The organism is Acidovorax sp. SUPP1855, from assembly GCF_030158955.1.
Classification (GTDB): domain Bacteria; phylum Pseudomonadota; class Gammaproteobacteria; order Burkholderiales; family Burkholderiaceae_C; genus Paracidovorax.
Genome location: NZ_BQXI01000011.1, coordinates 112012 through 166863 on the forward strand (window position 1 = coordinate 112012; position 54852 = coordinate 166863).

Annotated in this window: 50 protein-coding genes and 2 pseudogenes; 25 read left to right on the forward strand and 27 right to left on the reverse strand. The window is 69.2% G+C overall.

What is annotated here, in order from left to right; translation table 11 throughout:
- The first annotated feature begins 10 nt into the window (after window positions 1-10).
- The 5 genes from AVMA1855_RS12065 (at window position 11) to AVMA1855_RS12085 (ending at window position 3874) form a co-directional block, all read left to right on the forward strand.
- On the forward strand, window positions 11-382 hold the full coding sequence (locus AVMA1855_RS12065) for a dihydroneopterin aldolase (RefSeq protein WP_284392946.1): 372 nt from the start codon (window positions 11-13) through the stop codon (window positions 380-382).
- A 5-nt stretch (window positions 383-387) separates the two neighbouring features.
- On the forward strand, window positions 388-1374 hold the full coding sequence (gene ttcA, locus AVMA1855_RS12070; RefSeq protein ID WP_284425882.1) for a tRNA 2-thiocytidine(32) synthetase TtcA: 987 nt from the start codon (window positions 388-390) through the stop codon (window positions 1372-1374).
- Between the two features lie 61 nt (window positions 1375-1435).
- A complete protein-coding gene (locus AVMA1855_RS12075) occupies window positions 1436-2065 on the forward strand; it encodes a DUF4136 domain-containing protein (protein WP_284425883.1) in 630 nt (209 codons plus the stop codon).
- Window positions 2066-2082: 17 nt separating this feature from the next.
- Window positions 2083-2721: a histidine phosphatase family protein gene (locus AVMA1855_RS12080; RefSeq protein WP_284425884.1), complete on the forward strand. Its 639-nt coding sequence runs from the start codon at window positions 2083-2085 to the stop codon at window positions 2719-2721.
- Window positions 2705-3874 carry a DSD1 family PLP-dependent enzyme gene (locus AVMA1855_RS12085; RefSeq protein ID WP_284425885.1) on the forward strand — a complete coding sequence of 390 codons (1170 nt, stop codon included), beginning with the start codon at window positions 2705-2707 and terminating at the stop codon, window positions 3872-3874. Before AVMA1855_RS12080 ends, AVMA1855_RS12085 begins: the two co-directional genes overlap by 17 nt.
- Before the next feature lie 149 nt (window positions 3875-4023).
- On the opposite strand, the gene AVMA1855_RS12090 is transcribed toward AVMA1855_RS12085, so the two are convergent.
- The 5 genes from AVMA1855_RS12090 to ruvA all read right to left on the reverse strand — a co-directional run bounded on the left by AVMA1855_RS12090 (window position 4024) and on the right by ruvA (window position 10328).
- A complete protein-coding gene (locus tag AVMA1855_RS12090; protein ID WP_284425886.1) occupies window positions 4024-4656 on the reverse strand; it encodes a phage tail protein in 633 nt (210 codons plus the stop codon).
- A 234-nt stretch (window positions 4657-4890) separates the two neighbouring features.
- Entirely contained in the window at window positions 4891-5964 is a 1074-nt protein-coding gene (ruvB, locus tag AVMA1855_RS12095) for a Holliday junction branch migration DNA helicase RuvB (RefSeq protein ID WP_272567148.1), read from the reverse strand.
- Between the two features lie 10 nt (window positions 5965-5974).
- The gene (locus AVMA1855_RS12100; protein WP_284425887.1) at window positions 5975-7900 is read right to left on the reverse strand and encodes a trypsin-like peptidase domain-containing protein; all 1926 of its coding nucleotides are present in this window, start codon (window positions 7898-7900) and stop codon (window positions 5975-5977) included.
- A gap of 143 nt (window positions 7901-8043) precedes the next feature.
- The gene (locus tag AVMA1855_RS12105) at window positions 8044-9612 is read right to left on the reverse strand and encodes a trypsin-like serine peptidase (RefSeq protein ID WP_284392930.1); all 1569 of its coding nucleotides are present in this window, start codon (window positions 9610-9612) and stop codon (window positions 8044-8046) included.
- A gap of 143 nt (window positions 9613-9755) precedes the next feature.
- Window positions 9756-10328 carry a Holliday junction branch migration protein RuvA gene (gene ruvA / locus AVMA1855_RS12110; protein WP_272567143.1) on the reverse strand — a complete coding sequence of 191 codons (573 nt, stop codon included), beginning with the start codon at window positions 10326-10328 and terminating at the stop codon, window positions 9756-9758.
- Between the two features lie 48 nt (window positions 10329-10376).
- On the opposite strand from ruvA, the gene AVMA1855_RS12115 reads away from it, so the two are divergent.
- Together AVMA1855_RS12115 and ybeY are read left to right on the forward strand one after the other, a co-directional pair.
- Window positions 10377-11336, forward strand: coding sequence for a PhoH family protein (locus AVMA1855_RS12115; protein WP_284392929.1), 960 nt, complete (start codon window positions 10377-10379; stop codon window positions 11334-11336).
- 44 nt (window positions 11337-11380) lie between these two features.
- Window positions 11381-11839, forward strand: coding sequence for an rRNA maturation RNase YbeY (ybeY, locus tag AVMA1855_RS12120; RefSeq protein WP_284425888.1), 459 nt, complete (start codon window positions 11381-11383; stop codon window positions 11837-11839).
- 97 nt (window positions 11840-11936) lie between these two features.
- Here ybeY and dtd read toward each other — a convergent pair whose 3' ends face one another.
- From dtd to dbpA, 7 genes are all read right to left on the reverse strand, one after another.
- Window positions 11937-12401, reverse strand: coding sequence for a D-aminoacyl-tRNA deacylase (dtd, locus tag AVMA1855_RS12125; RefSeq protein WP_284425889.1), 465 nt, complete (start codon window positions 12399-12401; stop codon window positions 11937-11939).
- Window positions 12398-13357 carry a cation diffusion facilitator family transporter gene (locus AVMA1855_RS12130; RefSeq protein WP_284425890.1) on the reverse strand — a complete coding sequence of 320 codons (960 nt, stop codon included), beginning with the start codon at window positions 13355-13357 and terminating at the stop codon, window positions 12398-12400. Before AVMA1855_RS12130 ends, dtd begins: the two co-directional genes overlap by 4 nt.
- A 168-nt stretch (window positions 13358-13525) precedes the next feature.
- Window positions 13526-14341, reverse strand: coding sequence for an oxidoreductase (locus AVMA1855_RS12135; protein ID WP_284425891.1), 816 nt, complete (start codon window positions 14339-14341; stop codon window positions 13526-13528).
- A gap of 110 nt (window positions 14342-14451) precedes the next feature.
- Window positions 14452-15306: an amidohydrolase family protein gene (locus tag AVMA1855_RS12140; protein ID WP_284425892.1), complete on the reverse strand. Its 855-nt coding sequence runs from the start codon at window positions 15304-15306 to the stop codon at window positions 14452-14454.
- 4 nt (window positions 15307-15310) lie between these two features.
- Complete coding sequence (locus tag AVMA1855_RS12145; RefSeq protein ID WP_284425893.1) at window positions 15311-16315, reverse strand: tripartite tricarboxylate transporter substrate binding protein; 1005 nt, start codon at window positions 16313-16315, stop codon at window positions 15311-15313.
- A 19-nt stretch (window positions 16316-16334) separates the two neighbouring features.
- The gene (locus AVMA1855_RS12150; RefSeq protein ID WP_284425894.1) at window positions 16335-17081 is read right to left on the reverse strand and encodes a GntR family transcriptional regulator; all 747 of its coding nucleotides are present in this window, start codon (window positions 17079-17081) and stop codon (window positions 16335-16337) included.
- 119 nt (window positions 17082-17200) lie between these two features.
- Complete coding sequence (gene dbpA, locus AVMA1855_RS12155; protein WP_284425895.1) at window positions 17201-18607, reverse strand: ATP-dependent RNA helicase DbpA; 1407 nt, start codon at window positions 18605-18607, stop codon at window positions 17201-17203.
- A gap of 106 nt (window positions 18608-18713) precedes the next feature.
- Here dbpA and AVMA1855_RS12160 point away from each other — a divergent pair, with 106 nt between their 5' ends.
- Genes AVMA1855_RS12160 through AVMA1855_RS12170 form a run of 3 tightly spaced genes read left to right on the forward strand, consistent with a single transcriptional unit; the run spans window position 18714 to window position 23489 of the window.
- A complete protein-coding gene (locus AVMA1855_RS12160) occupies window positions 18714-20786 on the forward strand; it encodes a putative bifunctional diguanylate cyclase/phosphodiesterase (protein WP_284425896.1) in 2073 nt (690 codons plus the stop codon).
- Between the two features lie 47 nt (window positions 20787-20833).
- Window positions 20834-22315, forward strand: a complete 1482-nt coding sequence (locus AVMA1855_RS12165) for an AMP nucleosidase (RefSeq protein WP_284425897.1) — start codon at window positions 20834-20836, stop codon at window positions 22313-22315.
- Window positions 22316-22346: 31 nt separating this feature from the next.
- Entirely contained in the window at window positions 22347-23489 is a 1143-nt protein-coding gene (locus tag AVMA1855_RS12170) for a GGDEF domain-containing protein (protein ID WP_284425898.1), read from the forward strand.
- A 39-nt stretch (window positions 23490-23528) separates the two neighbouring features.
- Here AVMA1855_RS12170 and AVMA1855_RS12175 read toward each other — a convergent pair whose 3' ends face one another.
- From AVMA1855_RS12175 to ptsP, 3 genes are all read right to left on the reverse strand, one after another.
- Window positions 23529-25328, reverse strand: a complete 1800-nt coding sequence (locus AVMA1855_RS12175; RefSeq protein ID WP_284425899.1) for a fructose-specific PTS transporter subunit EIIC — start codon at window positions 25326-25328, stop codon at window positions 23529-23531.
- A gap of 43 nt (window positions 25329-25371) precedes the next feature.
- A complete protein-coding gene (locus AVMA1855_RS12180; protein ID WP_284425900.1) occupies window positions 25372-26385 on the reverse strand; it encodes a 1-phosphofructokinase family hexose kinase in 1014 nt (337 codons plus the stop codon).
- 94 nt (window positions 26386-26479) lie between these two features.
- Window positions 26480-29035 carry a phosphoenolpyruvate--protein phosphotransferase gene (ptsP, locus tag AVMA1855_RS12185; protein ID WP_284425901.1) on the reverse strand — a complete coding sequence of 852 codons (2556 nt, stop codon included), beginning with the start codon at window positions 29033-29035 and terminating at the stop codon, window positions 26480-26482.
- A 257-nt stretch (window positions 29036-29292) separates the two neighbouring features.
- Between ptsP and AVMA1855_RS12190 the strand changes: the two genes are divergently transcribed.
- On the forward strand, window positions 29293-30285 hold the full coding sequence (locus tag AVMA1855_RS12190) for a LacI family DNA-binding transcriptional regulator (RefSeq protein ID WP_284425902.1): 993 nt from the start codon (window positions 29293-29295) through the stop codon (window positions 30283-30285).
- 70 nt (window positions 30286-30355) lie between these two features.
- Here the strand turns inward: AVMA1855_RS12190 and AVMA1855_RS12195 are convergent, their stop codons facing one another.
- The 9 genes and pseudogenes from AVMA1855_RS12195 to AVMA1855_RS12235 form a co-directional block, all read right to left on the reverse strand.
- Window positions 30356-30820, reverse strand: a complete 465-nt coding sequence (locus AVMA1855_RS12195; RefSeq protein ID WP_284425903.1) for a hypothetical protein — start codon at window positions 30818-30820, stop codon at window positions 30356-30358.
- 121 nt (window positions 30821-30941) lie between these two features.
- Complete coding sequence (locus AVMA1855_RS12200; RefSeq protein WP_284425904.1) at window positions 30942-31889, reverse strand: hypothetical protein; 948 nt, start codon at window positions 31887-31889, stop codon at window positions 30942-30944.
- Window positions 31880-32647, reverse strand: a complete 768-nt coding sequence (locus AVMA1855_RS12205) for a hypothetical protein (RefSeq protein ID WP_284425905.1) — start codon at window positions 32645-32647, stop codon at window positions 31880-31882. The genes AVMA1855_RS12200 and AVMA1855_RS12205 overlap by 10 nt, the downstream gene beginning before the upstream one ends.
- A gap of 20 nt (window positions 32648-32667) precedes the next feature.
- A pseudogene (locus AVMA1855_RS12210) lies at window positions 32668-32826 on the reverse strand (formate-dependent phosphoribosylglycinamide formyltransferase); the annotation flags it as partial.
- A gap of 6 nt (window positions 32827-32832) precedes the next feature.
- The gene (locus AVMA1855_RS12215; RefSeq protein ID WP_502870322.1) at window positions 32833-35073 is read right to left on the reverse strand and encodes a putative bifunctional diguanylate cyclase/phosphodiesterase; all 2241 of its coding nucleotides are present in this window, start codon (window positions 35071-35073) and stop codon (window positions 32833-32835) included.
- The gene (locus AVMA1855_RS12220) at window positions 35070-35816 is read right to left on the reverse strand and encodes a GGDEF domain-containing protein (protein ID WP_284402849.1); all 747 of its coding nucleotides are present in this window, start codon (window positions 35814-35816) and stop codon (window positions 35070-35072) included. The genes AVMA1855_RS12215 and AVMA1855_RS12220 overlap by 4 nt, the downstream gene beginning before the upstream one ends.
- A gap of 5 nt (window positions 35817-35821) precedes the next feature.
- Window positions 35822-36211: a DUF1987 domain-containing protein gene (locus AVMA1855_RS12225; RefSeq protein ID WP_272567110.1), complete on the reverse strand. Its 390-nt coding sequence runs from the start codon at window positions 36209-36211 to the stop codon at window positions 35822-35824.
- Window positions 36212-36244: 33 nt separating this feature from the next.
- Entirely contained in the window at window positions 36245-36817 is a 573-nt protein-coding gene (locus AVMA1855_RS12230) for a SiaB family protein kinase (RefSeq protein WP_272549253.1), read from the reverse strand.
- Between the two features lie 14 nt (window positions 36818-36831).
- Window positions 36832-38070, reverse strand: a complete 1239-nt coding sequence (locus AVMA1855_RS12235; protein ID WP_284425906.1) for a SpoIIE family protein phosphatase — start codon at window positions 38068-38070, stop codon at window positions 36832-36834.
- A 448-nt stretch (window positions 38071-38518) separates the two neighbouring features.
- Here AVMA1855_RS12235 and AVMA1855_RS12240 point away from each other — a divergent pair, with 448 nt between their 5' ends.
- Window positions 38519-40180, forward strand: coding sequence for a leucine-rich repeat domain-containing protein (locus tag AVMA1855_RS12240; RefSeq protein ID WP_284425907.1), 1662 nt, complete (start codon window positions 38519-38521; stop codon window positions 40178-40180).
- A 76-nt stretch (window positions 40181-40256) separates the two neighbouring features.
- Here the strand turns inward: AVMA1855_RS12240 and purT are convergent, their stop codons facing one another.
- The gene (gene purT / locus AVMA1855_RS12245) at window positions 40257-41459 is read right to left on the reverse strand and encodes a formate-dependent phosphoribosylglycinamide formyltransferase (RefSeq protein WP_284425908.1); all 1203 of its coding nucleotides are present in this window, start codon (window positions 41457-41459) and stop codon (window positions 40257-40259) included.
- A 161-nt stretch (window positions 41460-41620) separates the two neighbouring features.
- Here purT and AVMA1855_RS26715 point away from each other — a divergent pair.
- The 6 genes and pseudogenes from AVMA1855_RS26715 to AVMA1855_RS12270 all read left to right on the forward strand — a co-directional run.
- Window positions 41621-42136 (forward strand): annotated as a pseudogene (locus AVMA1855_RS26715) (ATP-binding cassette domain-containing protein); the annotation flags it as partial.
- A gap of 15 nt (window positions 42137-42151) precedes the next feature.
- Window positions 42152-42493, forward strand: a complete 342-nt coding sequence (locus tag AVMA1855_RS26720) for an ATP-binding cassette domain-containing protein (protein ID WP_498739044.1) — start codon at window positions 42152-42154, stop codon at window positions 42491-42493.
- A 151-nt stretch (window positions 42494-42644) separates the two neighbouring features.
- Window positions 42645-43214, forward strand: a complete 570-nt coding sequence (locus AVMA1855_RS12255; protein ID WP_272567102.1) for a DUF3455 domain-containing protein — start codon at window positions 42645-42647, stop codon at window positions 43212-43214.
- A 46-nt stretch (window positions 43215-43260) separates the two neighbouring features.
- Window positions 43261-43917 (forward strand): sigma-70 family RNA polymerase sigma factor, encoded by a 657-nt coding sequence (locus AVMA1855_RS12260; protein WP_272567101.1) that lies wholly within the window; start codon window positions 43261-43263, stop codon window positions 43915-43917.
- Window positions 43914-44705: an anti-sigma factor gene (locus tag AVMA1855_RS12265; protein ID WP_284425909.1), complete on the forward strand. Its 792-nt coding sequence runs from the start codon at window positions 43914-43916 to the stop codon at window positions 44703-44705. The genes AVMA1855_RS12260 and AVMA1855_RS12265 overlap by 4 nt, the downstream gene beginning before the upstream one ends.
- A gap of 42 nt (window positions 44706-44747) precedes the next feature.
- Window positions 44748-45590: an ABC transporter permease gene (locus AVMA1855_RS12270; protein WP_284425910.1), complete on the forward strand. Its 843-nt coding sequence runs from the start codon at window positions 44748-44750 to the stop codon at window positions 45588-45590.
- Window positions 45591-45639: 49 nt separating this feature from the next.
- Here the strand turns inward: AVMA1855_RS12270 and AVMA1855_RS12275 are convergent, their stop codons facing one another.
- Window positions 45640-47229 carry a GMC family oxidoreductase gene (locus AVMA1855_RS12275; protein ID WP_284425911.1) on the reverse strand — a complete coding sequence of 530 codons (1590 nt, stop codon included), beginning with the start codon at window positions 47227-47229 and terminating at the stop codon, window positions 45640-45642.
- Between the two features lie 141 nt (window positions 47230-47370).
- Here AVMA1855_RS12275 and AVMA1855_RS12280 point away from each other — a divergent pair, with 141 nt between their 5' ends.
- From AVMA1855_RS12280 to AVMA1855_RS12305, 6 genes are all read left to right on the forward strand, one after another.
- Complete coding sequence (locus AVMA1855_RS12280; protein ID WP_284402859.1) at window positions 47371-48219, forward strand: 3-hydroxybutyryl-CoA dehydrogenase; 849 nt, start codon at window positions 47371-47373, stop codon at window positions 48217-48219.
- A gap of 274 nt (window positions 48220-48493) precedes the next feature.
- The gene (locus AVMA1855_RS12285; protein WP_284407935.1) at window positions 48494-48967 is read left to right on the forward strand and encodes a MarR family winged helix-turn-helix transcriptional regulator; all 474 of its coding nucleotides are present in this window, start codon (window positions 48494-48496) and stop codon (window positions 48965-48967) included.
- Window positions 48968-49062: 95 nt separating this feature from the next.
- Window positions 49063-49479 (forward strand): organic hydroperoxide resistance protein, encoded by a 417-nt coding sequence (locus AVMA1855_RS12290; protein ID WP_284402862.1) that lies wholly within the window; start codon window positions 49063-49065, stop codon window positions 49477-49479.
- A gap of 361 nt (window positions 49480-49840) precedes the next feature.
- Window positions 49841-50599, forward strand: coding sequence for a metallophosphoesterase family protein (locus AVMA1855_RS12295; RefSeq protein WP_284425912.1), 759 nt, complete (start codon window positions 49841-49843; stop codon window positions 50597-50599).
- Between the two features lie 34 nt (window positions 50600-50633).
- Window positions 50634-52079 (forward strand): bifunctional serine/threonine-protein kinase/universal stress protein, encoded by a 1446-nt coding sequence (locus AVMA1855_RS12300; protein WP_284425913.1) that lies wholly within the window; start codon window positions 50634-50636, stop codon window positions 52077-52079.
- Window positions 52072-53121, forward strand: coding sequence for a serine/threonine protein kinase (locus AVMA1855_RS12305; RefSeq protein WP_284407931.1), 1050 nt, complete (start codon window positions 52072-52074; stop codon window positions 53119-53121). The genes AVMA1855_RS12300 and AVMA1855_RS12305 overlap by 8 nt, the downstream gene beginning before the upstream one ends.
- Window positions 53122-53133: 12 nt before the next feature.
- Here AVMA1855_RS12305 and AVMA1855_RS12310 read toward each other — a convergent pair whose 3' ends face one another.
- Window positions 53134-53607 (reverse strand): hypothetical protein, encoded by a 474-nt coding sequence (locus AVMA1855_RS12310; RefSeq protein ID WP_284425914.1) that lies wholly within the window; start codon window positions 53605-53607, stop codon window positions 53134-53136.
- Window positions 53608-53916: 309 nt separating this feature from the next.
- Here AVMA1855_RS12310 and AVMA1855_RS12315 point away from each other — a divergent pair, with 309 nt between their 5' ends.
- On the forward strand, window positions 53917-54615 hold the full coding sequence (locus AVMA1855_RS12315) for a response regulator transcription factor (RefSeq protein WP_284425915.1): 699 nt from the start codon (window positions 53917-53919) through the stop codon (window positions 54613-54615).
- Window positions 54616-54852 lie beyond the last annotated feature (237 nt).

Genomic DNA, 54852 nt, shown 5'->3' on the forward strand with positions numbered 1-54852 from the left:
CCCATACCCCATGTACAACGCCGCAGGCACCCAGATCCTCACGCTCACCGGTTTGCGCTTCGACGCCAACCTGGGCATCCTCGCGCACGAGATGACCACGCCGCAGCCCATCCAGGTCGATGCCGAGCTGCACCTGGGCACGCAACCCCTGCACCCGAGCGACGACGACATCCTGCACGTGCTGGACTACCGCAAGGTGCGCCAGATCATCATCGACGAGTGCACGGCCGAGCACGTGAACCTGCTGGAGACGCTGATCGGCAAGCTCAGCGCCCGGCTCATGCTGCTGCCCGGCGTGCTGGGCGTGCGCGTGAAGATCGCCAAATTGGAAATTTTTGACGACTGCGAAGTGGCCATCCGCAGCGAGACAGGACAGTGGTGAACCCCATGAATGCCATCCTCAACGACCCCACGCCCGGCTGGACCGCCAACGCCCCCGAGCCCCTCGGCACGCCCGATGCAGCGGCAAGCGCCGAGGCCGCTGCGGCGCCGGCCCGCCTGAAGATCGAGCGCGAGACCCACAAGCTGGAAAAGCGCCTGTGCCGCGAGGTGGGCAAGGCCATCGTGGACTACCAGATGATCGAGGAGGGCGACAAGGTCATGGTGTGCATGTCCGGCGGCAAGGACAGCTACGCCCTGCTGGACATCCTGCTCAAGCTCAAGGCGCGCGCACCCATCCACTTCGACCTCGTGGCGGTGAACCTCGACCAGAAGCAGCCGGGGTTTCCCGAGCACGTGCTGCCCGAGTACCTGGCCTCGCAGGGCGTGCCGTTCCACATCGAGAACGAAGACACCTACAGCATCGTCAAGCGCCTCATTCCCGAAGGCAAGACCACCTGCAGCCTGTGCAGCCGGCTGCGCCGCGGCATCCTGTACCGCGTGGCCGACGAACTGGGCTGCACCAAGATCGCCCTGGGCCACCACCGCGATGACATTTTGCAGACGCTGCTGCTCAACATGTTCTTCGGCGGCAAGCTCAAGTCCATGCCCCCGAAACTCGTGAGCGACGACGGCAAACACGTTGTGATCCGCCCGCTGGCCTACGTGGCCGAGAAGGACACCGCGCGCTGGGCCGCGCACCGCAACTTTCCCATCATTCCCTGCAACCTGTGCGGCAGCCAGGAGAACCTGCAGCGCAAGCAGGTGGGCGAGATGCTGCGCGAATGGGACCGGAAATTCCCCGGCCGCGTGGAAAACATGTTCAACGCGCTGCAGAACGTCGTGCCGTCGCACCTGCTCGATGGAACACTGCACGACTTCAAAGGTCTGAAGGCAACGGGCATCGCCAGCGAAGACGGAGACAAGGCGTTCGATCGCGAGGATTTCCCTGCCGCCCCCGGATTGCCGGGCGTGCAGGTGGTCCAGCTGTCCTGAACGCCCCATCGATCATCGCCAGCGCTGACCGCACCATGACGGACCCTTTCCGGAGACACCCATGAAGACCCTGCGCTGCGCTTTCTCCATCACCCTGGCCACGGCCGCCCTGATGCTCGGCGGCTGCGCCGTCACCCGCACCGTGGACAGCGCGGTGCACAGCTACTCGACGCTGGCCGCCCTGCCCTCGCCGCCCACCTATCGCCTGGAGCGCCTGCCCTCGCAGCAGGCCCAGGCCGCATCGTTCGCCCCCATCGAAGCCATGGCCCAGCAGTCGCTGGCACGCGTGGGGCTGCAACGCGACGACGCCAACGCCCGGCTCGTGCTGCAGATCGGCGCACAGGCGAGCTATGCCACGCCGGCCTACTGGCCCTACTACGGCGACCCGTTCTACCCCCGCTGGGGCCTGGGCCTCGGCTACGGGGGCCATGGCGGCCGCTGGGGCTGGGGCATGGGCGGCAGCTGGATGATGGACCGCCCCCCCACGCTCTACCGCCGCGAGGCCAGCCTGGTGCTGCGCGACGCCGCCACGCAGCAGATCGTGTACGAGACCTCCGCCGTGCACGAGGACGTCTGGACCAGCGACCCGGCCATCTTCGGCATCCTGTTCGACGCCGCCCTGACCGGTTTCCCGCAGCCCCCCGCGGGCCCGCGACAGGTGCGCACCACGCTGGCGCCGCCTGCCCCCTGATCGACGAACTCGCCACCATGCACGCCACCCGCATCATCGCCATCCGGCACGGAGAAACCGCCTGGAACGTGGACACGCGCATCCAGGGCCATCTGGACATTCCGCTCAACCACACCGGCCTGTGGCAGGCACGCCGCGTGGGCGAGGCCCTGGCCGGCGAGCCCGTGGCCGCCATCTATGCCAGCGACCTGCAGCGCGCCCATGCCACCGCGCAGGCGGTGGCCGACACCACGGGCGCACCGCTGGTCGCCGAGCCTGGCCTGCGCGAGCGCAGCTTCGGCCAGCTGCAGGGCCGCACCTTCGCCGAGATCGAGACCGAAATGCCCGAGGAGGCCCGCCGCTGGCGCCAGCGCGATCCGCACTTCGTGCCCGACGGGGGCGAGTCGCTGATCGTGTTCCGAGAGCGCATCCTTGGCACCACCCACCAGCTGGCGCAGCGCCACCCTGGCGAACTCGTGGTGCTGGTCGCCCACGGCGGCGTGATGGACGTGCTGTACCGCGCCGCCACCGGCCAGGAACTGCAGGCCCCACGCACCTGGCAACTCACCAACGCGGCCATCAACCGCCTGCTCTGGACCGGCGACGGCCTCACCCTGGTCGGCTGGGCCGACACACAGCACCTGGACGACGCCACGCGCGATGAAGCCCATTCCTGAATCCCTGCGCGCCAGCATCGGCCTGCGCGTTGACCTGATCGACACCCCCGCACTCGTCGTCGATCTCGACGCCATGGAGCGCAACATCCAGCGCATGGCCGACTTCGCGCGCAAGCACCAGGTGCGCTGGCGGCCCCATGCCAAGATGCACAAGAGCGCCGAGCTCGCCCTGCTGTTGCAGCAGGCCGGTGCCACGGGCGCCTGCGTGCAGAAGGTAAGCGAGGCCGAGGCGCTGGCCGCCGCCGGCGTGAACGACCTGTACATCAGCAACCAGGTCATCGCCGCCGCCAAGCTGCTGCGCGTGGCACGCCTGGCGCACCAGCTCGGGCTGCGCGGCGGGCGCCTGGCCCTGGCGGTGGACAGCGAGGAAGGCATCGAACGCCTGGCCGAGGCCATGGCCGTCACCGCCAGCGATGCGGGCATCGATGTGTTCGTGGAAATCGACGTGGGCCAGCGGCGCTGCGGCGTGCCGCCCGGCGAACCGGCCGTGGCCCTGGCGCTGGCCGTGGCGCGCCATGCCCGGCTGCGTTTCGCGGGCCTGCATGCCTACCATGGCCGCGCGCAGCACCTGCGCGGCGCCCAGGCCCGCCGGGAGGCCATCGCCGCCGTGGTGGAGGCCGCGCGCAACACGCGCGACCTCATCACCGCCGCCGGCCTTGCTGTGCCGCTGGTGACCGGCGCGGGCACCGGCACGCTGGTGCACGAGGCCGCCAGCGGCGTCTACGGCGAACTGCAGGCGGGCTCGTTCCTGTTCATGGACGCGGACTACGCCGGCAACGAACGCGAGCCAGCCCAGCCGGCCTTCGAGCATGCACTGTTCGTCAAGACCCAGGTCATCTCCAGCCAGGAAACGCACGCGGTGTGCGATGCCGGCCACAAGAGCCATGCCATCGACTCCGGCCTGCCGATCGTGGCGATGCTGCCGCCCGAGCGGGCGCTGCGCTATGCCAACGGGGGCGACGAGCACGGCATTCTCTACGCCGACGGCAACAAGGCCCGGCTGCCCTCGCTAGGCCGCATGCTGTGGCTCATTCCCGGCCATTGCGACCCGACGGTAAACCTGTACGACTTCTTGATCGGCGTGCGCGGCGGGCTGGCGCACGGCGTGGTGGAGCGGATCATCCGGGTGGATGCCCGGGGCGCGTTGACCTGACCTGAAGCACCGGCGGACGCCTGTGCGACGGTCCGCAAAAAGAAAGAAAAAGGCCGGGTTGCCCCGGCCTCGTCGGCCATCGCCACCGAAGCGCTAGCCGCGCCCGGGTGGCCATGGCGGCAGGCAGGCCGCTGCCTGCCCATCCGCGGTCAGGGACGCGACGGATAGATGCCGTTCACGGCAATGATGAAGTTCAGCGTGATGCCGGGCTGCAGCGTGCTGACCGTGACGGGCACGTTCATCTGCACGGGCGTAGGCGTGGCGCTGCCAGCCGCTTGCGTGGTGATGGCAGGCAGGGTCAAGGGTGCATCGAAGGGCTTGAGCGTCGTGGTGGCGGACTTGGAGCTGTACACCTTGGCGGGCGTGGTGCCAGCAGCGCCCTTGCCCATCACCAACGTATTGCTTGGAATGTTGTTGTCGCCCGTGGTGTCGTCGGCGGGAATGGACACTGCGGCCGTTCCGCCCGCGGCCACCGTCACGCCATGGGTGTGGGCCGGCAGGTTGGCGAGCGACAGGATCGCAGCGCCAATGGCGTTGGTGGACGCGGTAGCGGCACCGCTCGTACCACCGATGGTCACCATATTCTGGGAACCGAGCGGAACCCGGTTGCGCAGATCGGGCAAGCCGAAGGTGTTGACGCCATCGCCGCCATAACGGGTGCCCAGCAGCGAGTAGAGCGCCTGGTTCTGATTGATTGACAGCAGTGTGCCGTCGCACAGGGCCCAGCCCTGCGGAACCCATGGCACGGCCCAAAGAATGATCTGGCCCAGAATCGGATCCATGTGAGTTTCCCTCTCCCAAAAAAGTTTGTCGATCAAATATCCGCACCTGGCAGCGATGCTTTTTGACGATCTCGCAGCGAAGGCGGATAGAGGGAGTAAACACCAGAAATCGCAGGGCGACAAGCGAGAATTCACGGGGCGTCGAGAATGCAACGCGCGCCGGTCCCCGGCGCGTATCTGGCTGCTGCGATGAAGCCGCAGGAGCGTTCGGACAAGGGGTCCGGAAGCGATCGGTCAAGCCGCCGAAGGCGGCCCGCCGAACAGGTCGGCAGGGTTGCGGGACGGCGCCACGCCCAGGTGGCGATAGGCCGCCAGGGTGGCCACGCGCCCGCGCGGCGTGCGCTGCAGGTAGCCCTGCTGGATCAGGTAGGGCTCGATCACGTCCTCGATGGTGCCGGACTCCTCGCCGATGCTCGCGGCGATGTTGTCCAGCCCCACTGGACCGCCGTCGAAACGGTGGATCACGGCCTCGAGCAGCTTGCGGTCCATCACGTCGAAGCCCTGGGGGTCCACGTCGAGCATGGTGAGCGCGCGCTGGGCGATATCGAGCGTGATCTGGCCCGTGCCCTTCACGTCGGCGTAGTCGCGCACCCGGCGCAGCAGGCGGTTGGCGATGCGCGGCGTGCCGCGCGATCGGCGCGCGATCTCGAAGCCCCCGTCCGGCTGGATCGGCGTGTTGAGCAGCCCGGCGCTGCGCATGACGATGCGCGAGAGCTCCTCGGGGGTGTAGAACTCCAGCCGCGCGACGATGCCGAAGCGGTCGCGCAGCGGGTTGGTGAGCATGCCGGCGCGGGTGGTCGCCCCCACCAGGGTGAAGGGCTGCAGGTCCAGCTTGATGCTGCGCGCCGCGGGCCCCTCGCCGATCATGATGTCGATCTGGTAGTCCTCCAGCGCGGGGTAGAGGATTTCCTCCACCACGGGCGAGAGCCGGTGGATCTCGTCGATGAACAGGACGTCGTTGCGCTCCAGGTTGGTCAGCAGCGCGGCCAGGTCCTTGGGCTTTTCCAGCACGGGCCCGGAGGTCTGGCGCAGGTTCACGCCCAGCTCGGCGGCAATGATGTGGCTGAGCGTGGTCTTGCCCAGGCCCGGGGGCCCGAACAGCAGCACGTGGTCCAGCGCCTCGCCGCGCTTGCGCGCCGCGCCGATGAAGATCTCCAGCTGCTCGCGCGCCTTGGCCTGACCGACGTACTCCTGCAGCAGCTTGGGGCGCAGCGCCCGCTCCAGCGCTTCCTCCTGCGGGGAGGCCGGCGCGGCGGAGATCACGCGTTTGGCGGGTGCGGGGGCGAAGTCGTCGGTCTGGATGCTCATGCGTTGCGGATCAATTGGAAGTCCAGGCGTAGTACACGGGGCCTTCGTACTGGTACACCGGATAGGTGGCCTGCACGAAGTCGCGCTCTCCCTGGCTGATGGTGTAGAAGTGCGTGCCGTTGCCCTTGTTGAAGAAACGGTACATCGCAGTCGAGCCGTTGCCGGCGCCGGTCTGGGCATACCAGATCGGGCCCTCGTACTCGAACGACGGGTAGGTGGCGCGCACGAAGTCGCGTTCGCCCGCATCGATGGTGTAGAAGTGCGCGCCATTGCTCTTGTTGAAGAATCGGTACACGGCGCTCTGGCCGGCAGTGGCGCCGCCGTAGGCGTAGAAGGCCACGCCTTCGTAGGCGAAGGCCGGGTAAGTGTTGATCACGAAGTCGCGCTCGCCCGCGCTCGCCGTGAAGAAGTGCGCGCCCGTGCTGCTGTTGAAGAAGCGGTACACGGCGGTGCGGCCGCTGGCGCTGGTGGCCGGCGACAGCCAGTTCTTGATGGACGCGTTGTACGCCACGTCGAAGCGGCCGTAGTAGTCCGACGAGGCCTTGTTGGTGCACACGGCGCTGCCGCCGTAGAGCGTGCCGATCAGCGCGCCGCCGGAGAAGATGCCCGAGCCGCTGCTGCCGCCCTCGGTCGTGCCCTGGCTCCACGTCACCCGGTAGAAGTTGCCGCTGGTGCCGCTGCAGGTGAAGTTGGTGTCGCTGATGGACGTGCATGCGGTGAGGGATGCCAGGTTGCCGAAGCTGATCTTCTGCAGGTCGCCGCGGGGATGGTGGATGCCCGCGATGGCGCCGCCCAGCCCCTGGGGATTGGCGTTCCATGCGGCGAACACGGCGCCGGCGGGCGGGGCCTCATTCAGGCGCAGGAACGACGTGTCGCTGCTGTCCGTCGCGTACAGCAGCGTGGCGCCGCCGGTGCGGGCCGTGGTGGCGGACGACAGCGTGCGGCTGTTGCAGCTGGGGGAGCGGTAGAACCAGTCGGTGCGCAGGGTGGAAGCCACGGTCTGCGTGGAGATGCAGTGGTTGGCCGAGATGAAGTAGGGCGTGCCGGTGCCGTCGCGGTCGTTCAGCAGCGTGCCCGAGCACACGTAGGTCTTGCCGTCGGGGCGCACGAACAGCATCCGTGCCACGGCGTTGCGCTGGGCGGCGTAATCGTCGTAGCAGGTCGAATCGAGGTTGCAGGCGTCGGATTCGTTGATCTTGGTCTGCTGCTCCAGCTCTTCGGCCGTGGGCAGCGACAGGTTGTCGTAGATGTGCGACAGGCGCGGCACCGACAGGTCGATCGCGCTCGCGGGCGTGCCGGATGGCAACTCGATCTCCAGCGTGGCCTCGTCGCCGCCCGTGTCGGGCGTCCACCAAGTGCGGCCGGCGTCGGAGGTATCGCCCGACGTCTGGTTGCGCTCGATGATCTGCAGCACTTCCTGGCCGGCGATCTCGAACACCGCCGAGGGCCGGGCCTGGCTGTACACACGCAGCACGGCGCTGCCGGGCAGCTGGCGCACCAGCACGCCCAGGCGCAGGCCGTGCGCGCCTTCGGCCGAGAAGCTCAGGGCAGCGACCTGGCCGCCGCTGGCGGTGGGTGTCCACTGCAGCTGCTGCAAGGTGGCGCTGGCCGTGGCCGTCTGGGCGATGCTGCGGGGGCTGCCGACCTGGCGCGGACCGAAGTCGCTGGCCACCGCTTCCTTGGACTGGTCCAGCGGCCCGAGGTCGATGCGTGCGGGCGTGATGGCCGTGCGCACCACACGGTCCTTGACCCGTGCCACGTCCTGCACGGCGGACGCCGGCTGCTCGCGCGACTCCACGCTGTACACCACCGCCCTCGCCTGGGGGGCGGCCGCGGACTGCACCGCCTCGGTGCCACTGCCGCCGCCGCAGGCGGCCAGCACGGCGGCCACGGCCAAAACCGCCAAAGATCGAACTCGCCTCAGTGCCTGTTGCATGGAACAACTCCTGTCATCGAAATCTGGGCGGTCCCATGCCGCCCCCGGATTGCAAAATGTGCCACAGCCACATGGCTGCCAGCAGGTGATTTTTTCGCGCTTTACCTCATTGCATCATCGCGCCGGTGATGGGCCTCGGCCGGCTAGCGCGAGGCCAGCCAGCCATTCCCGAACGGGGCCGCGCCGTTGCCGGACACACCGGCCTGCGTGTGCCCGTGCGGCAGGCCGAACCGATGGGCGGGATGCCGCCAGGCCACCGGCACGCTCACCGAAGGCGACAGCCACTGCTTGAGGGCCTTCTGGTAGGCCAGGTCGAAGCGGCCATACACCCGCACGTCGTTCACCGAGCACTGGGCACTGGAGGCGAATCCGTACAGCGTGCCGATCACACGGCCATCGTGGAAGATGGCCGATCCGCTGCTGCCGTCTTCCACCGTTCCGCGGTCGAATCCGACGTCGTAGTAGCCCGCCGAGGCATCCGTCGAAGAGTCGCACAGCATGGAGCCGTCGGTGTCGTTGGTGCACGCCAGCGTGCCCATGACGCTGCCGATGCTGACCTTCTGCAGGTCACCCCTCGGATGGTGGATGCCCACGACCGCCGTCGATTCGGCTTGCGGGCTGGCGTCCCAGGCGGCGAACACGGCGCCTGCAGGTGGGGCCTCGTTCAGCCGCAGCAGGGCGGTGTCGGTATCGGCGCTGGCATACAGCAGCGTAGCGCCACCCGTGCGCGCGGTGGAGCGGGACGACAGCGTGGCGCTGTTGCAGGCCGCGGAGTGGAAGAACCAGTCCGTCTGCAAGGTGGACGCCACGGTCTGCGAGGCAATGCAATGGTTGGCGCTCAGAAAATACGGCGTGCGCGTGGCGTCGCGGTCGTTGATCAGGGTGCCGGTGCACACATAGGCCTTGCCCTTGTCCACGAACAGCATCCGCGCCACGGCGTCGCGCTGGGCAGCGTATTCGTCGAAGCAGCTGGCATCCAGGTTGCAGGCGATGGCATCGCCGACTGCCTTGGTTGTCTGGGCGCCTTCCTGCGGCAGGGACAGGTTTTCGAAAAGATGCGCCAGCGCCGGCACGGCCACCTCCAGCGCGGAGGCCGGCACGCCAGCGGGCAGCTCGATCTCCAGCGTGGCCTCGTTCGCGCCGGAGTTCGGGGTCCACCACGTGCGTGCGTTGTCCGATGCGTCTCCCGCCGCGATATTGCGCTCGATGGTCTGGCGAATGGCCTGGCCGGTGGTTTCGTACACGGCAGCAGGCCGGTCCTGGCGATAGACCCGCACCACGGCCTCGTCGGGAATCTGCCTCACCCGCACCCCCAGGCGCAGGCCCTGCGCATCTTCGGAGGTAAAGCTCACGGCCGATTTCATGCCGCCGTTGGCCAATGGGACCCATTGCAGCAGCCGCTGCAGGTTGTCCGCCGTGGCCGTGGCTTCGACGGTGCGGGCCTCGCCCACCCAGCGGGCGCCGTCGCGCCGGAGTTGCGACGACTTTGGGCGCACGAAGGCGGGCAGGGCCACGCGGGCCGCCTCCACCTGCGGGCCGGCTGCCCGCTGCTTGGTGCTGGAAACCCCTGCATCGGTGTCGGCCGGCTGCACCGCCGATCCGACCTGAAGCACCTCGGACTGCGTCGCGCCGCCCGCCAGAACGGTTTCACTTCCGCCGCCGCACCCGGCCACCAGCGAAACCACCACGGCCAGCGCAGCAGTGCGCGCCATCCATTTCCCTTTTGATTTACCTCGTGCCATCTTCCGTCGACTCCCTGTTGATTGACCCACCGGGACCCGCGCCGCGCCGCCTGCCGGCGCGTCCACAGTGCCCCCCGTTTCGCTTCACTTCCCTGCTGACTCGTTGTTTTGATTTATTTGGCCAGCGCCTTGAGCGCCAGCTTGATTCCGTCGCTCACGCCCACGTCCTGTGGCAGCGCTTTCAGTGCGGCGGCCGCTTCCTTGTCGTTGTAGCCCAGCGCCAGCAGGGCCTGCAGGATGTCGGCCTGCGCGTCGCTCGTGGCGTGCGCATGGGCGCCGATGTCGGCCCCCAGCTTGCCCTTGAGCTCCAGCAGCAGGCGCTCGGCGGTCTTCTTGCCGATGCCGGGCACCTTCACCAGGCGCCCCGCCTCCTGCAGGGAAACGGCCTGCGCCAGGTCGGACACGCCCATGCCGCTCAGGATAGACAGCGCGGTGCGCGGGCCTACCCCGGAGATCTTGATGAGTTCGCGGAACGCCTGGCGCTCCGGCGCCGTGGCAAAGCCGTAGAGCAGTTGCGCGTCCTCGCGCACAATGAACTGGGTGAGCAGGGCCACGCGCTCCCCCACGGGCGGCAGGTTGTAGAAGGTGCTCATGGGCACCTGCACCTCGTAGCCGACGCCGTGGCAGTCCAGCAGCACTTCTGGCGGGTTCTTTTCCAGCAGCGTGCCGGTGAGTTTGCCTATCATTGATGTCCTTCGCCGCACCGTTGCGGCCATCCAACCGGAATTATCCGCGTGATCCTGCGACACACCTTCACCCCCCACAACAACAACCGGCTGTCGCACCTGTGCGGCCCGGCCGATGCGAACCTGCGCACCATCGAGACGGCGCTGTCGGTCAGCATCGCGCACCGGCACGAGCAGTTCAAGGTGGATGGGCCGAAGGCCAAGGCCACCCAGGCGATGGAGCTGCTCCAGGCGCTGTACGAAATGGCCGAGCGGCCCATCGCCGAGGAGCACCTGCAGCTCATGCTGGCCGGCGACAGCTCCATGCTGGAGGCGCCCGGTGACGGCGCGGTGACGCTCAACACCCGCCGCGCCGACCTGCGCGCGCGCACCCCCACGCAGAGCAACTACCTGGACAACATCGCCAGCCACGACATCACCTTCGGCATCGGCCCCGCCGGCACCGGCAAGACCTACCTGGCCGTCGCCTGCGCGGTGGACGCCCTGGAGCGCAACGCGGTGCAGCGCATCGTGCTGACGCGGCCGGCGGTCGAGGCCGGGGAGCGCCTGGGCTTCCTGCCCGGCGACCTCACGCAGAAGGTGGACCCGTACCTGCGCCCGCTGTACGACGCGCTCTACGACCTGATGGGCTACGAGAAGGTGCAGAAGGCCTTCGAGCGCAACGCGCTGGAGATCGCGCCGCTGGCCTTCATGCGCGGGCGCACGCTGAACAACGCCTTCATCATCCTGGACGAGGCCCAGAACACCACGCCCGAGCAGATGAAGATGTTCCTCACCCGCATCGGCTTCGGCGCCCGCGCCGTGGTGACGGGCGACGTGAGCCAGATCGACCTGCCCAAGGGCGCGATGAGCGGCCTGATCGACGCCGAACGGGTGCTCAAGCGCGTCAAGGGCATCGCGATCACCCGGTTCACCACCGCCGACGTGGTGCGCCACCCGCTCATCGCCCGCATCGTGGACGCCTACGATGCCCAGCGCGCGGCGGGCAGCCGCGCAGGACACTCCTGAATTAATAGCAAAACGCCCTAGTGAAACATGCGCCAGAGGCCCAAATGACCCTGAACCATCTGACCCTGTCGCTGCAGTTCGCGCGCTTTCCCGGGGTGCAGGAACACCGCGCCGCCCTGCCCCGCCATGCCGCGGCGCGCTTCATCCGCCACGCGCTGTCCAGCGACGCCGAGATCACCGTGCGCATCGTCGATGCGGAAGAAGGCCAGGCCCTCAACCGCGAGTACCGCCGCAAGGACTACGCCACCAACGTGCTCACCTTCGACTACGCGCAGGAGCCCCTGGTGATGGCCGACCTCGTGCTGTGCGCGCCCGTGGTGGCGCGCGAGGCGCGCGAGCAGAACCGCGACCTGCGCGCGCACTACGCCCACCTGCTGGTGCACGGCACGCTGCACGCCCAGGGCTGGGACCACGAGACCAGCGCCGAGGACGCCGACGAGATGGAGGCCTACGAGACGGCCATCCTGCAGGATCTGGGCTTCGACGACCCGTACGCGGGCTGAGCCGAACACGACGCGGGCCGCGCCTTACCCGCCGCTGAAAGGCCGGATGGGGCCTCCGAACAGCCCCATGCCGGGGTATTGATTGCCTGTTTAGCTATTATTTCAATAGCAAACTATCCGCTGGCGCCATGCGCAGCGGAATGGTGACCGGCCCGTCGTTGACCAGGTGCACCTGCATGTCGGCCGCGAAGCGCCCGGTTTCCACCACCGGGTGCAGCGCCCGTGCCCGGGCCACGAACAGGTCGTACAGCCGCCGTCCCTCGTCCGGCGCCGCCGCCTGGGTGAAGCTCGGGCGGTTGCCGCCGGAGGTGTCGGCGGCCAGCGTGAACTGGCTCACGACGAGCAGGCCGCCGCCCACGTCCTGCACGCTGCGATTCATCTTGCCCGCATCGTCGGTGAACACGCGCAGCTTGAGCAGCTTGGCCAGCAGCCGGTCGGCCTCGGCATCGGTGTCGCCGCGCTCGGCGCACAGCAGCACCAGCAGGCCGGGGCCGATGCGGCCCACCACCTCGCCATCGACTTCCACGCGCGCTTCGCGCACGCGCTGCAGCACGCTCATCATGGTGGGGAATCCTTCGGTTCTTCCAGAAATGCCTCCACCCCGACGGGCAGCAGCTCGATGGTCACGCGCAGCCCGGGCACGGCGCGCATCAGGGCGGTCTCCACGGCGCCGCGCAACTGGGCGGCGCGGCCCAGGCTCCACTCGGCGGGCACGTGCATGTGCAGGCCGGCGAAGCGGCGCTGCCCGGCCTGCCGCGTGATGAGGTGGTCGAAGCGCACCTGCGGCGCGCCCTGCGAGAAATCGTGCAGCGCCGCGTCGATGGCGGCCTGCGCCTCGGGCTCCACGGCCGCGTCCATCAGGCCCTGCGAGGCACGCCACACCATGTGCGCCCCTTCCCGCAGGATGTTCAGCGCCACGGCCATGGCCACCACCGGGTCCAGCCAGAGCCAGCCGGTCGCGCTGGCCGCGCCGATGCCGACGACCACGCCCGCCGAGGTCCAGACATCGGTGACGAGGTGGCGCGCATCGCCCTCCAGCGCCACCGACCGGTGCACGCGTGCGGAGCGGAACATCAGCCACGCCAGGCCGCCGTTGAGCGCCGAGCTGACCACCGACAGCGCCAGGCCCCAGCCGACCTGCTCCAGCGGCTGCGGCGAGGACAGCCGGTGCGCCGCCGCCCAGAAGATGGCGGCGGAGGCCCCCACGATCAGAATGCCCTCGAACCCGGAAGAAAAATACTCGGCCTTGTGGTGCCCGTAGGGGTGGTCGTCGTCCGCCGGGCGCTGTGCCACGGTCACCATCGCCAGCGCGAACACCGCGCCCGCCAGGTTGACGAACGACTCCAGCGCATCGGACAGCAGCCCCACCGAGCCGGTGAGGTGCCAAGCCAGCGTCTTGAGCACGATGGTGACCAGCGCCACGGCCACCGAGCCCCACAGCAGCGTGCGGGGCGCGGGCGCGGCAGGACCGGTGCGGCCCGGGGCGCTCGGATCGGAAGGCAGGGGGCGGGAGGGCATGGGCTGGCAAGGAAAGCGCCGGGGCCGCCATTCTGCCCCGAACGGCGCCATCCCGACCCGCCGGCGGCCTGCCACGGCGAGCCCGCCAAGCCCGCGAGGCCCCCATCCACTGCGGCCTGGCCGGCACCCGGAAGGGGATGCGCGAGAGAGCGCTCGCGCCCGCCCGGCTCAGGCCGGCAAGCCGTTGAACTTGCGCAGCGTCTTGTCGACCAGCCCTTCGGGCAGATAGCGGCGCAGCGAGCGGACCTGGGTGGACTGCTTGCCGGCCGAATAGCGCAGCTTGGGCCGGATGGCCGTGGCGGCCTTCACGACGGCGTCGGCGACGATCTGCGGCGCATCGCCCGCCTCCACCCATTGGCGCATGAGCGCTTCGCTGCGGGCGCGATCGTCGGCATAGTCCGCGAGGGGGCGGTCGGCGCGCGACAGGTTTTCCTCGAACGCCGTGCGCGTCACGCCGGGCTCCACCAGAACCACGCGGATGCCGAACCGGCGCACTTCGTGGTCGAGGGATTCCGAGTAGCCCTCGATCGCGTGCTTGGTCGATGCGTAGAAGGCGTTGAAGGGCGCCGGAATCAGCCCCAGGATCGAGCTCATGTTGATGATGCGGCCGCTCTTTTGGGCCCGCATGAGCGGCAGCACCGCGTTGACGACGCGGGCGACGCCGAAGACGTTGACGTCGAACAGGCGCTGCGCCTGCCCGATCGAGGATTCCTCGGCCCCGCCCAGCAGGCCCACGCCGGCGTTGTTGACGACCAGATCGATTCGCCCCGCCCGCCTGGCCACCTCGTCCACGAGGCGCTGGACCGACGCTTCGTCGGTCACATCGCAGGCCAGCATCGTGACACCGGCGGGCGGATCGGCGGGTGCCTTGCGGCTGGTTCCGAAGACTTGGTAGCCCGCCTGCACCAGGGACCGGGCGGTCACGAGCCCGATGCCCGACGACGCCCCCGTTACGACGGCGATACCCCTGTTCGTCTTGCGCATTGTTTTCCTTTCGTCATGGGCCGGATGGCCGACGAAGGGATATTACTATCGAAACAGTATTAAGTCACTACTGAAAAGATATTTTCTGAAGCACATCGGGACGTCCTCCGTCAGGCGTATAGCCGCGAGGCGTTCTGCCGGACGGTGCCGGCCCGGACCGGGCCCAGCGCCTCCACCACCGGCTGCCACACCGAATCGTAGGCCGGCATGGCGTCGGCGGCGAACGACGTATGCGGCCAGTCCGAGCCCCACACCAGCCGCCCGGGCGCCAGGTCCGCCACGCGCCGGACCGTCTCCTGCAGCGCGCCGTAGGGCGCCTGAGCACGCAGCCGGTACCAGCCGGACAGCTTGATCCACGCGCCCTGCGCGGCCAGCGCCGCGAGGGCGCTCCATGCTGCGTCGTCCGCCGGCAACTCGGCATGCAGGCCCGCCAGGTGGTCGAGCACACAGGCCACGCCGGTACCGGCGTGCAGCGCCGCAATCTCCGCCAGATGCTCCGGGCCGGCATACCACTGCACGTGCCAACTGCGCTCGCGCAGGCGCGGCGCCAGGGCGCGGAACGCCTCGGGCCCGTTGCCCACCGGCGAGACGCGGTTGAAGCGCACGCCCCGCACGCCCAGCGCGTGCATGCGGTCCAGAAGCGCATCGGGCACCGCCGCGTCCACCACGGCCACGCCGCGGTGCCGGCCGGGCCGCGCGGCCAGCGCGCGCAGCATCACCGCGTTGTCGGTGCCGTACACGCTGGGCTGCACCAGCACCAGATGCCGCACCCCGTGCGCGGCAGCCACCCCCTCGATGCGCTCCAGCGGGTGGTGCGCGGGGCGGTAGTGGCCGGGCTGCGTCGGCGCATCGGCGTCGAACACGTGGACGTGCGCGTCCCAGCAGGCACCGGCTCCGGCATCGGCATCGGCACTGGCGTCCGCATTGGCATCGGGGTGGGCATCGCGGCCGGCGGCGGTCGGCATCGGTTCAGCCGACCGAGATGTTGCGGTCGCGCACCACCTGGGCCCACTGGCCCTGCTGGGCCCGGATGAAGGCCCCGGCCGAGGCCTGCGATGCATCGGCGAACACGTCGCCGCCCAGCGCGCGGATGCGCGCCAGCACCTCGGCATCGCCCAGCGCCTTGCGGATGCCATCGACCAGGCGCGTGCGCGCGGCGGCGGGCAAGCCGGCGGGGGCGAGCACCGGGTTCCATTCCAGCACCTCGTACTTGCGCACGCCCGCTTCGGTCATGGTGGGCACCTCCGGCAGCGAACGGGCCCGCAGCGCGGCCGTCACGGCCAGCGCGCGCAGCTTGCCGGAACGGATGTGGCCCAGCGCCGAGGCCACGTTGGCGAAAAAGAGCGGCACCTGCCCCGCCATGACATCGTTCATCGCGGGGCCGCCGCCCCGGTAGGGAATGTGCGACAGCCGCACCCCGGCGCGCTCCTCGAACAGCGCTCCCGCCAGGTGCTGCGCCGAGCCGTTGCCGGACGATGCATAGGCCACTTCGCCCGGCCTGGCGCGGGCCAGCGCGATCACGTCCTGCACGCCGCGCGCCTGGAACCCCGCGGAGCACACCAGCACGTTGGGAAAGGTGGCCAGCACGGCCAGCGGCGTGAAGGCCTTGTCGGTGTCGTAGGCCATCTTGGGATAGAGCGCGGGGTTGACCGCGAACGACGAGGCGTCCAGCAGCAGCGTGCTGCCGTCCGGCGTGGCACGCGCCACGTAGGCGCCGGCGATCTGGCCGCTGGCGCCGGGCTTGTTGTCCACCACCACGTTCTGGCCCAGCGCTTCGCCCAGCCGCGGCGCGATGATGCGCGCCATCAGGTCCGCGCCGCCGCCGGCAGGGTAGGAGACCACCAGCGTCACGGGCTTGCCGCCGATGCCTTGCGCGCGGCCGGCCACCCAGGGCGCGGCCAGGGCGGCGCCGGCGGCACCGAGGATCCAGCGGCGGCGGGCGCCGCCGGTGGCGGGGGATGCGATGGAAGGCATGCGGGTCTCCAGGTTCGGTTCAGGTCAGGGTGACGGTGTAGTGAAAGGCGTGGGCATCGCCGCGCGTGACGCGCCATTCGACGCAGCGGCCGGCCAGGTCCATGGCACGGCGGGTGACCACGGCGCAGGGGTGCCCCGCCGCGAGCCCCAGGCTGCGCGCCTGGGGCGCGGACAGCACGCCGAAGCCGATGTCGTCCACCGCCCGCTGCACGTGCACGCCGCAGCGGCTGGCATAGAAGGGATAGAGCAGCGGCGGCCAGGCGGCGGTGTCGTCCTCCGCCAGCGCAGCGAAGCGGTCCAGCGGCAGCCAGATGTGCTCCAGCAGGCAGGGCTCGCCGTCGATCAGCCGCAGGCGGTGCAGGCGCAGCACCGGCTCGCCCGGTGCCAGGCCCAGCGCGCGGGCCGCCTCGGCCGGGGCCGCCATGGTCTGGCGCGACAGGATGCGCGAAGCGGGCTCCTGCCCCGCCGCGCCCTCGCCGAAGCGAAAGAACCGCAGCATCGACGCGCCGGCAATGCCGCTGCGCACGAAGGTGCCCTTGCCGTGGATGCGCTCGATCAGGCCCTGCTCCACCAGCAGCTCCAGCGCGCGCCGCAGCGTGCCCAGCGCCACGCCATGCTCGGCGGCCAGCGCCTGCTCGGCCGGCAGGGCCGTGCCGGGCAGCCATTCGCCCCGGACGACGCGGTGCCGCAGCGCGGCCGCCAGCGCAGCATAGCGGGCGAGACCGGGGTGCTCCGCCACGGCGGGAGGGGATGCGGGCGACGGCAATTGATCTACTCCTCTAGATGACTTGCAGTCTAAAACAGGGCACAGGCGGCGCGATCGGGACAAACCCGGGGGCGCCGGCCCCGCCACCGCCAGGGCCCCTCAGGGGCCCTCAAAGGCCGTCAGGTGCCATCCACCAGCCGCGCCTTCACGAGCTTGCCCTTGACCCGGCCGGCCGCCAGGCGCCGCACCACGTCCTGGGCGATGCCCCGCTCCACGGCCACGTAGGTGGAAAAATCGTTCACGTTGATCTTGCCCACCTGCTCGCGCGCAAAGCCCATCTCGCCGGTGAGCGCGCCCAGCACGTCGCCGGCGCGGATCTTTTCCTTGCGCCCGCCGATGATCTGGATGGTGGCCATGGGCGGCAGCAATGGCCCGCCGGGAGCGGCGGTCAGCTCGGACAGCGGGTGCCATTCCGACTCGCGGCCCTGCAGCTGCTCGATCTTGCCCACGCTGCCCATTTCGGGCAGGCTGGCCAGGCTCAAGGCGAGGCCTTCGGCGTCCGCGCGGCCGGTGCGGCCGATGCGGTGCACATGGATCTCGGGATCGGGGGTCACGTCCACGTTGATCACCGCCTGCAACTGGGCGATGTCCAGGCCGCGCGCGGCCACGTCGGTGGCCACCAGCACCGAGCAGCTGCGGTTGGCGAACTGCACCAGCACCTGGTCGCGCTCGCGCTGCTCCAGCTCGCCATAGAGGGCCAGCGCGTGAAAGCCCTGCGCCTGCAGCACGCCCACCAGGTCGCGGCACTGCTGCTTGGTGTTGCAAAAGGCGATGGCCGATTCGGGCCGGAAGTGGTTCAGCAGCTGCGACACGGCGTGCAGGCGCTCGCTCTCCTTCACCTCGTACCAGCGCTGCGCGATCTTGGCCGAACCATGCTGGGCCTGCACCGTGATGCGCTGCGGCTCCTTCATGAACTGGCGCGCCAGGCGCTCGATGCCCTCGGGGTAGGTGGCGGAAAACAGCAGCGTCTGGCGCTCGGCCGGGCACTGGCGCGCGACCTTTGCGATGTCGTCGAAGAAGCCCATGTCCAGCATGCGGTCGGCCTCGTCGAGCACCAGGGTGTTGAGCGCCTGCAGATCGAGCGTGGCGCGCTCCAGGTGGTCCATCACCCGCCCGGGCGTGCCCACCACGATGTGCGCGCCGTGCTCCAGGCTGGCGATCTGCCCGCGCAGCGGCACGCCGCCGCACAGGGTGACCACCTTGATGTTCTCCTGCGCGCGGGCCAGGCGCCGCACCTCGGTGGCCACCTGGTCGGCCAGCTCGCGCGTGGGGCACAGCACCAGGGCCTGCACCGCGAAGCGGCGCGCATTGAGGTTGGCCAGCAGCGCCAGGGCGAAGGCCGCCGTCTTGCCGCTGCCGGTGCTGGCCTGGGCGATCAGGTCGCGGCCCAGCAGGGCCACGGGCAGGCTCGCGGCCTGGATCGGGGTCATGCGGGTGTAGCCCAGCTGCTGCAGGTTGGACAGGATCGCGGGGTGCAGCGCCAGGGAGGAGAACTCGGCGCCAGCGCCGGAAACGGAAGAAGTCATCCCCGGATTATCCCGGGGCCCGGCCGGCGCGAGGCGGGCAAGGGCTTGCACCCCTCGCCAGCGGCGCCCCGATCGGCTATAAAACTTCGAGATACAAGGGTGGGACATGCCAGACACATCAAGCCGAGCGGACGGTCCTTCCCAGGACCCCCACTGCAGCAGTTCCCTGCTGCGGCTGCTGGCCGACTCCGTTCCGGCGCTGCTGGCCTACTTCGAATCGTCCACCCTGCGTTGTGTTTTTGCCAATCAGGGCTACGCCGAATCCACCGGCCACACGGTGGAGGCGATCCTGGGCAAGACGGTGCAGGAAGCCATCGGCGACAGCGCCTGGGCTTCGATCCAGCCCCAGATCCAGCAGGTGCTGCGGGGCGAGCGCGTGCAATACACGCGCAAGCAGCGGGTGCGTAGCGGGCCGCCGCGCATGATCGAGGTCAACCTCATTCCCCACCTGCACCCCAAGCTGGGACTGATGGGCGCCTTCGTGCTCATCAACGACATCACCCACCACTGGGAGGCCGAACGCGCGGTGCGTGAGAGCGAAGAGCGCATGCGCAAGTTCTCGCAGGCCACCGAAGAGGCCATCGTGTTCCACCGCGAAGGCCTGGTCACCGACTTCAACGAAGCGCTCACGCGGCTGATGGGCTACTCCCTGGCCGAGGGGCGCGGCCGGCGCATGCTCGATTTCGTGAGCGAGGAGTTCCGCCCCGTCACCGAGGCCTATGTGCGCGAGGGCCGCGAAGAGCCCTACGAAGTCACGGTGCTGCACCAGGACGGCCATGCCGTTCCCGTGGAGATCGTCGGCAAGACCATGCCCTGGAAGGGCTCGGACTACCGCATCGCGGTGCTTCGCGACATCACCGCGCGCCGCCAGGCCCAGGAGCGCGAGGCCTTCCTGGCGCGGCACGATGCGCTCACGCAATTGCCCAACCGCACCACGCTCATGGAGCGGCTCACCACCGTGATCGAGGCCGCACAGCGCACGCCGCAGGCCGCCGCCGTGCTGTTCATCGACATGGACCATTTCAAGACGGTGAACGACTCGCTGGGCCACGAGGCCGGCGACATGCTGCTGTGCGAGGTGGCCCGCCGGCTCGTGCAGGGCGTGCGCTCGGTGGACATCGTGGCGCGCGTGGGTGGCGACGAGTTCGTCGTGGTGCTGCGCGACGCGCAGGACCGGCCCTCCGCCCTGGCGGTGGCCGACCAGCTGCTGGCCGACGTGTGCGCCGTGTTCCATGCCGACGGCACGCCGCTGTCGGTGTCGGTCTCCATCGGGGTGAGCATGTACCCCGACGACGGCGACACCGCCGCCGAACTGGTGCGCCGGGCCGACGCCGCCATGCAGCAGGCCAAGGACAGCGGCCGCGCCAACCGCCAGGCCTACGCCCCGGGCATGGAGACGCCCTCCACCGGCGTGCTGCAGCACGAACGCCTGCTGCGCGACGCCATCCTGCACGGCGCGTTCGTGCTGCACTACCAGCCGCAGGTGCGCCTGGACGACGGTGCGCTCGTGGGCTTCGAGGCGCTGGTGCGCTGGCGCCACCCCGAGCGCGACCTGGTGGGGCCCATCGACTTCATCGCCTTCGCCGAGGCCCGCGGGCTCATCACGCCCATCGGCCGCTGGGTGCTGGTCGAGGCCTGCCGGCAGATGCGGGCCTGGCACGACGAGGGCCTGCCGCAGGTGCCGGTGGCGGTCAATCTCTCGGCGCTCGAATTCCGCCAGCGCGACGTGGCCGGCGAGATCGCGGGCGTGCTGCGCCAGACGGGCCTGGCACCGCGCTTTCTGGAGATCGAGCTCACCGAATCCGTGCTCATGCACGATGCCGACCAGGTGCGCCACACGCTGGACGCGCTCAAGGCGCTGGGCGTGCGCGTGTCCATCGACGACTTCGGCACCGGCTACTCGTCGCTCGCCTACCTCAAGCGCTACCCGATCGACAAGCTCAAGATCGACCGCTCCTTCGTCTCGGACACGCCCGCCAACGAAGACGACGTGGCCATCGTCACCGCCATCGTCCAGATGGGCCGCAGCCTGCAGATCCAGACCGTGGCCGAGGGGGTGGAAACCGATGCCCAGCGCGACCTGCTGCGCGCCCTGGGCTGCCATCTGGCGCAGGGCTACCTGATCTCGCCGCCCATGGACCCGCGCCAGACGCGCGAGTGGCTGCTGAAAAAAAGATAGCGGGCCCGTCATGGGGCAGACCCGCGCGCCCGTGGACAATAGGGACCATGGCCCAGATCCCCGACTTCACCGAGCCCACCCTTCATACCGATCCCGCCGAGGCGCTGTCGCAGGTGCAGCGCATCTACCAGCAGCAGATCGGGCACCTGCGCGATGCCATGCAGCGCTTCTTCTCCGGGGAGACCCCGGCCAGCCACGTGCGGGCCTTCTACCCCTTCGTGCGGGTGCAGACCACCACCGTGGCCCGCGCCGCCACCCAGCTGGCCTACGGCTTCGTGGAAGGCCCGGGGCGGTATGAAACCACCCTCACCCGGCCCGACCTGTTCGCCAACTACTACGCCGAGCAGTTCCGCCTGCTGCGCAACAGCCACAACATCGAGCTGGAGGTGGGCATCAGCAGCCAGCCCATCCCCATCCACTTCTCGTTCGCGGAGCACGACCACATCGAGGGCACGCTGACCGCCCAGCGCCGCATGCTCATGCGCGACGTGTTCGACCTGCCCGACCTGGAGGCCATGGACGACGGCATCGCCAACGGCACCTGGGCGCCCCGCCCCGGCGAGGCCCAGCCCCTGTCGCTCTTCACCGCGCCGCGGGTGGACTACTCGCTGCACCGGCTGCGCCACTACACCGGCACCGCGCCCGAGTGGTTCCAGAACTTCGTGCTGTTCACCAACTACCAGTTCTACATCGACGAATTCGTGCGCCTGGGCCATGCCGAGATGGCCAAGCCAGACAGCGAGTACGTGGCCTTCATCGAACCGGGCAACGTCGTCACCCGCCGCACCGGCCTGCCGGCCCAGCCGGGCGACGAGCTGGGCGTGGCCCCGCCGCGGCTGCCGCAGATGCCGGCCTACCACCTCATGCGGGCGGACAAGAGCGGCATCACCATGGTCAACATCGGCGTGGGCCCGTCCAACGCCAAGACCATCACCGACCACATCGCCGTGCTGCGCCCGCACGCCTGGATGATGCTGGGCCACTGCGCGGGCCTGCGCAACAGCCAGCAGCTGGGCGACTACGTGCTGGCCCACGCCTATGTGCGCGAAGACCACGTGCTCGACGAAGAGCTTCCGCTGTGGGTGCCCATTCCCGCGCTGGCCGAGATCCAGATGGCGCTGCAGCAGGCCGTCGCCGACGTCACGCAGATCGAGGACGCCGACCTGAAACGCATCATGCGCACCGGCACCGTGGCCAGCACCGACAACCGCAACTGGGAGCTGCTGCCCGACAACATGCCACAGCGCCGGTTCAGCCAGAGCCGCGCCGTCGCGCTGGACATGGAGAGCGCAACAATAGCCGCCAACGGCTTTCGCTTCCGCGTGCCCTACGGCACCTTGCTGTGCGTGAGCGACAAGCCCCTGCACGGCGAGATCAAGCTGCCCGGCATGGCCAACCATTTCTACCGCGAGCGCGTGGACCAGCATCTGCGCATCGGCATGCGCGCCATCGACATCCTGCGGGCCGGGGGCGTGAGCCGCCTGCACAGCCGCAAGCTGCGCAGCTTCGCCGAGGTGGCCTTCCAGTGACGCACCGGGTGGGCGCCGCCACCAGGGATTGATGCGGCTGGATTTCGTCACCCTGATGGCCATCACGGCCACCAACCTGTGCATGCTCTCCGCGGCCCTGCCGCTGATCATGGGCCGTGGCGCGGGCACCGCCGCGCGCTGGGTGCAGGCCAGCCTGCTGCTGCAGGGCCTGGCCTGGGCGGCCATCATCGCGTCCTCCTACGCGTGGGACCAGACCCTGTCCACCGTGTCCATGGCCGCCAATTCCCTGGCCCAATGGGCCCTCTTCGAGGCCCTGGCGATCTGGCTGGGGCCCCGCCCCGGGCGGCGCCTGGTGCAGGCGCTGGTGGTGGCGATCCCGCTGGGCTACACCCTGGGCTTTTCGCACTACGCGTTTCGCGTCGGCTGGGCCAACCTGCTGCTGGCCACGCTGCTGCTGGCCGTGGCGCGCGCCACGCTCTACCCGGCCCACCCAGCGCACTCGGTGGACCGGCGCTGGCGCCTGCTGCTCATGGGCTGCCTGGCCACGATGGCCGCGTTCACCGCCGCGCGCGGCGTGCTGGGCGCCTTCACCGACGCCTACCCCAGCTTCCGCACGCCACACCCCGTCAACATCGCCGCGGCCGTGGCCGCCAACGTCACCCTCGTGCTGGGCACGGTGGCGGTGCTGGTCGCGTGGCGCGACGAGGCCGAGCAGCAACTGCGCACCCTGGCCATGACCGATCCGCTCACCGGCCTGCTCAACCGCCGCGGCTTCGAGGCCCACGGACAGGCCCTGCGAACGCGCGCCGCGCGCCAGCGCCTGCCCCTGGCCGCCCTGCTGCTGGACCTGGACCACTTCAAACGCATCAACGACGCCTACGGCCACGAAGCCGGCGACCGCGCCCTGGCCTGGTTCGCCCGGCTCGCCCAGTCCATGGCCGGGCCGCACGACACCGTGTGCCGGTTCGGCGGCGAGGAATTCGGTGTGCTCCTGCTGCATGCGCAGCAGGAAGAGGCGCAACGCTTCGATCAGCGCCTGCGCGAACGCCTGCAGGCCGAAAGCGCCCAGGCCCTGGGGTTTCCCATCGACTACAGCGCCGGCGCGGCGCTGTGGCACGGTGGCGAAGAGGACCTGGCCGAGCTCATGGCCCGCGCGGACGCGGCGCTGTATGCCGCCAAGGAACAGGGGCGGCGGCAGCTGGCCATGGGCTAGGAAAAAAGAACGGGCGGTGCCGCCCCTGCGCCGAGGGCGCTACGCCACAACCACCCGCCGCTTGAGCACCCCCAGCGCCAGCGCGGTCACCCCCGTGCCGGCCGCGATCGCCAGCGCGTACAGCACCACGTGGTTGACCGCGTTCGGAATGGCCAGCACGAACACGCCGCCGTGTGGTGCCTGCAGGCCGATGTTCCACATCATCGACAGGCCACCCGCCACCGCCGCACCGGCCATGCAGGCGGGAATCACCCGCAGCGGGTCGCGCGCGACGAACGGGATGGCGCCTTCGGTGATGAAGGCCAGGCCCAGCACGGCGACGGCCTTGGAGGCCTCGCGCTCCTCGGCGCTGAAGCGGCTGCGGAACACCCAGCACGCCAGCGCGATGCCCAGCGGCGGCACCATGCCGGCAGCCATGGTGGCGGCCATCGGGTTGGCCACGCCGCTGGCGATCAGCGTGGTGGAGAACACATAGGCCGCCTTGTTGACCGGGCCGCCCATGTCGAAGGCCATCATCGCGCCGAGGATCACGCCCAGCAGCACGGCGCTGCCGGTCTGCAGGCCCTTGAGCCATTCGGTGAGCGCTGCCATCACACCGGCCATGGGCTTGCCGATGACCATCATCATGAGCACGCCGACCACCAGCGTGCCCAGCAGCGGCAGCAGCAGCACGGGTTTCAACCCGTCGAGCGTGCGCGGCAGGCGGATGGCGCGGTTCATCCAGTGCACCGCATAGCCCGCGATGAAGCCCGCGGCAATGGCGCCCAGGAAGCCCGCGCCCACGGTGCCCGCGAGCAGGCCGCCGATCATGCCCGGCGCGATGCCCGGCCGGTCGGCGATGGAGAACGCAATGTAGCCCGCCAGCGCCGGCAGCATGAGCGTGAAGCCGGCCTTGGCGCCGATCTGGAACAGCGTCCAGCCCAGCGTGCCCTGGTGCGCGTCGTCGTACACGTAGATGCCGCCCAGCGCGAAGGCCAGCGCGATCAGCAGCCCGCCCGCGACCACGAAGGGCAGCATGAACGACACGCCGGTCATCAGGTGCTTGTAGGGGCCGGTGCGCTCCGTGCTGCGGGCGGCGGCGCCGGCAGGCGCCGCCCCGGGCGTCGCGGCCGCGCCCGCAGCGGGCGCGCCGCCCCACACGGCGGCCTGCGCCGCCGCCTGGGCGAACACCGCGGCCGCGTCGTGGATCGCGGCCTTGGTGCCGGTCGCATGGAGCCGCTTGCCAGCGAAGCGCGCGCGGTCCACCTGCGTGTCGGCGGCGATGACGACCAGATCGGCCTGGGCGATCTCGTCCGCCGTGAGCGCGTTCTGCGCGCCGACCGAGCCCTGCGTCTCGACCTTGATGGTGTGGCCCAGCGCCTGGGCGCCCTGCTCCAGCGCTTCGGCCGCCATGAAGGTGTGGGCCACGCCCGTGGGGCAGGAGGTGATGGCGACGATGCGAAGGGGGCGCGCCACGTCGGCAGTGGCCACCGCCGGCACCGCCGCTACGGCTGGAGCCGGCCCGCCGTGCGCCGCCACTGTCCCACCGCCTGCGCCCGAGCGCGCCAGCGCGGCGCGCACGACGTCGGCCGCATCGGCCAGCACGGCCCCCGGCGTGGTCTCGTGCAGGCGTGCGGCAGGCAGGCCGCTGCGGTCCACGGCCATGTCGGCCGCGATGATGACGGCGTCGGCACGCAAGAGTTCGTCGTCCGTCCAGCCGCCCTGCGCGCCCAGGCTGCTGCGCACGCTCAGGGCGATGTGGTGGCCGAGCCGTTCGGCGGCGGCGCGCAGCGCCTCGCCGGTCATGAAGCTGTGCGCCGGGCCGGCCTGGCTGGCGGCGATGGCGATGAGGTGGGCCATGGGATGGGTCTCCGTGCGGATTCGTTTGATGTGGCGGGGCCGGTCAGACCGGCTGCGGCGCGATGGCGGCGGCGATGGCATCCACCTCGGCACGCGGCGGCAGGCCGGGCGCGATGCGCTGGATGCGCGCGGCGGCGCAGGCCATGCCGAAGGCGGCCGCGCCGGGGAAGGTGCCGCCCTGCGCGAGCGCGGCGAGCGTGCCGGCCACCAGCGCGTCGCCCGCCCCCACCGTGGTGGCCACCGGCACGCGCGGTGCCTCGGCATGCCAGCGCCCCTGGGGCGTGGCGATCACCGCGCCATCGCCGCCGAGCGAGACGACCGCCTGCCGCACGCCGTAGCGCCGGCACAAATCGGACGCGGCCTGGGCCACCTCCGCCAGCGTGGGCAGCGCGCGGCCGGCCAGTTCTTCCAGCTCGGCCCGGTTGGGCTTGACGAGCGCCACCGGCACCGCCGGGCCGGTGGCCGGGTCGGACAGGCGCTGCAGCAGCTGCCGCAGCACGTCGCCGCCCGTGTCGATCACGATGTGCGCGCCCTGGGCCGCTAGGGCGCGCGCCAGCCGCTCCCACACGCCCGCCGCCGCGCCGGGCGGCAGGCTGCCGGCCAGCTCGCACCAGTCGCCGTACTGCACCTGCTGCTGCAGCGTGGCCAGCAACCGGGCTTCGGCCTGCGCCAGCGCCTCGGGCGGCAGGGACAGGCCGGGCAGGTTGATGTCGGTCGAGTCGCCCCGCCCGGCATCGGCCAGCTTGATGTTGGTGCGGGTGCTGCCCGCCACCCGCACCATGGCGTCAGCGATGCCGCTGGCGGCGAAGGCGGTGGTGAACACGCCGTCGTTCTCGGCGCCCAGCCAGCCGCTGGCGGTCACCGGCACGCCCAGGGCCGCCAGCACCGCCGCCACGCCGATGCCCTTGCCGCCGGCCTCGGTCTGCTGCCCCAGCGCCCGGTGCACGGCGCCGGGCACGAGCGTGGGAATGCGCACCGTCTGGTCGATGGCCGGGTTGAGCGTGATGGTGAACACGCGGGCAGGCGCGGCCGCGCCGGCCAGAACTTCGGGCGTCATGGCGCGGCCTTTCCCGGCATGGTACATGCCGCATCAAAAACGGTCCCAGCGCAATCAATACTATGGCATATCGCTATATTTTTCATAGCAAACCTCATGATGCATCCCCTGTATCGGCCACCGGGCCGGCCGGGCGCAGCGCGGCGCCCAGGGCGCGCACCTCGTCGGCGGTGTCCACGTCCAGCGCGCGGCGGGCGAGGTCCTGCAGCTCGGCCAGGGAATGGCGGCGCAGCAGCGCCTTGACGCTGCCGATGTCGCCGCTGCTCATGCTCAGCTCCTGCACGCCCAGGCCGGCCAGCAGCGCCGCGCCCAGCGGCTCGCCCGCCAGTCCGCCGCACACGCCCACCCAGCGCCCATGGGCCCGGGCGCCGGCGATGGTGCGTTCGATGAGCCGCAGCACCGAGGGGTGCAGGCTGTCGGCCATGCCGGCCAGCTCGGGGTGCTGCCGGTCCACCGCCAGCGCGTACTGCGTGAGGTCGTTGGTGCCGATGGAGAAGAAATCCACATGCGCCGCCAGCCGGTCGGCCATCAGCGCGGCCGAGGGCACCTCGATCATGATGCCCACGGGCACCTGGGGCGCGTCCAGCTCGCGGCGCACCGCTTCCATGCGCTGGCGCAGCTGGTGCACCTCTTCCACGGTGCTGATCATCGGGAACATGACCGACAGCGGGCCGTGCCGCGCCGCGCGGTACAGCGCCCGCAGCTGCGGCACCAGCAGGTCGTCGCGGCGCAGGCACAGCCGCGCGCCGCGCAGGCCGAGAAAGGGGTTGTCCTCCACCGGCAGGTCCAGGTGCGGCACCTGCTTGTCGCCGCCGATGTCCAGCGTGCGCACGATCAGCGGGCGGCCGTCCAGCGCCTCGACCATGGCGCGGTACACGGCGTACTGGTCGTCCTCGTCGGGCACCGCGTCGCGCTCCAGGAACAGAAATTCGGTGCGCATCAGGCCCACGCCCTCAGCCCCCGCCGCCAGCGCGTGCGTGGCCTGGTCGGCCCGGTTGGCATTGGCGGCGATCTCCACCGTGTGGCCGTCGGTGGTGGTGGCGGGCAGCTGGCGGGTGCGGGCCTCTTCCTCCTGCCGGCGGGCCAGGCGCTGCATGCGCTCGCGCGCCTCGATCAGCGCCGTCTCGCTTGGGCCCACGTAGAGCCGGCCCCGGTAGCCGTCCAGGATGGCGGACGTGCCGGCCGCGGCATCGGCGCCCAGCACGCCGGGGCCGGCCGCCACGACGGCGGGCAGCCCCAGGGCGCGCGCCAGGATGGCGGTGTGGGCAGTCGGGCCGCCGCGCGCGGTGCAAAAGCCCCGCACCTTGGCCGTGTCGATCTGCACGGTGACCGAGGGCGACAGGTCGTCCGCCAGCAAGATGGCATCGGCCGGCCACGCGGCGGCGGCGCCGCCTTCGGCCTCGTGTCCGCGCCCCAGCAGGTGGCGCAGCACGCGCTCGCCCACGTCCTGTACATCGGCCGCGCGCGCGGCCAGCGTGGCATCGGCCAGCGCACGCTGCGCGGCCACCCGCTCGCCCACCGCGCGGCGCCAGGCCCAGGCCACGCCGTGGCCCTGCACCACGCTGCGGCTGGTGGCCAGCAGCAGGTCGGCATCCTGCAGCAGGCCCGCGTGGGCGGTGAAGATACCCGCCTGCTCGGCCTTGCCCGCAGCGCGCGCGCCATCGGCCAGCTGCTGCAACTGCGCCAGCGCGGCGGCCAGGGCCTGGTCCAGCGCGGCGGCCTCGGCGGCCACCGAGGTGAAGCGGTCGTCCACCTCCAGCGCCGCGGCGCCGGCCTGCACCAGCGTGCCGATCACGAGGCCCGGGCTGGCCGCGATGCCGGTGAAGGTCTGGCGGGCCGTGGGCTGCCAGTCGCCCAGCTCGCGCCCCAGCCCTTGGGCCTGCGCCTGGCGCGCGGCGGACAGTTCGGCCTGGCGGCTTTCCTCCTCGCCCAGCCGCACGATGGTGTCGCGCAGGGCGGCCAGCGCCGCCGGGGCATCAGGGCCTTGTGCCGACAGGCGCAGCTGCGCGCCGCGCCCCGCGCCCAGGCTTAGGAGCGCGGCCAGGTTCTTGGCATCGGCCACCGTGTCGCCGCAGCGCACATGCACCCGCGCGGTGAAGCGCTTGACCGCTTGCGCCCATTGCCCGGCTGGGCGCGCATGCAGGCCGTTGGGGTAGTTGAGCGACAGCTTGTGGCCCAGCGGAAAGTCCTCCAGCCCGGCGGCCTCGGCCGCCCCTGCGGACTCCTCGCCCGTGAGCGCCCGCACGATCTCGCCGGCATCCCGCGTGGTCGCCAGACGGTCCATCAGGGGGTCGTCGCGCATCAGGCGGGTCAGGCGGCGCAGCACCGCGATGTGCTCGTCCGACGCGGCGGCAATGGCCACCACCAGGCGTGCCTGCTTGGCATCGTCGCCCCAGCGCACACCGCCCGGTACCTGCAGCACGGCCAGGCCGGTGCGCCGCACGAGGTGCTTGTCCTCGACCATGCCGTGCGGAATGGCCAGGCCCTGGCCCAGGAAGGTGTTGGCGACTTTCTCGCGCTGCAGCAGGCTGTCGGTGTAGGCGGGCTGGGCATGGCCGGCCTGGGCCAGCAGCGCGCCCGCGGCGCGCACGGCATCTTCTCGGTTGTGGGGCGCGGCGCCCAGGCGGACCTCGACCGGGATCGTGGACATGGTGCGATGTCTCCTTGTTTTGGTATCGATTCCAGAGCAGGATTATGAAACTGCTTTTCAGAGCGGACAAGGCTGCGAAGAACCCCTTTCCTATGGAAATTCGGGTAATCCCCTATGAATGAATGCCACGGCAACCCCCGCGAGGCAGCGCAGAATCAACGCCCTGGCCTGTCGCCGCCTGCGGCAAGATCGGCCGTCGCAAAGTGATTTCAGGAATCGATACCAGAACGCCGGTTTCTTTTGTAGGAGAAAGCCGCTTGGCCAGCATCAAGGACGTCGCGGAGCGCGCGGGCGTCTCCACCACCACCGTATCGCGCGTGCTGTCGAACCCCGCCGCCGTGAGCACGCCGCTGCGCGAGCGCGTCGAGCAGGCCATCGCCGCGCTCGCCTACCGCCCCAACCTGGCGGCCCGGCGCCTGCGCCAGCAGCGGGCCTCGCTGGTGGGGCTGATCGTCTCGGACATCCGCAGCCCGTTCTTCACCGACGTGGGCCGCGCGGTGGAGGACTTGGCCTACCGCCACGGCCTACGGCTCATCCTGTGCAACACCGATGAAGACCCGGCCAAGGAGCAGTCCTACCTCGAACTGATGGCCGACGAGCAGGCCAGCGGCGTGATCCTCTCGCCCACCATGGAAGGCCTCAAGCGCCTGCGGCCCGCCGACTGGCCGTTTCCGATGGTGCTGGTGGACCGCGCCCTCGACACCACCCGCGCCGACCGCGTCGTGCTGGACAACCGCGCGGCCGCCCGGCGGGCCACCGAACACCTGCTGGACGCCGGCTACCGCCGCATCGCTGTGCTGGCTGGCACGCACAGCACCACAGGCCAGGAGCGCCAGGCCGGCTACGCGGATGCGCTGCGCGAACGCGGGCTGGCGCCCGATCCGCACTGGGTCGCCCCCACGCGCGAGGCCGGCATGGCCACCGCCACGGCGCTGCTGGCGGGCACCGGCGGCGTGCCACGCCCGGACGCCTTGCTGGCCACGAACGGCCTGCTGCTGCTGGGCGCGGTGCACGCGATCCAGGCCGCGGGCCTGTCCATGCCGAACGACATCGGCCTGGCCGGCTTCGACAACAACGACTGGACGGCCTTGCCGGCCCTGGACGTGACGGTGATCGCGCAGCCCACCTACGACATCGGGCGCACCGCGGCCGAGTTGCTGCTGCAGCGGCTGGCAGAGCCCGAACGGACGGTGCGGCGGGTGGTGCTGGAAGGAGCGCTGCTGGCGCGGGGCTCCACGCGCAGGGGATGACGAGGCTGAGCTCGAAACGGTTGGCGGGGAATCGTCCGCCCAGCGATGCGCAGCACCACCCCATCCAGGCTCAGCGCCGTTGGCTGCCGCGCGCCATGCCCGATATCGCGTAGGTTCCCGCTGCTTTGACAAGGACCCGAATGGCATGGGTCTTTTCCACCGTGTCGTGCTCGTACTGCGCCTTGATCGCGATCTCGATTCCGCTACCCACCTTCCTGCACCGCATTTCCTGAATGGCGTACTGGCTGTGGTCGTCATTGAGTTCGGGAAACGCCAGGGTCCGGACCAACTCCGACCTCCGCTCCTGCGTCGGCTGCGTGAGCCACTGCACGTAGATCTCGCTGCCCGCCCCTTCGTGCACATCGACAACGACCACACGGTAGTAACCTGCCCGGTCCGCCTGGGTCCAGGCGCCGCAGGTTTCGACCTTTTGCACAGACAGGGGTAGGGATTCCACTTGGCGCGTGAGCAATGATTCGCTGGCTGTGGCGCCCAGTGGCAGGGCAAGGAATGCCATTAAGGCGATGCGGCTCATGACTCAGCGCATCCTTTTAATTTCAATCTGATTATTATCTGCTCTGCAATCGCAACCATTGACTTACACGAGTCTCAATGATTTTTTAAACTCCATCGCTCTGCGGAAGAATTTTAAAAATTTATTTCTTTTCAAAAACAGAAGAGTCAGCATTCGTTACCGCATTAGAAATGATAGGAAATATTTCTTTATACAATCCGACACCTGCCCTTCCAAAGCGCTCTTCAACATCGTTCTCAAAAAATTCCTGCCTGTTCGCAAAACACTTATTGGTCAGTGCGCATCCTTCAACCGCGTATGCATCGAACGATCCACCACAATTGCCTTCCATGATGTTGCACGAAGCCGCCAACCACGCCGTCGTAAATATTTGATGTGCCCCTTCCTGTTTATACGACTTGCCGTTCAACCATATTCCATCACCATTTTCATAAAAAAGAGCCGCCGAAAACTGCTCCAAAAGGAGCGGATCACGGGAATCAAAGATTTTCCGAACGATTTGGGCTCGCTCTTGATTACCAAGCGCTTTACCAGCAGTTGAGTCAATCAGCTTGATGTAGGGATCGCCGCCTTGGCTGGCAGCTTGACGTATCGCCCTGATATGCTCGGGCGAAATTTCAGACTCGATGAAGGATGAACACCTTTCCTCGCGCAGAATTTTTGCCGCCTCTTGCTCTCGAGACTGTGCTACCCAATCCAACCGCGCCTGATCCCTTTTGGTGGCCGCGCAGCGCATCACGATATTCAAGGCATAAAGCCCGCCTCCTTTATCGAAATTTTGCATTGCATCAAGATAGACCTTCCTTAAATTTCTTGACTCATGGAAATTTTTCGCCAAGCTATTTACAACTTTTCCAGCCGGGGCTTCCACTTGACGAGTTGACACCTCCTCATGATCCGCAAGATTTTCCCCCACTCCGGCGCTGAACGGAGGCGGCGCAGATTTGGCACCATTATTCGTTTGCATCTTTGGAGCAGCCCCCCCTCCAAAAGACAGATGGTTCCACGCCAATATAGCGAAAATCCCAACAACCACGCAGGACACTGCTATTTTTTGCATCATCCGCATACCGGATGCGGCGTCACTACGCCAGCAGGAGTACTCCCGGGCTCAAGGGTGCCCGGCATGGGCGACCCTGGAGTCACAGTGGAGAATAGCGGTGAAATCACTGCCCACTGCTCTTTATAGCCATCAGCATAAATAACGACAAAATACCCTTTTCTATCAACCGAGTTATTGATACCAAATCGAGTCCAAAAAGTATCAAAGAGCTTGAGGCGGCGGTAAACCTCTTCCGCTGCAATCCAACGCTCGGTTACGCTGCTCTGGGAAGTGACCTCTTTACTAGACCCAGAAGAACTACACCTTACGCTGCTCGCATCTGCAAATGAAGCAGCACCGGCAATAAGAATAGGATATTCATCAAAGGGCACAGCCCCTCCCTGGCCACCGCCATAACTGTAGGTATCGTAGCCAAAGCTATAGTAGCCCTGAGCAGTCACGGTAACCTGTGGAAGTGTTTGAGCGAATGCAACCAACGGCAAAGCAAAGACGAGCGGAGCCAAAATACGTTTCATTTTCCCTCCCAGAAAGTTATGCATGCAATGCGAAACATTCGCAATACTATCAAGACATTCTGGCATAGCAAAATTTTTCTGATGCCGCGGCCATAAGAATGTAGAACTATTCATAGGTTCTGTTGCAAAAAGCCCATGGTCGATGGCAGCCAGAGCTTCCGCCAGATAAGCCAAACCGAAAGCAGAAGCAAATCTATTTCTCAATATAAGATTTGCACAACATAACACTTGTATCAGTAGGTTCGCCACACCGGGCGAACATCCATTCCTTATTCCTGGCGCGGGCTGACCTTGCCGGCCGCCAACTTGGCCCGCTCCCGCGCCACCTCGACGTCGGCATCGAACGCCAGCGCCACGCCCATGCGCCGCTTCACGAAACTCTCGGGCTTGCCGAACAGGCTCAGGTCGGTGTTCGACACGCGCGTGGCCCCGGCTCACCGCCGTTGCTGCAGCCAGGCCATGAGGGCCCCCTTCTCCATCGGCATGGCGATGTGGTAGCCCTGGCCCTCGTGGCAGCCCATGTCCAGCAGGGCACGCAGCGCCGCGGCATCCTCGATGCCCTCGGCCAGCACCTGCAGCCCGAGCTTGCGGCCCAGTTGCGCCACCATTTCCGCGATGCGAACGCCGTGCGGCTCGCCCAGGTGGCGCACGAAGGAGCGGTCGATCTTGATGCGGTCGAGCGCCAGCCGCTCCAGGTAGCTCAGCGAGGAATAGCCCGTGCCGAAATCGTCGATCGCGATGGAGATGCCTTGCGCGCGCAGGCTGGACAGGGTCGAGTTCAGCAATTGGGTGGGCAGCGCGGCCACCGACTCCGTGATCTCCAGCTCCAGTTGCGGCCCCTGGAGCCCGCTGTCCGCCAGGGCCGCGCAGACCGTGTCGAAAAAAGCGGGGTCCTGCAACTGCACGGACGACACGTTGACCGCCATGCGCCCGGGTGCATGGCCCGCCTCCAGCAACTCCCGCATGCAGGCGCACGCGGTGGACAGCACCCACTTGCCCAGCGCCACGATGAGTCCCGAATGCTCGGCCACCGGAATGAACTGGTCGGGCGATATCAGCTGGCCGTCGTCCGCGCGCCAGCGCACCAGGGCTTCCAGCCCCACCAGGCGCCGGGTCGCCAGGTCGATCTGGGGTTGGTAGACCAGAAAGAGCTTGGCCGTGTCGATGGCCGCCCGCAGATCGGACAGCAGCAGCGCCCGGGTGCGGGCCTCGGCCCCCATGTGGTCCGAATATTCCACGTGCTGACCGCGGTGGTCGCGCTTGGCGCGCTTCAAGGCGATGGTGGCGTCCTTGACGAGATCGGCGCCCGCCTGCGGCACCTCGGGCAGGAAGACATAGCCGCAGGTGAGCGACACCTTTTGCGCCACGCCATTCACCGCCAGGGGCCGGCGGACGCAGTCCAGCAGCCGCTGCAGCGACACCTGCGCCACCGCCCCCAGCACGCCGAACGTGTCCGCCCCCAGGCGGGCCAGCAGCACGCCCGGTGGCAGTGCCGCGGACAGCGCGCGGGCGACCCGCTCCAGCAGGCAGTCCCCGAAGCGGTGGCCCATGACGTCGTTGGTGGCGCTGAAATCGTCGATGTCGAGCAGCGCCAGGATGTGACCGCGCGTGCCGAGGCGAGCGCACTCGTCCACCTTCTCGACGAAGTGCGCGCGGTTGGGCAGGCGGACCAGCGGGTCGTAATAGGCGTATTCGTGCAGCCGCGCGAGCAGGCCGTGGTTGTGCAGCAGGGTACCCAGGTTGGCGCAGAAGACATCCAGCATCTGGGTATCGAGCGCACCGCGCGCCGCGGGCACGTCGATGAAGACGGCCATGCCCTGCCGGCCCTGGTGCCCGATGTACAGCGCCACGCCGCCATCGGCGGCATACCCATTGCAGCGGCCCTCCAGCACACGGCGCAGCACGCTCCACTCGGGCCGGGCGGCAACGGCATCGAACGGGCCGTCAGCGAGGACGGCGAACCGGCCGGCGGCCGCCAGCACCTGGAACCGGCCCGCAGTCTCTCCCTGCTGCGCGCACACCAGCGCATGGCATGCGACGCCCAGCAATGCCGCCAGCTGGGTGATGACGCCCGAGGCGAAAGCCCGCGGATCGGTGGTCTCCAGCAAGGACGCGCTGGACCGCACGATGAGTTCCAGGCTGCGGCGGCTGGCCTCGGCGGCGCACAGCCGCTGGTAGGACCGCACGGAGGTGACGACCAGGGCCAGCAGCCGGTCATGCGTCAGCTCGGACTTGGGGCGGTAGTCGTTGATGTCGTACTGCAGCAGGGTGTCCAGGTCCATGACTGGCCCGGGCTGGCCCGTTCGCAGCACGATGCGCGCGTTGGGCAGGCGGGCGGCGTGGCGGATGAAGTCCACCAGCGCCAGGGCGGTGCCGGCCGCCGCGCCGGTGCCGCCCACCGGCTCCGAAGCCACGTCGAGCAGCACCATCGCCACGTTCGGCTCGCCCATCAGCAACGCACGCGCTTCTTCGCCCGAAAAAGCGTGCCGCGGCGCCAGGGCGCGGCCGAAAAGCGTGCGGCCCTGCAGCGCTGCGCGCATGGCCGCATGCACGCCTGCGTCGCTGTCCACGACGAGGATGCGCCAGTCGGGCTCGCCCTGCGGGTCGCGGGTGCGGACGGCGCGCGCGGCGGCGACTTCCGGCGCTGGACAGTCGGGCGCCACCCCGGCGTTCATGCGGCAGGCAGGTGGCGGCTGCACGGGGCGAGCGACACGCGATTGCGGCCGCCGCGCTTGGCAACGTACAAGGCTTCGTCCGCCAGACCGTAGGCGTTGTCGAAGGTACCGCCCTGCGCCAGGCAGCTCAGCCCGAAGCTGGCAGTGATGCCGCTGCCATCGGGCAGGTCGAAACGGTGGGACTCGATGGCCTGGCGCAAGGCCTCGGCCACCGGCATCGCCGTATCGTGGCCCTGCCCCGGCAGCACCACGGTGAATTCCTCGCCGCCGACCCGGCCGACCTGCGCGGTCGGGGGCACGACGGCCTGCAGGCAGGCGACCACGCCCAGGATCACCCGGTCGCCCACCGGGTGGCCGAAACTGTCGTTGATGCGCTTGAAATGGTCGATGTCCAGCACGATCAACGCGAGGCCGCCGCTTCGCAACTGCTGGTTGACCCGCTCGATGATGGCCGCCCGGTTGAGCACGCCGGTCAGCGGGTCGTGGTTGGCCCGGTACTCCAACTGGGCTGCCAGGTCCTGCAGCCGCAGGTTCAGCTGGTTCATGTCCAGTTCCGCCCGGTCGCTGCGGCGCACCAGGCGACGCGTCTCCCGCAGCAGCCGCTCGTAGGCGACCAGCAGATCGCCCAGCGCCTGCCGGCAGGGGGCCTCTTCCAGGCCTTCATGGCGCTGGTAGACGCTGCGTGCGACCAGCAAGGCCTGGTTTTCGGCTTCGAACAGGTCCGGGGGGGTCGCGGCGTCCATGGGCATCAGGCCGCGCTGACGGGGTGGGTCGAGAAATGGATGGCGGGAAAGTCTTCGCTGAGCTCCTGGCCGAATTCGAGGATGGTGTCGTCTTCCTCATCGTGGTACCAGTGCACCACGATCTCGTTGCCCGCGCCGGCCGCATCGCTGAGCGCCTCGATCAGGTTGAAGAGCATCTTGGTGCTCGAGCTGTTGAAGTAGGCGAGCGCGATGCTCACCTCGATTTTGGTGTCGACCTGCTCGGCCAGATAGGCCCTGAGCTGCGTGAGAACGTCGCCATAGAACGCCGCGGCATTCTCGGGGTAGGACTCGCCGCGCAAGCTCAGCGCGTGGGCGTCGAACTTGAAGTCCACCTCCGGTGAACTGGGGGTCGGTGCGATGTAGAGGTTGTCCATCTGTGATCTCGATTCGTTTGCGGGCTTGGCGCGTCAGATCGCCGCTTTCAGATAGAACACCGGCGCCTGGTCGGGTCCTTGCGTCGCGTCGAAGCCAAATTCCAGCGGTTCGCGGGCGTCGCGGGCCATGGTGAGGAACCCCATGCCTGCGCCCTTGCTGCCCTCGGGGGTCTCCTCGCGCAGGGTCTGGCGGTAGGCCTGCTTGATCTCTTCCAGCGTCATGCTGCGCAGCGCGGCCAGCTTCTCGCGCAGTTCGTCGGCGATACGCGGCTCCACCGGGTTGGCGCACAGCAGCAGGAAGCTGCCGTCGGCCTCGCGGCGGATGCATACCGAGCCGTGGCGCAGTTCGCCGTTGTCATGGCTGGGGGGCGTGAGCGTATCGGCGGAGTAATGGATGATGTTCTGCGCCATCTCCACGAAGGACGAGAACAGCTTGCGCCGCGTCGGTCCCGCCACGTCGGCGACCTCCAGCTGCAGTTTCACCGCATCGGCCATGGCCGCGATGATGTTCTGCGAGAAGTAGCCCACGTAGTAGAAGATGACGCGGTGCTGCCTGGCCAGGTTGAAGAAGGAACCGGGGTTTTCAGCGTTCATGAACGAGGACATGGCGGATTTCCGTCTCAGGTGCGAAAGCAAAAAAAGGTGAGGTCGTCGCGGCGGTGGTGATCGCCCTGGCCCTGCCACTGCTCCAGCGCATCGAGCACGGCCCGGTTGATCTCCGCGGGCGTGCGCTCCCGCTGCTCGAAGAGCAACTCCCGCACGCGGCGTTTTCCCAGCGCGATCGCGCGCGGGCCGCCCACCTGGTCGATCAGGCCGTCGGTGCTGACGAAAAGCAGCGTGCCGGGGGGCAGGATCAGCTCCTGGTTGTTCCAGGCGAAATCGAAGTCGCTGTCCACGTAGCCCACGCCTTTGCGCTGTCCTTCGATGATCTCGACCGCGTCGGCGCCGGGCCGCACCAGGAACAGCGACAGCCGCGCCCCCGCGAAGACCAGGCGCCCCTGCGCCGGCTCGAACCAGAAGCAGGCGGCATCCATGCCGTCGTTGGAGCGCTCCGTGCCTTCCTGCGCATCCTGCTGCCCCAGCATCTGCTTGATGCTGCGGTTCACGCTGCCCAGCAGCTGCGCGGGATCGCGGGCGCCGTGCTGCTTGATCGCCTGGTTGAGGCTGGTGGAGGCGATCAGGGTCATGAAGGCGCCCGGCACGCCATGGCCCGTGCAGTCGGCGACGGTGGCGAACCAGCCGTCAGGCTCGGTGCTGAACTGGTAGAAGTCGCCCCCGACCACGTCGCGCGGCTCCCAGACCAGGTGCGCGCCGGGGCACACGCGTGCCAGCGCCTCGAGCGAGCTGCGCAGCGTGGACTGCTGGATCACGCTCGCGTATTCGATGCTGTGCATGACCTGGCGGTTGCGCGAGGCCTGCATGTCGGCCACCACACGCATCAGCTGCAGCCCGTTGCCCACGCCGATGAAGGCCCCCTCGTGGGTGATGATGAAGCCATCGGACAGGGCCTTTTCGCCGCATTCCACCGTCTTGAACGTCAGCGCCTCGATGTCCAGCGCGGCATCGACGATCAGCGGCTCCTTGTCCATGAACGCGATGCAGCTCTTGCGGCCGTAGAGCTCCATGCGAAACGGCTTGCTCATCTGGGAGAGGAAGATGTTCCGGTTGATCAGCCCGATGGGCTGCCTGCCCTCCACGACGGGCAGGCTGACGAGGTCGCGGTGCTGGCCGAACACCTCCATGACCTGTTCGTTGGTCTGGTCGGTCGTCATGCAGGGCACCATGTTGCACAGGTCCGCCGCACTGGGCTGACGGAAACGGGGCCGAAAGCTGCTCAGGTACTCGGAATTTGCGGACATGGGGGCCAAGGGGGCTGTTTGTTAGCAAATGTTATTCATTTCATATTTCGCCGCGATGACAGGATGGTGACGGTTTGGCGCTGCGCAAAAGGCAGCACGGCAGGCCAATGCATCGCAGAGCAGCAAGTTCGGACCCTGCGCACCCTTTTCGCCCGCGGCTCCGGCCATGGCGCAGGGCTCTGCAGCCTCTTGCCACATCCCTTTCCACAGAAGTGCCCTGCGCCTCGAAAAGATGCTCCCCGTCCATCGCTCAACGCCGCCCCGCCAAAGGCCGGTCTCGGAGGCATCCCCTTCGGCGCCGCGCCCCACGGACCGCCTGATTCCCCCGTCTCCTGAGAGCCTGGAAGGCGGGCCGAAGCTTGCGAGGCGTCCCCGCCCCGACACCACGCCCGACGCGGCCCCAGCCGCTGCCGAAACCCTCCGTCCACGGGGCAATTTCCTCACGCGCATGCTGCGCTCGCCGCTGCATCAGAGCGCGGCATCGCCTTCCCGCTCACCGCTGCACGCATCCTCCGGTTCGGCCCCGCGCTCGCCGCTGCATCCCTCGACCGCCAGCCCGCCGTCAGACATGGCGCGGGGAATCGACACCTGGCTGAAGCAAAGCCTGGCGACGGCCCAGGGCGATGCGGCAGGCGCGACGTCCTCCACCAGCGCTGCCACTGCAGACGCCGTCCCCGCAGTGCGAAAAAAACTGAAGCAGGCCGCCGCCGCCATGAAAGAGGCCGCAGCCTCAGGGAACACGGCGCTGACCCTGGACGATTTTCCTGGCAAGACGCTGCCGCAGGCCCTGGGCGACATGCAGTCGCTGCAAGCCTTGATAGTGCGCGGCACGGCGCTCACGGAATTGCCCGACAACATCGGCGCGATGCAGCGTCTCACGACGCTGACCCAGACCGGCGGCAAATACGAGCGCCTGCCGGGCAGCTTGACCGAGCTGAAGAACCTGAATCACCTCGAACTGCGCGACGTGTCCCGCCTGAGAGCGCTTCCGGAGACTCTCGGGCAGCTCAAGAACCTCCGCTTCCTGACCGTGCAATCCGCTCGCCGGCTGCAATCGCTGCCTGCCAGCCTGACAGACTTGCGGCTGCTGCGAGAACTGGATCTGCAGAACAACAAGCGCCTCGAAAAGCTGCCGATCGCCCTGGGCAAGCTACGGGGCCTGGCATCGCTTTACTTGAACGGTTGCTCCGCTTTGCGTGAGTTGCCCGCGAGCATCGGCGACCTGTCCAATCTGCGCACGCTGGACCTGCGAGGCACCGGGATCACACGCCTGCCGCGCACCCTCGCCAGGCTGCCGGCGCACTGCAATATCCTGGTGCCGGAATCGCTGAACGCCCAGCTGGAGCAGATCCGCAATCCCCAGGCAGCGGGCGCGGCCGGCCCCTCCCATGCAGTCCGCAGGCCTGCCAACGCGCCGTCGCGCTCCGCCGTACGGCCGGACGCACGGCTGACCGAACTCGGCAACGAGTTGAGACGCATCGACGAGGACCTGGCCCGGCATTTCGAGCGATGGGCACAAGGCCTCAGCATCCAGGGCAGATTCGGCGCACAGCGATTGACCCATGACACCATCGACATGGTCGAGGAAGTCGTGGCCGAAGCGGTCGGGTCCGAAACCTATCGCAGTTCATTCGCCGAGTTTGTCGACGCGCATGCCCCCAGGCAGCGCAACCCCCTGGACGGCGTGACGATCGCAGGAGGGGCGCCGGAGATCGAGGGCGATGTCCGGACCGCCTATTCGCATCTGCTGGAGCACCGGATCCTGCACACGAAGGACCGTGAAGAAGCGCTTTCCCTCGTGACGCAGGCGCTGCAGGATCCCGAGATGCGGATGTCGCGGCATCGCCTTCTGGAGGAATGGGACCCCGTGGCCCTGCGGGAGCAAATGTGGCCCCCGCTGCGCGCCTACGTCACCCTGCACGACAAGAAAGGCGCCGCCGCCATGGAAAAGGCCGCTGGCAAAGCCGTGGCGGCCTTCGAGAAGGCCGAGAAAGGCCGGATGACGGACAACGCGGCCAGTGAACGGAACAAGAAGGAGCAGGGGATCGCGAATGCGGCCATCCAGCAACGGGCCGCGCAACTGGTCAAGGAATGGGGGTTCACCCGCTGAGGCAGCGCCCCACCCGTGGTTCAGCCCCTCGGCCCATACCGCAGACCGCCCGTGACCTGGCAGCCGGCTGGAAAGGTCACCCCTTGCGTGGCCTGACCTTGCCGGCCGCCAGCTTGGCCCGCTCGCGCGCCACCTCGACATCGGCATCGAACGCCAGCGCCACGCCCATGCGCCGCTTCACGAAACTCTCGGGCTTGCCAAACAGGCGCAGGTCGGTGTTCGGCACGCGCAGGGCCTCATCCACGCCGTCGAAGGCGATGCCTTGCGCATCCATGCCGCCGTAGATGACGGCGCTGGCACCCGGGCTGCGCAGGGCGGTGTTGACGGGCAGGCCCAGGATGGCGCGGGCGTGCAGCTCGAACTCGCTCTGCACCTGCGTGGCCAGGGTGACCAGGCCCGTGTCGTGCGGGCGGGGGCTCACCTCGCTGAACCACACGGCATCGCCCTTCACGAACAGTTCCACCCCGAAGAGCCCCTGGCCGCCGAGGTCGTCGGTCACGGCCTTGGCGATCTCACGGGCGCGCTCCAGGGCCGCGGGGCGCATGGGCTGGGGCTGCCAGCTTTCCACGTAGTCGCCGCTGACCTGGATGTGGCCGATGGGTTCGCAAAAGTGCGTTTCGGGCTGGCCGCCTTCGCCGAGCGCGCGCACGGTGAGCAGGGTGATCTCGTAGTCGAAGTCGATGAAGCCTTCGACGATGACGCGGCCATGGCTCACGCGGCCGCCGGCCATGGCGTAGTCCCAGGCCTTTTGCACGTCGGCCGGGCCGTCGATCTTGCTCTGGCCCTTGCCGGAGCTGCTCATCACGGGCTTGACGATGCAGGGGTAGCCGATGCCGCCGTCAATGGCCGCCTGCAGCTCTTCCAGCGAATTGCAGAATTGGTAGGGGCTGGTGGGCAGGCCCAGCGTTTCGGCGGCCAGGCGGCGGATGCCTTCGCGGTCCATGGTCAGGCGCGCGGCACGGGCGGTGGGAATCACGCGCACGGTGCCGGCGGCCTCCAGCTCTTCGAGCATGGGCGTGGCGATGGCCTCGATCTCGGGCACCACGAGGTGGGGCCGCTCGGCCTCGATGAGCGCCTTGAGCTGGGCCGGATCGCTCATGGTGATGGTGCGCGCGTGGTGGGCCACCTGCTGGCCGGGCGCGTTCTCGTAGCGGTCCACGGCAATGGTCTCCACGCCCAGGCGCTGCAGGGCGATGAGGACTTCCTTGCCCAGCTCGCCCGAGCCGAGCAGCATGACTTTGGTGGCCGAGGGCGAAAGGGGGGTGCCGAGAGTGGTCATAGCAGGTGAAGGGATGGAATGAAGAAGAAGGGTCGGGAAAAAACGGGGGCGCGGTCCCGGAGGACGGCGAACAATAATAGACGCCCATGGCGCACCCCCCCCTTCTCCAGATCGATCACCTGCACAAGCGCTACGGCGATGCCACGGTGGTCGACGATGTCTCGTTCTCCATCGCGCCCGGCGAATGCCTGGGCGTCATCGGCCCCAACGGCGCCGGCAAGACCACCACCATCCGCATGTGCCTGGGCCTGACCGCGCCCGACGGCGGCAGCGTGCATTTCCACCCGGAAGGGGCCGGCACGCCGCTGGCCATGCCCCAGGACGCGCTGGCCATCAAGGCGCAGCTGGGCGTGGTGACGCAGTTCGACACGCTGGACCCGGACTTCACCTGCGCGGAGAACCTGCGCATCTTCGGCCGCTACTTCGGGCTCAAGGGCGCGGTGATGCAGGAGCGCGTGCCGCGCCTGCTGGAGTTCGCGGCACTCACGCACAAGGCCGGCGCCAAGCCGGGCGAGCTGTCGGGCGGGATGAAGCGGCGCCTGTCGCTGGCCCGCGCCCTGGTGAACGACCCGCGCCTGCTGCTGCTGGACGAGCCCACCACCGGCCTGGATCCGCAGGCCCGCCACCTGATGTGGGAGCGCCTGCAATTGCTGGTGCAGCAGGGCAAGTCGATCCTGCTGACCACGCATTTCATGGACGAGGCCGAGCGCCTGTGTTCGCGCCTGCTGGTGCTGGACCACGGCCGCAAGATCGCCGAAGGCCGCCCGCGCGAGCTGATCGCCGAGCACCTGGAGCCCGACGTGGTGGAGCTGTTCGGCGTGGGCGCCGTGGCGCTCGCCGAAGACGCCGCCCTGCGCCCGCTCGCCGCCCGGGTGGAGGTGAGCGGCGAGACGGTGTTTTTCTACACGCACGACGCCCGGCCGCTGCTGGCCGCCCTCAGCACGCACGGGCACCTGCGCACGCTGCACCGGCCGGCCAACCTGGAAGACCTGTTCCTGAAACTCACCGGCCGGCAGATCCGCGAAGACGGCTGAACCGGCCGCCTGGTAAAAAAGCCGGGCCGCGCGGCTTTCGAAAAAAATATTTCGCGCGGCCTGCATCCAAACGGCGTTCCCATGGGTAGTACCTGCAGCAGCGGAGATTGCTGCTGCTTTTTTCAACCCAACCGAAGACAAGGGAAACGCCATGACCATCCAGCCAACGCTCTCTCGCCTCATCCCCCTGACCGGCGCCATCGCCGCCGCGGCCCTGCTCGCGGCCTGCGGCTCCATGTCGGCATCGGGCCCGAAGTTCTCGCAGGACAGCCTGCCCGAGTCGATCAAGGTGCCGGCCGGCAACAAGGTGGCCTGGGAAACCGTGGGCGTGGGCGACATCACCTACGAATGCCGCGACAAGGCCAACATGCCCGGCCAGACCGAATGGGTGTTCGTGGGACCGAAGGCCGTGCTGAACGACCGCAGCGGCAAGCAGGTGGGCACGTATTACGGCCCGCCCGCCACCTGGGAGGCGCAGGACGGCTCCAAGGTCACCGCCACGCAGCTGGCCGTGGCGCCGGCCGGCACCGGCAACCTGCCCTACCAGCTCGTGAAGGCCAACCCGGCCATGGGCTCGGGCGCGCTGACGGGCGTGACCTTCATCCAGCGCGTGGCGCTCAAGGGCGGCGTGGCCCCGGCCGCGGCCTGCACCGCCACCAACAAGGGCGACCGCCAGACCGTGAAGTACCAGGCCGACTACATCTTCTGGAAGGCCGCCTGACGGCCCGGGCGGGTCTTTCAGGGTCGAAAGCCTTTGGAGCACGGTCATGTCGGCTACCATGCGGCCCACGTTCCGGGCGGCCGATCGACGCCAGCGCCCGGCCTTCGACCGCTGGAGCCACCGCCCCTTGCCTTCCACGCCTGCCGCTGACGACGACTTCGACTACGAAGCCACCCTGGCCCGCTGCGCGGCGGGCGACCGGCAGGCCATGCGCCGCCTGTACGAGCACGAGGGGCCGCGCCTGCTGGGCGTGGCCTGGCGCATCGTGCGGCAGCGGGCGTTGGCCGAGGACATCGTGCACGACGCCTGCGTGAACATCTGGACGCGCGCCGGCAGCTTCGATGCCAGCCGGGGCAGCGCCCGCGGCTGGATCTACAGCGTGGTGCGCAACCTGGCCCTGAACGCCGTGCGCGATGCGGGCCGTCACCTCGACGTGGACGACGACACCGTGCAGGCCCTGGAGGCCGAGCAGTCGGTGCAGGCCCACCGCGAGATCGCGGAAGCCTTCGAACTCAACGCCAGCCTGGGCCGCCTGCAGCACTGCCTGGAGGGCCTGGACCCGGCGCGGCGCAACTGCGTGCTGCACGCCTATGTGGATGGCTGCTCGCACGGCGAAATCGCCGAACGCCTGGGCGCGCCGCTGGGCACCGTGAAGGCGTGGATACGGCGCAGCCTGACCTCGCTGCGGGAGTGCATGGCATGACCGCGCCGATCCCCCATCCCGCCGTGCCCGAAGACCTGAACCTGCTGGCCGGCGAGTACGTGCTGGGCACCTTGTCCGCCGCCGCCCGCGCCCGCGTGGCGCAGCGCCTTTCATCGGACCCGGCCCTGCAGCGCGCCGTGGCCGACTGGGAAGCGCGGCTGCTGCCGCTGGCCGGGCTGGCCGAGCCGATCGCACCGCCGGCCCAGCTGTGGACGCGCATCGATGCCTCGCTGCAGGCCGCCGACGGCGCACAGGCCAGCGCGCCCGCCGCCCATTCACATTCCCATTCACCGGCCGCGCCACCAGCGCCCCGGCCGGCGCCGGCCCGGCCTTCCCGAAACTGGTGGAACCACCTGGGCCTGTGGCGCGGGCTGGCGGGCTCGGGCTTTGCCATGGCGGCCGTGCTGGCCGCGGTGCTGGTCACCCGCGTGGCACCGCAGGCCACGCCCCCGCAGTTCATGGTGGTGCTGGTGGCACCGCAGGACAAGGCGCCCGGCTGGGTCGTGCAGGCAAATTCGCCCAGCGCGCTCCAGCTCATTCCGCTGGGCGTGGCCGAAGTGCCCGCGGGCCGCGCGCTGGAGTTCTGGACCAAGGCCGACAGCTGGAGTGGCCCGGTCTCGCTGGGACTGGTCCAGCCCGGCCAGTCATTGCAGTTGGCGCTGGAAAAGCTGCCGCCGCTGCAGCCCAACCAGTTGTTCGAGTTGACGCTGGAGCCCCCGAGCGGCTCGCCCATCGGCAAGCCCACCGGCCCGATCCAGTACATCGGCCGGGCGGTGAAGGTGCTGTGAGCCCGGCCGCGGCCCGTCGCTCGGCCGCCGCACAATAGCGCCATGTCCACCGCCCCCCACCCCAGCCCCGCCACGCCGGTCCGACCGGCCACCCCCTCGATCTGGCGCGCGCCCGAGCTGTCCGCCCGCTGGTGGCCCGTCTTCCTGCGCAACCTGCTGGTGTGGCGCAAGCTGGCCATCCCCAGCCTGGTGGGCAACATCGCCGAGCCGCTGATGTGGCTGGTCGCCTTCGGGTACGGCATGGGCGCGCTGGTGGGCCAGGTGAACGTGGGGGGCACGCAGGTGCCCTACATCCTGTTCCTGGCCAGCGGCTCCATCTGCATGAGCGCCATGAACGCGGCCAGCTTCGAGGCGCTGTACTCGGCCTTCTCGCGCATGCACGTGCAAAAGACCTGGGACGGGATCATGAACGCGCCGGTCAGCCTGGACAACGTGGTGCTGGCCGAGATGCTGTGGGCCGCCTTCAAGGCCGTGTTCACAGTGACCGCCATCCTGGGCGTGATGCTGGCGCTGAAGATCAGCCACAGCCCCAAGCTGCTCGTGGCCTGGCCCGTGCTGCTGTTCGTGGGGGTGATGTTCTCCAGCATCGCGCTGATCTTCAACGCGCTGGCCAAGGGCTACGACTTCTTCACCTACTACTTCACGCTGGTGCTCACGCCGATGATGTTCCTGTCGGGCGTGTTCTTCCCGCGCGAGCAGTTGCCCGCCGTGGTGCGCCATGTGTCCGACTGGCTGCCGCTGGCCAACGCGGTGGAGCTGGTGCGCCCGCTGTTCATGGACCAGTGGCCCGCGCACCCGCTGCGCCACGGCCTGGTGCTGGTGGTCACCACGGTGGTGGCGTTCTGGACGGCGCTGGCGCTCACGCGCAAGCGGTTCCAGGCCTGATGGAACACGCCTTCAGGCCCCCACCAGCAGCGTAGCTGCGCGATCCGCCTCAGGCCGCTGCGCGCAGCAGGTCCACGGCCTTTTCCGCGACCATGATGGTCGGCGCGTTGGTGTTGCCGCTCACGATGCGCGGCATGACCGACGCGTCGACCACGCGCAGGCCGTCCAGGCCGTGCACGCGCAGGTCCGCGCCCACCACGTCCATCGCGCCGGGCCCCATGCGGCAGCTGCCCACCGGGTGGTACACCGTGTCGGCATGCTGGCGGATGAACTGCCCGATGGCCTCTTCGGTCTGCGCCGCGGCCGAGGCCGGCATTTCGCGCGCGCCGTGCGTGGCCAGCGCCGGCTGCGCCAGCCACTCGCGCATGCGGCGCACGCCGCGCACCATGCGCTGCAGATCGTCCGGATCGGCGAAGAAGGCCGGGTCCACCAGCGGCAGGGCGTGCGGGTCGGGGCCGGCCAGCGTGACCCGGCCGCGGCTCAGGGGCTGCAGCAGGCACACGTGGCACGAGTAGCCGTGGCCCAGCACCGTGCGGCGGCCGTGGTCCACGAGCTTGCCGATCACGAAGTGCAGCTGCAGGTCGGGCGCGGCCTCCTCGGGGCGGCTCCGGATGAAGCCGCCGGCTTCGGCGAAATTGGTCACCAGCATGCCGCGCCGGTGCGCCCTCCATTCGCGCACCCCGCGCAGCATCTGCCACGCGGCGGTGGGCGAGAGGCCGAACAGGTCCGTCAGGCGCGGCGCGTCCATCACCTGCACCACGTCGGGGTGGTCGTGCAGGTGCTCGCCCACGCCGGGCAGGTCGTGCACCACGGCGATGCCGTGGCGCTGCAGCGCCGCGCCCGGTCCCACGCCCGACAGCATCAGCAACTGCGGCGACAGCAGCGCGCCCGCGCTCAGCAGCACCTCGCGCGCGGCGCGCACCATGTGCGACTGCCCGCCCTGGCGGTACTCCACGCCCACGGCGCGCCGGCCCTCGAACAGGATGCGCGTGGCGCGCGCGTGCGTCACCACCTGCAGGTTGGGCCGGCCGCGGTGCGGGGCGAGGTAGGCCTTGGCGGCGCTGAAGCGCTCGCCCGCGCGGTGGGTGACCTGGTACCAGCCCACGCCCTCCTGCGTGGCACCGTTGAAGTCGGGATTGCGCGCATGGCCGGCCTGCACGCCGGCCTCGATGAAATCGCGCGCGATGCGGTGGGGCGCCGGCAGGTCCATCACGTTGAGCGGGCCGCCCGTGCCGTGTAAGGCGTCGGCGCCGCGCTCGTTGTGCTCGGCGCGGCGAAAGTACGGCAGCACGTCGCTCCAGGCCCAGCCCGGGTTGCCCTCGGCGGCCCAGTGGTCATAGTCGGCCGGCTGGCCGCGCAGGTAGATCATGGCGTTGAGCGAACTGGAGCCGCCCAGCACCTTGCCGCGTGGCTGGTAGCCACGGCGTCCGTTCAGGCCGGGCTGCGGCGTGGTGTGCTGCCCCCAGCCGAAGGCGCCGGTGCGCGCCATCAGGGCGATGCCGGCCGGGCAGTGGATGAGGGCACTGGTGTCGGGCGGGCCGGCCTCCAGCAGGCACACGCGCACGGCGGGGTCTTCGGTCAGGCGCCCCGCCAGCACGCAGCCGGCCGAGCCACCGCCGATCACGATGTAGTCGAACATGTCCGTTGTCTCCTCTGTGCCAGTGGCCGCGGCCGCTGGGGTGTCGCACCGGCCGCGCCGCCCGCGATTGCCGATACGATCACGCCGATCCGCGCAACCCTTGGTTTTTTTGATTTGGCTATTTGGCCGGAAAGACTTTATATGACGATCACGACCGTCGGCATCATCGGCGCAGGCACCATGGGCAACGGCATCGCGCAGGCCTGCGCCGTGTCGGGCATCCACGCGGTGATGGTGGACATCTCGGAGGCCGCCGTGCAAAAGGGCCTGGCCACCGTGGCCGGCAGCCTGGACCGGCTCATCAAGAAGGAAAAGATCACCGCCGCCGACAAGGACGCGGCCCTCTCGCGCATCCGCACCTCGACGAACTACGACGACCTCAAGGCCGCGCAGATCGTGATTGAGGCGGCCACCGAGAACCACGAGCTCAAGGTGAAGATCCTGAAGCAGGTGGACGCCATCGTGGCGCCGGAGGTCATCATCGCCTCCAACACCTCGTCGATCTCCATCACGCAACTGGCCGCCGCCACGTCGCGGCCCGACCGCTTCATCGGCATGCATTTCTTCAACCCGGTGCCGATGATGGCGCTGGTGGAGATCATCCGCGGCCTGCAGACCAGCGATGCCACGCACGACACGGTGAAGGCCCTGTCCGAGTCGCTGGGCAAGAGCCCCATCACCGTGAAGAATGCGCCCGGCTTCGTGGTGAACCGCATCCTGGTGCCAATGATCAACGAGGCGTTCTTCGTGCTGGCCGAGGGCCTGGCCACGCCCGAGGACATCGACGCGGGCATGAAGCTCGGCTGCAACCAGCCCATCGGCCCGCTGGCGCTGGCGGACATGATCGGCCTGGACGTGTGCCTGGCGGTGATGAACGTGTACCTGACCGAGTTCGGCGACAGCAAATACCGCCCCTGCCCGCTGCTCAAGGAAATGGTGGCCGCCGGCCGCCTGGGCCGCAAGACCGGGCACGGCGTGTACGCGTACTGACCTTCCCCGGGGCATGGGCAGCCCCGGCCCCTCCAACGGGTCAGGCCATGTTTGCTATATTTTCAATAGCGCCATGCCCTAGTACTCATTGCGTTGGGGGCCGTTTTGACGCATACCCTCGGCGGCAGGACACACACGTTCAGCCGCCTTCCACAGCCCCGCGCTACACCCATTCGTCGCTGCCGCCTGCACGCCGCACGTCAAGCCCCCAGCGCTGATGGGGTGATGCCCAATTCAATTGCTCACAATTTAATTGGGCATCACAATCCAACCCATGCCCCGCCCCGACGCCCTCGCCCACCCGGTCTCCACGCCCAGCCCCGCCCTGCTGCAGCTGGACAACCAGGTCTGCTTCGCGCTGTATTCCGCGTCGCTGGCGATGACCAAGCTCTACAAGCCGCTGCTGGAGTCCATCGGCCTCACCTACCCGCAGTACCTGGTGATGCTGTCGCTGTGGGAGCGCGACGGCATCACCGTCTCCGAACTGGGCGAGCGCCTGTTCCTCGACTCCGGCACGCTCACCCCGCTGCTCAAGCGCCTGGAGGCCTCGGGCCTGGTGACGCGGCTGCGCGATGCGCAGGACGAGCGCCGCGTGCGCACCACGCTCACCCCCGCCGGCCGGGCCCTGCGCGACCGCGCTGAAGCCATTCCCGCCTGCGTGCTGGAAAGCAGCCAGTGCACCCTCCCCGAACTCACCGCGCTGACCCGGCAGCTGCAGCAGCTGCGCAGCCGGATCGGCTCCGGCTAGCAGCCCCGTCCTCACCGCTTTTTCGTTCTCGCTTTCGTTGTCTTTTTTGTCCCTCAACCGCCCGCACCGCGGGCATTCACTGCAAAGGAATCACCATGCCATCGCTCGACCAAGTCCTCTACACCGCCCGCGCCCACACCACCGGCGGCCGCGACGGCGCCTCGCGCACCGATGACGGACGCCTGGACGTGACGCTCTCCGCCCCCGGCACCAGCGGCACGGGCACGAACCCCGAGCAGCTCTTCGCCGCCGGCTATTCCGCCTGCTTCATCGGCGCGCTGAAGGCCGTGGGCGGCCAGCTGAAGATCGCCGTGCCGCAGGACGTGGCCGTGGACGCCGAAGTCGATCTGGGCAAGATCCCCAACGCCTACGGCATCGCCGCTCGCCTGAAGGTCAGCCTGCCCGGCCTGGACCGCGCCCAGGCGCAGCAACTGGTGGACGCCGCGCACCAGGTCTGCCCCTACTCCAACGCCACGCGCGGCAACATCGACGTGACGATCACGCTGGCCTGATCGGCATCGGCCTGAAAAAAAGCCCCCCGGCCGCGATCCGACGCGGCCGGGGGGCTTTTTGCGTGGGGCCCGGTACGCCTTCATGGCCTGATGGCCGCGATGCCGGGGTTTCATCTGCCTCGGTCGCTACTAAAAATATAGCGAATCGCTCCATCGAAGCGGGCGCCAGCGGGGCGCCGCAGCGACACCCGGCAGCGATGCACGCCGCGACACCCGCGCGATGGCACCTTTTTTGCGCTTCCCGCGCACTCACCCCCGCCAATGGCACCATTCGGAGCCATCATCGCAGGCGGCCCCGCCCCCGCGGGCCGATGCCTTTTCGCACCCTTGACCCCAGCCTCGCGCCCCCGCCGCGTCCGCCATGAAGATCGCCCTGCTCGCCGACATCCACGCCAATCGCCATGCCCTCGATGCCTGCCTGGCGCATGCCCGCGCCCAGGGCGCCGAGCAGTTCGCGCTGCTGGGCGATCTGGTGGGCTACGGCGGCGATCCCGTGGCTGTGGTCGAACAGGCGATGGCCCTGGCAGCCCAGGGCGCGCCCTGCGTGCTGGGCAACCACGACGTCGCGGCGCTGGAGCCGCCCGCAGCGCCCACCCAGATGGGCGACCAGAGCGCGCAGTGGACGCATGCGCAGCTGTCGCCCCGACACCGCGCCTTTCTGGCCACCTTGCCGCTCACGCGCCGCCTGGGTGCGAACACGCTGCTGGTGCATGCCAGCGCCGACCAGCCCAGCCACTGGCACTACGTGCAGGACGCGGGCGCGGCCGAGCGCAGCATGGCCGCGGCCAGCCAGCTCGACCCCGCCATCCGCTACGTGTTTTGCGGCCACGTGCACGAGCAGGCGCTGTATTTCCTCACGCCCACCGCCAAGCTGATGCGCTTTGCGCCGCAGCCCGGCGTGCCCGTGCCGGTGCCGCCGCACCGCCAGTGGCTGGGCGTCGCGGGCTCCGTGGGCCAGCCGCGCGACCGCGACGTGCGCGCCATGTATGCGCTGTTCGACGACCACGCCGCGACGGTCACCTTCCACCGCGTGCCCTACGACCATGCCGCGGCCGCGGCCGCCGTGCGCGCCGCCGGCCTGCCTGCGTTCTTCGCCGACCGGCTGGAGTTGGGGCGTTGAGCGCGGCCATCGCGCGGCCCGCCCGGAGCGCTGCATGAAGCTGCTCGCGCCCGGCACCGAGGTGGACGGCTTCGTCGTGCACGAATGCCTGCACGCGGGCGGCATGGCGCACGTTTATCGCGTGGGTTATGCGGGCGCCGCGCGCGACGCGGGCTTTCCGCTGGCGATGAAGATCCCGCGCATGACGGCGGGCGACGGCGCCGAGACCATCGTCGGCTTCGAGGTGGAACTGCAGATCCTGCCCACGCTGAGCGGCAGCCACGTGCCGCGCTTCGTCGCCGCGGGCGACCTGGCCCGGCTGCCCTACCTGGTGATGGAATACATCGAAGGCCACACGCTGCAGCACTGGCTGGACCTGCCGCAGCCGCCGGACGCCACCACCGTGGCCCGCCTGGGCGCGGCCATGGCGCACGCCGCACACAGCCTGCACCAGCAGAACGTGTGCCACCTCGACCTCAAGCCCGCCAACGTGCTGCTGCGCGCGGACGGCAGCGCGGTGCTGCTGGATTTCGGCCTCTCGTGCCACGCCCACTACCCCGACCTGCTGGCCGAGGAGATGCGCGAGGCAGTGGGCTCGCCCGCCTGGATCGCGCCCGAGCAAGTGGTGGGCGTGCGCGGCGACCTGCGCAGCGACCTCTTCGCCATCGGCGTGATGCTGTACGAACTGGCCACGGGCGAGCTGCCCTTCGGCGCGCCCACCACACGCGGCGGCCTGCGCCAACGGCTGTGGATGACGCCCGCACCGCCCCGGCGCCACCAGCCGCAGGTGCCCGAGTGGCTGCAGGAGATCATCCTGCGCTGCCTGGAGCCCGAGGCGGCGCAGCGCTACCCGTCGGCCGCGCACCTGGCCTTCGACCTGACGCACCCCGGGCAGGTGCCGGTCACCGAGCGCGGCCGGCGCCTGCGCGGGCCGGGCGTGCGGGCGCACCTGCGCCGCTGGCTCAAGGCGGCGGGCATGCACTACCAGCCCAGCCCGCTGCCGGCGCGCCAGATCGAGGCCGCGCCCATCCTCATGGTGGCCGTGCCGGGCGAGGACGCGAGCGATGCCACGCTGTACTCGCTGCGCCAGGCGGCGGCGCGCTCGCTGGGCATCCGCCCCGGGGCGCGGCTGGCCTGCGTGACCGTGATCTCGCCCTCGGCCAGCAGCGCATCGGACAGCGAGCGCAGCGAAACCACGCTGCACCGCCGCCACCTGGTGCGCCTGCGCCAATGGTCCGCCGGGCTCGACCTGGCCGGCCACAGCGCCAGCCACCAGGTGATCGAGGCGAGCGATGTGGCCCAGGCCCTGGTGCGCTACGCCCAGGGCAACCGCGTGGGCGTGATGATCCTGGGCGCGGCCACGCACGGCGTGCCGCTGCAGCGCTTCATCGACACCATTCCGATTCGCGTGGCGCGCGATGCGCCGTGCACTGTCATCCTGGTCAAGCAGCAGTTGCCGTTCACCGAACTGGCCGGGGGCGACAATGCCCCCCATGGATAACCTGCCCGGCACCGAGCCCACCTCTTCTTCCTCGCATCCCTACGCGCCCCTCACCCCCGACCTCGTGCTGGACGCGCTCGCCAGCGTGGACCTGTACGGCGACGGCCGCCTCATGGCCCTGGGCTCGTACGAAAACCGCGTGTACCAGGTGTCGCTGGAAGACGGCAGCCGCGTCGTGGCCAAGTTCTACCGGCCGGGCCGCTGGAGCGATGCGCAGATCCTGGAAGAGCACGCGTTCGCCGCCGAACTCGCCCAGGCCGAGGTGCCCATGGTCGCCCCGCTGGTGCTGCAGGGCCGCACGCTGCACCAGCACGCGGGCTTCGCGTTCTCGGTCAGCCCCTGGCGCGGCGGGCGCACGCCCGAGCTGGACGACTTCGAGGTGCTGGAGTGGATCGGCCGCTTCCTCGCCCGCATCCACACCGTGGGCGAGGCCCGGCCCTTCGCGCTGCGCCCGGCGCTGGACGCGGCCACCTTCGCGCAGGAGCCGCACGACTGGCTGCTGGCCGAGGAGATCATCCCGCTGGACCAGCAATCGGCCTGGCGCAGCGCCTGCGAGGATGCTATTGAATTAATAGCACAAAGTGCATGGAATACCCCGGCAGGCGGCACGTTTGCCTTGAAGGATGCGCGCCCGCTGCGCCTGCACGGCGACTGCCACCCCGGCAACGTGCTGTGGACGCCCACCGACCGGCCCGGCGGCGGCCCGCACTTCGTGGACCTGGACGACGCGCGCACCGGCCCGGCCGTGCAGGACCTGTGGATGCTGCTGTCCGGCGACCGCCGCCAGCGCACCGTGCAGCTGTCCGCGCTGCTGGACGGCTACGAGCAGTTCCGCCCCTTCGACCGGCGCGAGCTGGCCCTGATCGAGCCGCTGCGCACGCTGCGGCTGATCCACTACAGCGCCTGGCTGGCGCGCCGCTGGAACGACCCGATCTTTCCGATCAACTTCCCCTGGTTCGGCAGCAGCGACTACTGGCGCGGGCAGGTGGACATGCTGCGCGAGCAGATGGAGGCGATGCAGGAAGCGCCGCTGTCGGCCTGACAGCGGCGGCCCTCAGCGGGCGTGCGGGGAGAGCATGAGTGGGTCCGCGCCTGCCAGAACCCGCTGGTCCTTGGCGGACTCCTTGCCGCGCTCGATGACGGCGTCGATCTCCCCGGCCAGCCGCGTGGCCCCGGCGGCCATCAACCGCGCCGCCTGCGCGGGATCGGCCCCCAGGCGCATGTGCGGCGCCTCCGGGTGGTCCAGGGATTGGCGCACCTCCTGCAGGCCCCAGGCCGACGACCGCACCTGGTTGCGGCCGATCTCGAGGGCCCGGCGCTCGGGCGGGGCGGGCAGCGCGCCGGTGCGCGGGCCCAGCAGTCCATCGATCCGGTGTTCGCGGGCCCGCAGGCCCGCCAGTGCCTCGTCCACCCCGAACGCAGCCGGTGGCGCCGGTGCTTCGCCCCGCGCGCGGGTATCGGCCGGGCCGTCGCCCTGACGGTGGTGAACGGACGCGCTCGCGCCGGCGGCGCCGATGCAATTGCCCATGGTTGTGTCCTCCCCTTTTTCTTGTGAAGCCCGCGATGCTCGCGGCCCTTGTCGCGCCGGCGCACCCCGAAGCGAAACGCATCGGTGGCAAACGAAATCCTGCTGGCGAAGGCCCGGCCGCGCGGCACCGGCGGGGTGCATCCGCAGGTCGCCGACGTGCCGATGCCACAAAACCAGCACCGTGCCCCGCGATAACTGTCAACAATTTTCACATTCCAACCGATAGCGAAATTAAAAGGTAGTTTCGGCACCTCGCCGCGTCCCACCGGCGATCCGTATTCCATTGCCTTTGCCGTTTGCTGGTGCCCCATGCGTATCGCTGCCCTTGACGACGACCCGATCCTGATGGAGCTGATCCAGGCCTCTGTCGAACATGCGGGGCACCTGTTCCACCCCTTCACCGAGGGCACCAGCCTGCTCAGGGCGCTGCGGACCGAGACCTTCGATCTGCTGATCGTGGACTGGCACCTGCCCGACATGAGCGGCATGGAAGTGGTGCGCACCCTGCGCGCCGGCCTGGCGCCGCAGATGCCCATCCTGTTCGTGACGCGCCGCAATGCCGAGCAGGACGTGGTCGAGGCGCTCAACTGCGGCGCCGACGACTTCATGACCAAACCCATCCGCATGGGCGAACTCATGGCCCGCACCGCGGCGCTGCTGCGCCGGGCGTACCCGTCCACGGTGTCGCGCACGCTCGATTTCGGCCGCTACCGCTTCGAGCCCAAGACGCGCACGCTGTGGATGGACGGCACGGCCGTGGACCTGAAGAACAAGGAATACGACCTGGCGCTGTTCATGTTCCAGAACGCGGGCCGCCTGCTGTCGCGTGAGCACATGCGCCAGAGCGTCTGGAGCGAGGTGCAGGACGTGCCCTCGCGCTCGCTGGACACGCACGTCTCGCGGCTGCGCAACAAGCTGGCCCTGTCCCCAGAGAACGGCTATGTCGTCAACGCGGTGTATGGCATGGGCTACCGCCTGGACGTGGTCGATGTCACGCAGTCCGCCTGACCCTGCGCGCCAGCGCCGGCGGCACGCGCCGACGCCCCTCTCAGCGCCCTGACCCGCCATCCATCAAAAAAAGGGCGGTCCCTCATTCGGGACCGCCCTTTTTCCTTGGGGTGACCCGTCCTGAATGAGGTTGACACCTTTCTGTTCATCAGAAAGGAAAGTCAAGTGGATCAATGGGTTAAGAGAACGCAGAAGGACTACACACTGGCCTTTAAGCTGGCGGTGGTGGATCAGGTA

Coding starts and splice junctions, on each gene's coding strand:
- AVMA1855_RS12065 (WP_284392946.1), top strand. CDS start 11: ATGTACAACGCCGCAGGCACCCAGATCCTCACGCTCACCGGTTTGCGC.
- ttcA (WP_284425882.1), top strand. CDS start 388: ATGAATGCCATCCTCAACGACCCCACGCCCGGCTGGACCGCCAACGCC.
- AVMA1855_RS12075 (WP_284425883.1), top strand. CDS start 1,436: ATGAAGACCCTGCGCTGCGCTTTCTCCATCACCCTGGCCACGGCCGCC.
- AVMA1855_RS12080 (WP_284425884.1), top strand. CDS start 2,083: ATGCACGCCACCCGCATCATCGCCATCCGGCACGGAGAAACCGCCTGG.
- AVMA1855_RS12085 (WP_284425885.1), top strand. CDS start 2,705: ATGAAGCCCATTCCTGAATCCCTGCGCGCCAGCATCGGCCTGCGCGTT.
- AVMA1855_RS12090 (WP_284425886.1), bottom strand. CDS start 4,656: ATGGATCCGATTCTGGGCCAGATCATTCTTTGGGCCGTGCCATGGGTT.
- ruvB (WP_272567148.1), bottom strand. CDS start 5,964: ATGAGCATCCAGACCGACGACTTCGCCCCCGCACCCGCCAAACGCGTG.
- AVMA1855_RS12100 (WP_284425887.1), bottom strand. CDS start 7,900: ATGCAACAGGCACTGAGGCGAGTTCGATCTTTGGCGGTTTTGGCCGTG.
- AVMA1855_RS12105 (WP_284392930.1), bottom strand. CDS start 9,612: ATGGCGCGCACTGCTGCGCTGGCCGTGGTGGTTTCGCTGGTGGCCGGG.
- ruvA (WP_272567143.1), bottom strand. CDS start 10,328: ATGATAGGCAAACTCACCGGCACGCTGCTGGAAAAGAACCCGCCAGAA.
- ybeY (WP_284425888.1), top strand. CDS start 11,381: ATGACCCTGAACCATCTGACCCTGTCGCTGCAGTTCGCGCGCTTTCCC.
- dtd (WP_284425889.1), bottom strand. CDS start 12,401: ATGATGAGCGTGCTGCAGCGCGTGCGCGAAGCGCGCGTGGAAGTCGAT.
- AVMA1855_RS12130 (WP_284425890.1), bottom strand. CDS start 13,357: ATGCCCTCCCGCCCCCTGCCTTCCGATCCGAGCGCCCCGGGCCGCACC.
- AVMA1855_RS12135 (WP_284425891.1), bottom strand. CDS start 14,341: ATGCGCAAGACGAACAGGGGTATCGCCGTCGTAACGGGGGCGTCGTCG.
- AVMA1855_RS12140 (WP_284425892.1), bottom strand. CDS start 15,306: ATGCCGACCGCCGCCGGCCGCGATGCCCACCCCGATGCCAATGCGGAC.
- AVMA1855_RS12145 (WP_284425893.1), bottom strand. CDS start 16,315: ATGCCTTCCATCGCATCCCCCGCCACCGGCGGCGCCCGCCGCCGCTGG.
- dbpA (WP_284425895.1), bottom strand. CDS start 18,607: ATGACTTCTTCCGTTTCCGGCGCTGGCGCCGAGTTCTCCTCCCTGGCG.
- AVMA1855_RS12160 (WP_284425896.1), top strand. CDS start 18,714: ATGCCAGACACATCAAGCCGAGCGGACGGTCCTTCCCAGGACCCCCAC.
- AVMA1855_RS12165 (WP_284425897.1), top strand. CDS start 20,834: ATGGCCCAGATCCCCGACTTCACCGAGCCCACCCTTCATACCGATCCC.
- AVMA1855_RS12170 (WP_284425898.1), top strand. CDS start 22,347: ATGCGGCTGGATTTCGTCACCCTGATGGCCATCACGGCCACCAACCTG.
- AVMA1855_RS12175 (WP_284425899.1), bottom strand. CDS start 25,328: ATGGCCCACCTCATCGCCATCGCCGCCAGCCAGGCCGGCCCGGCGCAC.
- AVMA1855_RS12180 (WP_284425900.1), bottom strand. CDS start 26,385: ATGACGCCCGAAGTTCTGGCCGGCGCGGCCGCGCCTGCCCGCGTGTTC.
- ptsP (WP_284425901.1), bottom strand. CDS start 29,035: ATGTCCACGATCCCGGTCGAGGTCCGCCTGGGCGCCGCGCCCCACAAC.
- AVMA1855_RS12195 (WP_284425903.1), bottom strand. CDS start 30,820: ATGAGCCGCATCGCCTTAATGGCATTCCTTGCCCTGCCACTGGGCGCC.
- AVMA1855_RS12200 (WP_284425904.1), bottom strand. CDS start 31,889: ATGCGGATGATGCAAAAAATAGCAGTGTCCTGCGTGGTTGTTGGGATT.
- AVMA1855_RS12215 (WP_502870322.1), bottom strand. CDS start 35,073: ATGAACGCCGGGGTGGCGCCCGACTGTCCAGCGCCGGAAGTCGCCGCC.
- AVMA1855_RS12220 (WP_284402849.1), bottom strand. CDS start 35,816: ATGGACGCCGCGACCCCCCCGGACCTGTTCGAAGCCGAAAACCAGGCC.
- AVMA1855_RS12225 (WP_272567110.1), bottom strand. CDS start 36,211: ATGGACAACCTCTACATCGCACCGACCCCCAGTTCACCGGAGGTGGAC.
- AVMA1855_RS12230 (WP_272549253.1), bottom strand. CDS start 36,817: ATGTCCTCGTTCATGAACGCTGAAAACCCCGGTTCCTTCTTCAACCTG.
- AVMA1855_RS12235 (WP_284425906.1), bottom strand. CDS start 38,070: ATGTCCGCAAATTCCGAGTACCTGAGCAGCTTTCGGCCCCGTTTCCGT.
- AVMA1855_RS12240 (WP_284425907.1), top strand. CDS start 38,519: ATGCTGCGCTCGCCGCTGCATCAGAGCGCGGCATCGCCTTCCCGCTCA.
- purT (WP_284425908.1), bottom strand. CDS start 41,459: ATGACCACTCTCGGCACCCCCCTTTCGCCCTCGGCCACCAAAGTCATG.
- AVMA1855_RS26720 (WP_498739044.1), top strand. CDS start 42,152: ATGGACGAGGCCGAGCGCCTGTGTTCGCGCCTGCTGGTGCTGGACCAC.
- AVMA1855_RS12255 (WP_272567102.1), top strand. CDS start 42,645: ATGACCATCCAGCCAACGCTCTCTCGCCTCATCCCCCTGACCGGCGCC.
- AVMA1855_RS12260 (WP_272567101.1), top strand. CDS start 43,261: ATGTCGGCTACCATGCGGCCCACGTTCCGGGCGGCCGATCGACGCCAG.
- AVMA1855_RS12265 (WP_284425909.1), top strand. CDS start 43,914: ATGACCGCGCCGATCCCCCATCCCGCCGTGCCCGAAGACCTGAACCTG.
- AVMA1855_RS12270 (WP_284425910.1), top strand. CDS start 44,748: ATGTCCACCGCCCCCCACCCCAGCCCCGCCACGCCGGTCCGACCGGCC.
- AVMA1855_RS12275 (WP_284425911.1), bottom strand. CDS start 47,229: ATGTTCGACTACATCGTGATCGGCGGTGGCTCGGCCGGCTGCGTGCTG.
- AVMA1855_RS12280 (WP_284402859.1), top strand. CDS start 47,371: ATGACGATCACGACCGTCGGCATCATCGGCGCAGGCACCATGGGCAAC.
- AVMA1855_RS12285 (WP_284407935.1), top strand. CDS start 48,494: ATGCCCCGCCCCGACGCCCTCGCCCACCCGGTCTCCACGCCCAGCCCC.
- AVMA1855_RS12290 (WP_284402862.1), top strand. CDS start 49,063: ATGCCATCGCTCGACCAAGTCCTCTACACCGCCCGCGCCCACACCACC.
- AVMA1855_RS12295 (WP_284425912.1), top strand. CDS start 49,841: ATGAAGATCGCCCTGCTCGCCGACATCCACGCCAATCGCCATGCCCTC.
- AVMA1855_RS12300 (WP_284425913.1), top strand. CDS start 50,634: ATGAAGCTGCTCGCGCCCGGCACCGAGGTGGACGGCTTCGTCGTGCAC.
- AVMA1855_RS12305 (WP_284407931.1), top strand. CDS start 52,072: ATGGATAACCTGCCCGGCACCGAGCCCACCTCTTCTTCCTCGCATCCC.
- AVMA1855_RS12310 (WP_284425914.1), bottom strand. CDS start 53,607: ATGGGCAATTGCATCGGCGCCGCCGGCGCGAGCGCGTCCGTTCACCAC.
- AVMA1855_RS12315 (WP_284425915.1), top strand. CDS start 53,917: ATGCGTATCGCTGCCCTTGACGACGACCCGATCCTGATGGAGCTGATC.